Consider the following 55,962-nt stretch of genomic DNA (forward strand, 5'->3'; position numbering starts at 1 on the left):
GATAATATGATCTCGCGGGAGCCGGAGAAGTATCGGAAGTGGGCGAAAGGTATGGATGGCGGCACGGGCAATCCGCTCGGTGCGCGGGCGCTGTACCTTTTCAAGAATGGTAAGGATACGCTGTACCGGATTCACGGCACCAACGAGCCTTGGTCGATCGGCCAGGCCGTGTCGTCGGGCTGCATTCGGATGATGAACCAGGATGTGATCGACCTGTACGGTCGCGTGTCGACGGGAGCGAAGGTCGTGGTGCTACCCGTGAATGGCTCGGATAGCGCCGCGGCGGTCGCGCGATGAGCAGTCGTCCGACCTCGCTGCCGTGGATTGTCGCGCTCGGCCTCGTCGCCATATCGGTCCCGCGGGCCGACGCGCAGGACGCGGCGAGCATCGTACGCGACGGTAACGCAAATGGTGCGCCCGCCTGCAGGTCCTGCCACGGCGAATACGGCGAGGGAAATCCCGACGGCGGCTTCCCTCGCCTTGCGGGTCTGCCGCGCGATTACATCCTCCACCAGCTCCGCAGCTTCCAAGACGGCAGTCGCGCCAGCGACATCATGCAGCCCGTGGCCAGCTCGCTCAGCGACAGCGAGCGCGAGGCTCTCGCGACCTACTACGCCAGCCTTCCTACGGCGCGCACCGAGGGGGGCGAAGCGCCGGACGCAAGACTGGTCATGGAAGGTAAGCGCCTCGCCCAAAAAGGGGACTGGCACAAGGAGATGCCCGGCTGCGGACAGTGCCACGGCCCGTCCGGACAAGGGGTCGGCCCAAACTTCCCGCCGCTCGCAGGCCAACCTGCCCTCTACCTGTCGGCCCAGTTAAGCGCCTGGAAGAGCAAGACCCGAAAGAATGATCCGCTTGGGCTGATGGCAGGTGTAGCCGGCAAGCTGACCGATGGCGAAGTCGCCGCGGTTTCGGCCTACTATGCGAGCCTGCCGGCGCCGGGCTCCAACAAGGAGCTCGCGCGATGAGCGGACACGTACCAGATGCGAAGATCTGGTTCGCGGGCATCGTCTTCTTCGGCCTCGTTGGCGTCGTCGGCTACAGCCTGCCGCACCTCCAGGCTGCGGCGCCCGTCGAAGCAGCCGCCGAAACGATCGCCAAGCCCGCGCCGCAGGCCTTCAGGCCGCCGCTCGACGCAGAGCCCACCGACGACAAATTCGGTGAAATGGTGCGGCTTGGCGAGCGGATCTTCAACGACACGGCAGCGAACGCCGGCGAATTCGTTGGCAACGACCTGCGTTGTGCCAACTGTCACCTCGACGGTGGCCGTCTTCCGAACTCGGCGCCTCTGTGGGCCGCGTTCGTGAACTTCCCAACCTACAGACCGAAGAATGACCACGTGAATACCTTCGCGGAGCGGCTCCAGGGCTGCTTCAATTACAGCATGAACGGCAAGGCCCCCCGCTCGGCGACAAGGTGCTGGTGGCCCTGGAAAGCTACGCGGCCTACCTTGCGAAGGGCGCGCGCGTCGGCGACAACCTTCCTGGCCGCGGATACCTGAAGCTCGCCAAGCCTCCGGAGCTCGACGTCGCGCGTGGCGAGCAGGTTTACGCCGCCAAATGCGCAGTGTGCCACGGCGGCGGCGGCGAGGGCCAGGTGACCGCCGACGGAGATGTCGTCTTCCCGCCCCTATGGGGATCGCGTTCTTACAATTGGGGGGCAGGCATGAGCTCCGTCACGAACGCCGCGGGCTTCATCAAAGCCAACATGCCGTTGAGCCAGGGCGGCACTTTGAACGATGAAGATGTCTGGGCGGTGGCGGCCTACATCGACAGCCGCGAGCGTCCGCAGGATCCGCGCTTCAGCGGTTCCGTCGCCGAGACGCGCAAGGCTCATCACGACAGCGACTACGACTTCTACGGCAAGATGGTGGATGGCCGACTGCTCGGCGAGAATTCGCCGCCCTCCGGCACCGTGCCGCGATGAGCCGCCCGCGGCACAACGGCTTACCGAGCGGCACGAACTGAGAACCGGCGCGCTGGTATCGCCTTCTTAAAGACCGAGTTCAGCGTCGCCCCTCATTTTCACGGGAATCTGCAGGTAATGCACGCCATTGGCCTGCTTGGGCGGGAATTTCCCCGCCCGGATATTGACCTGGATCGAGGGCAGGAGAAGACGCGGCGCGGCGAGCGTGGCATCGCGCTTGGAGCGCATGCCCACGAACTCGTCCTCGGTCACGCCTTCCTTCACGTGTACGTTTTTGTTGCGCTGCTCCGCGACTGTGGTCTCCCAGGCGTATTCGTCACGACCTGGGGCCTTGTAGTCGTGGCACATGAACAGCCGGGTCTCGGGAGCCAGTGCGAGCAGCCGCCTGATCGAGCGGTACAATCGCTGAGCATCGCCCCCAGGAAAGTCGGCGCGCGCCGTGCCGTAGTCTGGCATGAAGATCGTGTCGCCGACAAACACCGCATCGCCGATCTTGTAGGAAATGTCTGCCGGTGTGTGACCGGGCGTGTGCAGAACTTCGACGTCGAGCTCACCTAACAGGAAATGCTCGCCGTCCTTGAAGAGGTGGTCGAAGTCGCTGCCGTCCGTCGCCAAATCGGTTGCGTTGAAGACCGGCCGAAAGATTCGCTGTACGTCCCTGATGTACTCGCCGATGCCGATCCGAGCGCCGGTCTTCGCCTTGATGTACGGCGCCCCGGACAGATGATCGGCGTGAGCATGTGTTTCCAACACCCAGATGACGCGATAGCCCGCCTCCTCGGCCGTGTGAAGAATGGCCCTGACGGAACGCGTATCGACCGCGCCCGAATTGTGGTCGTAATCGAGCACGGGATCGATGACGGCGGCTGCCTGGGTCGCCGGATCGGCAACCAGATAGCTGATCGTATTCGTCGGCTCGTCGAAAAAGGCCCTGATGATCGGCTTCGCCATCGCCTCACTCCTATCTCGTTTCGATGCCTCGGTTCTTGACAGACATATTAGCATTTCCTAATTTAGCAATATCTAAATAACATGTGAGGCAGATGTGCCGACGGTCGTCTTCAACTCGCAAAGCGTCGAAAACGCCGCCCAGGAAATCGCAACCCTGTTGCGAGCCGTGGCAAACGAGCGGCGGCTGCTTATCCTTTGTAGGCTCGTGGAACTAGGAGAGGCGAGCGTGAACTCCCTCGCCGATGCCATCGGCCTGTCCCAGTCGGCGCTGTCGCAGCACCTAGGGAAGATGCGTGACGAAGGCCTGGTGACCTACCGCCGCGAAAGCCAGACCTCTTGGTACCGGATCGCCGACGCGCGCATCGAGCGGCTCTTGGCAACCCTGCACGAACTGTACTGCAAACCGACCAAACGACGTTGAACAGGAGCAGACCATGTCACTTCCGAAAATCGATCCCGCGACCGCGCGCCACCTCGTCAATCAGGGCGCGATCCTCGTCGATATCCGCGAAGCAGAGGAATTCGCTCGCGAGAACATTGTCGGCGCTTACCATCTTCCGCTGTCCAGATTGCACGAAGCGGCTTTGGCTTTGAAAGCTGGAAAAGCCTTGATCTTCCACTGCAAGAGCGGCGCTAGGACTTCAATGAACGCCGCCCGTCTCGCAGCGAAAGTGAACGGCGCTTGCGAAGCCTACATTCTTGACGGTGGGCTGGACGCCTGGAAGCGATCGGCCGGCTGACAGGCTGATGACTCCGTAGAAGCCCGCACGCCCGTAGGGTCTGCAGCACGTACTCGAGGCCAGGCCGCCGTCCCGCAAGGACCGACCTTGGAGTTCCGCAATGCAATCACTGTTGACGCAAGCCGCCCTCTCGGCGGCTTCCGGCTCTGTCGTCGGCTTCTCGCTCGGTCTTGTGGGCGGAGGCGGGTCGATCCTGGCTGTTCCACTTCTGGTGTACGTCGTCGGTGTAAACGATCCGCACGTGGCCATCGGGACGAGCGCGATCGCCGTGGCGGTCAATGCCGGCGCCAACCTCGCAGCACATGCGCGCAGCGGCAATGTGAAATGGCGCTGCGCCACGACTTTTGCCGTCGCCGGCGTTGCCGGGGCCTACTTCGGGTCCACCCTCGGCAAGATCATGGACGGGCAACGACTGCTCGTCCTTTTCGCCGTGTTGATGATTGTCGTCGGCGGATTGATGCTGCGCAACCGCGCTCACGTCGGCAACTCGGCCGTCAGCTTGTCCAAGGAGAACCTCCCGAAACTGATCGCATCGGGTCTGGGCGTCGGTGTGCTGTCCGGATTCTTCGGGATTGGCGGGGGATTTCTCATCGTCCCTGCGCTCATGCTTGCGACCGGCATGCCTATGCTCAATGCCGTCGGCTCGTCGCTGGTCTCGGTGACGGCATTCGGACTGACCACTGCCGCGAATTACGCCCTTTCCGGGCTGATCGACTGGCAGATCGCCTTCCTCTTCATCGCAGGCGGAATCTTTGGCGGGTTGATCGGGGCGCGGTTGGCGAAGTCGCTCGACTCCCATCGGGGTGCTTTGACCTTCGTCTTCGCGGGGCTGATATTCGCGGTCGCCGTTTACATCCTGTTCCGCTACCTATCGCCGACTTAAGGCTGGTCGGTTTCTTCGCAGGCTGTTCATGCACTCTGGCCGGAGCGGGTTGGAGCCGGATCACGCGGACCTACTCGGCATAGTGCGTGCAACAGGCGCAAAACTCGATACGGTCACCGCATTAACCATATCGTCCCAACGGGACTGGAATGTCTCCGCGCATATCCGCATATTAGACTAGGACTGGGAACGGCAGCACACAGCGCAGAGCAAAGCCATCCTGATTGACACCGATCCGACCTGATTATGACTTGAAGAACGCCCTGAACCTTTTGGTCTGTGCCATTTGGCCGCCAAACTGGGTGAAAAGCTGTCAAGCGGCGTCAACTTCCATTGTTCCGGCCAGCTTGCTGTTCAGGGTCGCGCGAGACGGGCGCAATTCTCTCGGTCCGCCTCCTGGCCACGGCGTTTGGCATCGGCCGCCAACTATCAAGGATCGCTAACCGTAGAAGGCTTCAGTACGCTGTTAGCCAGAACGTTGCGCAAGCATGCTGGAGAAATCTGGCGCCCGGCCCCCCCATTTGCGTTCAATTAAGCTCGAATTGGAATGATGGTGCTCCAATCGAGGGGCTTGGCTTGCTGTCCAAAGAAGATTTCTTCGTATTCATTCAATTGCAAAACTTTCGGCGGCCTGGAAGGCCAGAGTAACTCGCATATCGATCGCGAGCGGCGGCGGTGTATTGCGATGAGTTGTTGTAAGGCAGTTTCGGTCATTCAGGTAGCCGCGATCCGGAAGACTGGAGCCAACCGCTGAGATGCGCGCCCGTCTCGGCAATTCTGACTCGCTTAAGCAGGGCCTCGCGCTCTGCTCCAGCGGGGAGCCCGCTGGCTTGGTCTCGCAGCCTTTTGGCCTGTTCGGCCATTCGATCTTCAAGGGAGCGGGTCTGTTGCACCCGGCGGCGCTTCTCGGTCATGGCGATAGGCTCCAAAGCCCCACCATCAACGTTCCAGCTCACTGACGGTTCGAACAGCACGTAACGTCTTAACTTAGGAACCGGTAGGACAACCACTGCATTGAATCGCGCTGGCCCGCCGACCGAGCTGGCGGAGCGGCCCAGGCCTCCAGCCCCCAAAAGCCCCAAGCCGGGGCCGTCTCTCCGCGTAGGATATCGGAAAATACGTATGCGTTTCTCTCCCTTGATCGCGCCGGCCGATCGCCCAGATCGTAACATCCTTGAAGACTTCGGCGCCCGAGTGACGCGGCCTCACTTCTTGTAGAGAAGGAGCCTCAATTGTCGAGCCTGACGGCGGACCGAACCGACGCGACGACCGAACAACAGTCGTGCTCTCGTGGGCTAAGTTAGAAGCCGCTAACCGTACGGTCACGCAGTTGGTCAGAAGTGGTAGTTCACGCCAATACGCGCGACGTGAAAATCCGCCCGACCAAAATTGGCGTTGTAGCTAGCGAATGCCGTGCCTGCCCTTTTGAGCGTATTGGCGACCGAGTTCACCGAAGCATTGCCGAGATCGACGTATAGATACTCGGCTTTGACCGTCCAGTTATGCGTCCACCGCCACTCGCCACCCGCGCCCGCGGTCCAGCCCGTCTTCACACTCGAAGTGGAGCCCGAAAAGCAGGTGACGTTGACCGCGCATAGAAACGAGCGTCCGGCCAAGTCGCCCAATAAACCGGCGGGCGGCGCTCCGTTGAACACGTAACTGTCGGACAACATGACCCGACCATAGGCAAACCCGGCAGTGCCGTAGAGCAGCAGGTCTGGAGTGGCGAGCACTCCTAAGCGCGCGCGCACGGTGCCCCACCAATCGATCTTCTCCTGGCCCGCGACGGTCTGAGTAAAGAAACCTGGCGCCGCCGTGGCCAGCACGCTTGTGCCGCTGCCGCTGCCCTTAATGTCAGAGCCGCTGAAGTCGGCCTCGACCCCGATGACCCAGCTGCGGTCGATCTGCAGATTGTAGCCCGCCTCGAGGCCGCCGGTAACACCACTGATATTTACGCGGTGGCTGGCAAACGGTTGCTCGCCAACAGCTCCGAGTCCGCCATTGACGAGGAGCGTGGCAATGGGATCGTTACCGACATAGGTGACCGTGCGGTCGCTCCAGCCGCCGCCGATCTGCCCGCCAACATAGAATCCCGTCCAGCTCGGCAGCGCAGTTATAGGCGGCGCCTTGAGCGGCATATCAGCAGCGTGGGCCGGAAGTCCAATTGCTAGCGCCAAACTGCTGAGGATGGCAGCAAAACCCAATGCGCGGTGCATCCGACGGTCCCCATGAATCTAATCGCGGAAAATATCAGGCCGCGGTCATGCCGTCTGTGGCTTCAAAACCACACCGCCTGGAAGATTCCAAGCCAGTTAACTCAATACTTCATCTGTCCCTGGCGCGCCGCTTGTGCGCGGATCGCTTGATCCAAGGTGCGGCTCTTCACGGCATCCACTCCAGCTGGCTCAAGAGCCAATCCGTCACCCTGCGCACTTCGCGCGCTGCTTCACCGTGCGGGTGATACTTCGTCACTCCGAGCCCCCGGAGGGCAGAGTCCTGATAATCGACGCGATACCCGAGGAAGGCGTCCACGATCTCGCCCAGCTCCTGGTGCCTCGCGAGCCACCCGCCAGCCGGGTGTTCATCGTCGCGGGCGTATGCGAGAAATCTCAAGCAAGAGCGCCTTGCCGTGAGTGGGCAGCTCAGCAACTTTTGCTGCTGCCACCCTGCTCTCGAATGCATCAAATATTTCTCGAAACTCGGGGGTGTCAGACAACGTCACTTGGTGCCCAAGGCAATACAACCCGCCAACTCGCCAGATTTTAGACAAGTCGAACTCGGGGATTTTATCGTCCTTTGCCAATGCGTCCAAACATTGCTCGCATTCAGTGACGACATCGCGCTTTGTTGCAGCAATAGCGCCGATTTCAGCAAATTGAAGCCGCAACTCAAAAATATGCAGCATTTCCTCGGACGAGCCGAACTCGCGTTTATTGAATATGTTCTCTAGCTCATCCACTACTGCTTTGTACTCGTCGTCTGTGAGGTCCCATCCGCGCCACGCGCGCAACCACACAGGTTCTGAGGCCGGGTCAGAATAATAGCGACCGCCGTCCAGCGCCTTAGCTGTCTCTTCTGGGTCGATCCAGCCCTCAAATAGAAGCGTCCGAACGTGTTCAAATGCCAATGGCGTTTCTTCGAGACGAAGGCCGCTGCATTTCTTCTCCACTCTCGTTGCAGCGCTGTCATCGTCTCCATTTGCCGACGCCCCAAGGACCTCTCAGGAGCACCGCATAGTCAAAGTCACTGCCTTGATCGCAATAGTAATTTAGATAATCGATGACGTGCTTATTTGGGGTCAGTGACCGACGCCATAGTAGCCATTAATTGGTGCAGCAGTGAGAAATTGAAAAGATTTTGGCCGATTCCATTTAACGCTGTCGAAATCCGGCAAGTTTACTATCGATGAAAGTTACCACCAAATCGGGCTTCTATTATGCTTATGGTCAAGCGCTTCATCGAAGACGAAAGTGGTGCAACCGCTATCGAGTACGGGCTGATTGCGGCTGGAATCGCACTGGCAATCATAACAGTCGTCAACAATCTGGGCACTACGTTGAATGACAAGTTCGGATCGATTAGCAGCTCGCTTAAATAAGGCCTCCAGTGCCCCTCACCGAAGACGATAATTCGGTGGCGGGTTCTAAGATGCTGCAGCACCACATCGATTATCAAGGCACGTTCCCGGCGGGCATATCTGCCGTCGCGAGCGGCGTGAATGGGCCACTACGAAGGGCGACTATCGCGACGAGTGCGAAAACCAAAACAATGATAGCGCGTATGACGAGGCCCCTCATAGGGATCAACTCTAGGCAAGTCCCATCGACGCCATTGTGAATTAGGCCACAAGTGCAACTGTTGTTACTGCAACTGGCAGTACGCTAACCGAAACAAGAGCCTCGCAAAAAGAAAGGCCGCCCGAAGGCGGCCTTGTTTGAAGCGGCTACCGAGTTTCCCACCTGTCGCCATGCCAATTAGACGAGGCTGAACGAAACCGACTGCTCTATCTCGCAGACCTTGGCACCGCGCTCTGTATGGCGGGATTGGCGGTCGCCATCCTCCAAAGCCTCGGAAGCATGTTCATCGGGTGACTTTTTGAAAGTTTGAAGCTTTCACCGTGCGGCGATTGAGGGTGCTCTAGTAGTGCGCGGGACACCGTCTTCTGCACAGTAGACGGGAAGCATCAAAAGGCGGACAGCTTGCGGTGCTGTCTTTGCAATCCAAAGAGGGCACGACGGAACGAAAGGCCTCAACCCCGCCAGCCCCGGGTTGGGGCCTTTCCATTCTCAGAAGCAAAAACGCCGCCCGCTTAAATGACCGCGGGCGGCGGCTTTCCAGCTCCGGAAGGTGATGCAAAATCCGGTAAGCCATTCTGGCACAAGTTGTGCCAAGATTTTGTGAAAGGACCGTTCGCAGGGCAAGTCTGCATACTGCGAACCGTGGCTGGGAAGAGGCCGCAAACCCGGTCACCCCAACTGTCTTGCGGGCCGCAAATCTGACGGTTGTACGGTGAGCCGATAGGCGACCTCGCTAGAGCCGTCGAAGATTTCCAGCACGCGGTCGCAAACCAGACATTTGTAATGCCCCGGCCGTCCTTTTCTGGACTCCAGTTCGATCCGCCGATAACCAGCAGAGCAATCAGGACAGGTCACGTCGCCCTTTTTCATGTGACAATAGTGCGATGGACAGCCGCAGGTATCCAGACAAACTAGCACACTGCGAAACCCAACCTGACGCCACCCGCTGGCGGAAACCGGAAATAACGCGGGTAGAATGCGATCATCCCGCGCTATAGCATTGCCGTGAAGCAGCGAAGTGTCCTGTGCACTTGGGAGGTGCATCACTCAGCCGAACCGTGGGTAAAGGCCACCCGAGGTGAGCGGTAACCTTCAATCCTCACCCGACGGTCTTGGCACAGGACGTGGTGAACACGTTGCCCCGGCATTGCCAGCCGTTGCCCAATTCTGTGCGGTCGATGCGGTGGGGAAAAAGGGCAACAGCCGTGAGAAGCAAAGTAGCTGCCGCCGAACCAAGCATCAAAACTCTGATCATGATGCGCTCCATCAATTCAAGCATCATGCACCCGGTCTGCTTCGGCCGAATGTCGCCTCACCCCATATCGTGTTTCAGCAACGTTTCGTCCGCAATTGCCGAACAAACCCATCTAGAAGCCGAAGGCAACTTGGGTCCAGCTGAAGTTCTATGCTGAAGTTGAGTACCGTGACATCACGTCGGAGGGGCTGTTGCGTGCCAGCTCGTTCAAGGGGCTGTCGCGAGGAACGCGGCGACCGTGAGCGCGTTCTCCAAGCAATCGTCAAACCGGCCGGCGATGGGTCGACTTCATGATGAGATTCGAATTGGGGCTCGAGCGTCCGGATCCGAAGCGTGCCGCGATCGGAGGCTCGTACGTGATCGGCGGTCTGATTCCGCTCGTGCCCTCATATTCGCCCACGACATCGGAACGGCGCTGTATATCTCGGTCGCGCCGACCGGCGTGGCCCTGCTCTGCTTCGGAGCCGTCAAAAGGGCACTTCACCATTGAAGCGGAAGAGCGAGTGAGATTGGTGCAGCGAATTTTGCCCGCGATTTTAGGTGTACGGAGGTCGAGAAATTCGAAGCGCTCGATTTGTCGCCGCAGCGGTCGCGCTTTCCGCATCCCGCAGCAAGGATAGCGCCTGGACGCTGACGCGTCACAAACCTCAATGACGCGCGGGAGGTGCTTGGCACTAACGTAGCGAGACAAACAAGGCCCGGCGGAATATGCCCCTTAGGGGCGATGCGACACTCGGCCGTGCGCCCGTCAGGACGCGGGATAGCTTTGGCACCGGTTGCATGGTCCACGAGTGTGGTCCAAGATGGCGTTGACGGTCCATCTTCTGCGGCAAAAAGCCTGTTCGGATCAAGCGCTTGATTAGGTTGCCGAGTCTGGCTGGGGAACCTGGATTCGAACCAAGACAAACAGAGTCAGAGTCTGTTGTGCTACCGTTACACCATTCCCCAACGGAATAGCCAAACAGATTCAATGACTTAACGATCTGTCCGGCTGCGGCCGGAAGCGCTTTTGGGCGCAAATCACGGCTCAGGCGTGGCAGCCTTCTACCCGCTCGTCCCGGGACTGGCAAGCGTTGCGGTGCACGGAGCTGTTGACCCGACTGTGGGTCCTGGGGACGCGCCTATTCCGGCGCGAGCGTCGCGAGCCCGGCTTCGATGATCGTGATCTCCTCGCTGACCTGCGCGATGGCCTGCCTGGGGTCGACGCCGGTCACCGATACCAGCTGCCGCAGCAGGTCCTGCCGATGCGTCAGGATATCGTGGAGTGCATCGAGATCATTCAGCCGCACATATCCTTCGACGATCAATTCAACGGAACGAGACATCGTGCTCTCAAAACATGGGTTACTGTCCAGGCGCCGAACCTATCGCGATCGGCGCCCCCATGTGAGCACGATGTCACGTCAACCTTGACCGGTAAGGCTAACGCGCGGACCCGGACCGCAGTGCGCTGGGATCGTGCCCTTCCCGGCCCCCTAATGCGGGCGCCCGATGTCAACGACGATTTCGCCCTTGCCGGTCGCGATCATCACCTGCCCGTACTCGTCCTGCGGCGGACTTTCCTCGTAGCGAAGCGGGATCGTGGTGATCTCCTCCGGCACTTCGCCGCCCGGCTGCTGTGTATTGACGTCGAGGATCAGGATCTTTGGATTGATGCCCTGCGGCGAGCGCTTGGTCAGGCGGGCCTGGCAGCCATGGGTCGGCACCCGCACGTCGCCGATCATGACCAGCTTGGGCGGGGCGCCCGGTGCGCGGTCGATCCAGGCCTTGAAGGTGTTTCTCAGCAGGACAGTCATGACGCGTCCCTCCTATGCCAAGTTGCGCGATCCTTCGGTCACGGACGCAACATAGGCCGGCGAAGCGAAGCGGAACGTGAATGCCCCGCGAATTGGACACGCGCGCGAGGCGAACAGGTCAAGCCGCACACGCGAACAAGCTCACCCACGAGCCGCAACCGGATCGCACGCGCCGCACAGGTCACCCAGGACTTCCCCATTCAGGACTTCCCCATTCGGGACTTCCCCATTCAAGACTTGTCCATTCACGCTCATTTCACGCTCGTCGGCTCGAAATGAGAAGCGCTTCCAATTCGTCCGCCAGGTCGCGTGTCGATCATTCAGCAACCCTTGACCATCTGACAGCCCAAGATGTACCATTCAGAAATTGCAAAAGATCTGGCGGGCTGCACTCCTGAGCTCACGTGTCATTGGTTTCGCGAACAGCGCAAGCCGATCATTTTCATCTCGCCAAGCCTAAGCTCCCGGGACCTGCCCTCCTGCACTGTCGTCGACGATGTCGACGGGGAATGGGACGAGATGTCGGGAGTCAACGATGACAAGGCAGTTGGCAAGGCCGAGACCGGCCGGCTGAGGCTCAACATCATCGGAGCATTTTCGGCGTCGGTGGATGGACACGAGATCGGCCTCAGCCGAAAGGCGCAAGCGCTTCTCGGTTACATGGTGCTCTCCTCCGCACGCCAATTGCCCAGGACAAAATTGGTCGGGCTGCTCTGGAGCGAGAAGGAAGACCCGCTCGCGAAAGGCTCGCTGCGTCAATCGCTCAGTCAGATCCAGCGCGAGTTCAAGGCGCGCGGCTGCACGCATTTCCATGCGGACCAGATGCATGTGGCGCTCGAGATCGAACGGGTGGCCTGTGATGTGATGGAAATCGTCGCGGATGCCGAACGCGGCATCGTTCATCCGACCCTGCTGGCGCGCGAACGCCTGGCCGACGACATTCTCGACGATCTGGAGGGTGTCGATCCGGCGTTTTCGGAGTGGCTTGCGGAGACGCGACCGCTGATCCACGAGCGGTTGATCGATGCGCTGACAAGGCTGTTGCCCGACGAGACCGCGACGATCGTTACGGCCACAGCGGAGGCTGCGGCGAAGGCCATCCTCCGGCTGGATTCAGAGAACGAACGAGCCGTTCGTGTCCTCATCAGGAGCCACATCACGGCTGGCAGTATCGGCGCGGCGCTCGCGATCTACGCGCGGCTCTGGCGCCAGTTGGAAGACACTTACGATATCGAGCCGCACAAGCTCACGCAGGACCTGATAACCGGCTTGCGACAGCAGCAGCCGGAAATTGTCGCACGGCCGGCGCCGCCCCCCGTTGCGGCACCCGCGGTCGGCATGGTTGGATTTGCTGCCAGCCGACCGTCGGTCGCCGTTCTCCCCTTTCGCGCACTGTCGCCAACGCTGGAGCCTCAATTCACGATCGGAATCGTCGACAGCGTCGTCCAGGCCTTGTCGAGCTTGAAGGAGCTGCTCGTCATCTCCCGGGGATCGACGATGATCCCGATATCGCAGACGCTGGATCTGCGCGCAATTGGCCGCGATCTCAATGCCCAATATCTGCTTCATGGGAGCATTCAGCGTGCCGGAAATCAGATCCGGATTTCGACCGAACTCGTTGCCGCCGAGACGGTTGAGGTCGTCCGCGTCGATCGTCTCAGCGGAACCGCAGCCGACGTCTTCGACCTGCAGGATCGCATCGCCGTCGAGGTCATACGCTCGCTGGCGCCCCAGGTCCGCGACCGGGAGCTTCATCGCGCAATGCAAAAGAGGCCCGACGATCTCGACGCCTACCAGCTGGCCCTGGTCGGCTACGATCAGATGTTCAGTCCGGATTACACCACGTTCGTGACGGCGCGAACCAATTTCGAGCGCGCGCATGTGCTCAGCCCGGGCTGGGCGCCGCCTCTCTCCGACAGCGCCATCTGGCACATGCAGCGCGTGGCGCGCGGATGGTCTGCGAACGCGCCGGCCGAGCTCGACACCGCGCGGTCGCTCGCCGAACGTGCGCTCGATCGCAATTCGTCCGATCCACTCGCCAATGCCGTCGGCGGCTACACGCTGTCGCAATGCAAGCATGATCACGCCGGAGCCCTCAAGCAGCTCGACCGTGCGATAGAGCTCACACCCAACCTGGCGCTCGCATTCGCATATCGGGCTGCGGTCCATGTTCGCTGCGAGAACCACCAGGAAGCACTGTTCGATACAGCCATCAATCTGCGCCTGTCGCCGCGGGACCGGCACGCCTGGTTTGCGGAGATGATTGCGGCTCAGGCACACTTTGCCATGAACGATCTCGACCTGGCGATAGAACACGCGACGCGCGTCGCGACGCTGCTGCCAAGCAATCAGGTGAACCTGCGCGTTCTCGTTGCCGCACTCGTGGAGAGCGGACGTCTCGACGATGCGCGGACCTTTGCTCGGCCGCTCGTGACCGCAGGCGAGCTCGACCTGAAGTGGATCGCAACCTCGCCCTGGCCGAAACCGACCCTGGCGCGCATCGGAGCTGCGCTCTCGCGGCTGGCATCGACACTCCGGCATGGAAACATCTAATCGCAACTGAGGAGGCACATATGGCAGGCGGATATGGCGGTTATGGCGGCTACGGGGGCTATGGCGGATACGGCGGCTACGGTGGGTATGGAGGATACGGCGGGACTGGCGGATCAGGCGGCGCCATATTCGCCGATCGTGTCAGTCTCCCGTTCGCGGGGGATCCCGGAATCGAGGGCGCGAGGTTCAATTCCAGCGGCTTTGGCACGAGGCTCTGGTCGACCCGGTGGTACGCGTGGGTGGTGATGTCCGATCTTGCCCGCCGGGCAGATTGGTTCGACCGCCTCGGCGGGTTTGCACTGTTCGGCACGGGGCCGACACCATGGGACGGAGACCTTGAAGCCGACATCGCCGCATTGAGAAAGATGACCGAGATACCCTTCTCCGAGCGCGCCGATGCAATCGACGAAATCGTAACGGAGGCCGACGAATTCATCAGCAAGTTCCTGCACCTCGTATCCGCGACGGCGACGACCCACCCGGCGACATCGCGCATGCTGATCGTCGCCGACGCGCTCACGGCCTTGATCACGATGCACTACAAGGCTCATTTCAATCGTCCACGCCCCACGCAGGTGGCCCCCGCATTGATGTCGCCGATCCAGCATGGCGGGCACGCGTCATTCCCCAGCGGCCACGCCGCCCAATCTCACGTCTTTGCGGCGCTTCTGACGGAAGTCATGCCGAAGTCGCTCAATGCCCCTGCATCGGAAGCTCCCGAGAGAACCACGATCGAGAAGTCGCTTGGCGTCCTTGCCGACAGAATTTCGCGGAATCGCGAAATCGCCGGCCTTCACTATCCCTCCGATACCAGAGCCGGAGTGACGCTCGCAGCAGCGATCATCGCGAAGATCCTCCTGGATCGGGCATACCTGCCGAAATTCGCGGAGCTCGTCGAGAATGCGCGGCGCGAGTGGAAGGACACCGGCGTCTTCTCGGGAGGAAAAGATGTCGGAGAATGACAGCTACGGCTTCTACGAAGTCGTGCCCGACGGGTTCAATCTCCTCGACGCGACACCTGACAAGCTCGATCTCTACGGCATTCCGCAAAGGCCGGATGCCGTCACCGAGCCGCGCCTGTTCGCGTTCTGGAAACGGCTCGTTTCATCGCCGTTCACAGCAAGGCAACCGACGTTCAGCAGCATCGATTCCCCGTCGCTTGGAGGTCCGCCACAATCGCTGTTGAACTGGTCAGGCGCGCTCATCTCCTCGCCCTCACCCGAGCGGATCGTCTTCGCGACCGCCGGGTGGACGGCACCGAACGTGAGTCTACCGTCTTCACCGGCACTCTTTACGCCCTTGAACGATCCAAGATCGTTGTTATGGATAGGCCTCGACGGCCACAATGGCGCGTTGCCGAACATTTCACTCCCTCAAATCGGCACCGCCCACTGGCCCAATCACAAGCCCCAGCACTTTGCCTGGTGGGAGTGGTGGCGCAACTCTGCGTCGGACGAGACGCCAAGGACATCACAGCAAGCAATTACGTTGATCGCCAACCTCCCGATCGATGCCGGCGACGAGGTTCTCGCAGGGCTTGCGGTTCAGGTCAGTGGAGACGTCCTGTTCTTCATCAAGAACCAGAGCACGGGTGAATTTCGTTCATTTCTTGCTCGGCCGCCCGGTGTGATCCTGCCGCTTGGATCATCGGTGGAATGGGTGGTGGAGCGGCCGACAGATCCGCCTAGCCGGAAATTGTACCCGCTTCCCGATTATGGTTCTGTCGATTTCAGATACTGCCTGGCCCGAGCGGCAGCCAATGGGCCACTCGCGCCAGGGCGTTTGATGACGCTGAACGAGAAGGCACTCATGATCCATATGCGCGAGGCTTTCGCAGATCCCTATCGCACGGCCACGGTCTCAAGCCCGGCGCTACGCCAGGACCCGGACGGCTCGGTTGGCTTGACATGCAGCTTCAAAGAACCGACATGAGCGGCCTCACCGCCCCCAATGCCACGCGAGCAGCAGCGCGTACAGGCCCATCGATCCCGCATAGAGCGTGGCGAGCAGCGCGTATCCCGCGATCTGACGGCCGAGCGCCGCCTTCGGTGTAATCCACCAGTCGAGCGCCCTGAAGGCAGCTGGCACCAGCCACCAGCCGAGCAGCTGGGTGCTGACGAGATTGCCGACGAACAGCGACAGCCAGACCGGCACGCCATGGCCGTCGATCAACGGCGCGCTGACAAAAAAGCCCCAGAGGAAGACCACGGGATAGAGCACCAGCAGGACGATCAGGTTGCTCTTCCAGATCAGGGCCGGTCCCTGCTCGGGAGCCTGCGTCTTGCCGGCCGGGAACCAGAAATTGAAGCCATAGCTCGCCCGCTTCACGCTCATGCCGGCGTTGAATCGCGCGCCGTCCGTCAGCAGGGTCTGCCGCAAGGAGGAATCGAGCCACGCATTGAGATTGGCATCGCTGTCGAACGACAGGATGATGATCCATTCGTCGTGCAGGCCCGGGATTGGCCGCTCGATCTTGTGGCGCAGGAATCCCTTGAACTCAGCCTCCGCGGCCTGGATCCGCTGTTGCCATTTCAGGAACGCGTCCTCGAGTCCGTCAGGCACCTTGAAGGAGATAACGGCCGAGACCGCGCTGTCGCGCTGAACGCCGGTGTCCGGCAAGATATGGACATCCTCCGAACCGACGAAAAAGCGCTGCACCTCCGCGATCAGCCGCGCCCGCACCTCGCTCTGAAGCCACGCCCGCGCGGCCGCCGGGCTGGCGAAACGCAGGATCGTCACCCAGTCGACATGCGCCGGCGGCTGCGGCGGCACGACTTCCTGGCTGAGAAAACCCGGCCATGTCTTGAGCGCCTCGCCTACCTCGCCGTTCCAGCGCGCGAACGCGGCAAAGCCGTCGTCCGCGATGCGGCGCTGGATGACGAGGGCGACCGGCTGGCCTGCTCGATCCGGTGATCCGTTCATCGCGGCCGTCCGTCTCAGCTTTTCTTGTAGAGGCGCTTGCCCATCACCCAGGTCTCGTCGACGCAGCGATCGTCGCCGACCATCATGACGGCGAACAGCATGCTCGCGGCTTCGTCCATCGTGCGCGGGCCGGCGCCGTCGGCGATCAGCGACTGGTGCCAGGGCTGCGCTGCCGGGCCGCCATTGGGATCGAGCGCGACGAAATCGGCCTCCTTGCCCGGCTCGAAATTGCCGAGCTTGTCGTCGATATAGAGACCTTCGGCACCGCCGAGCGTGATCGACCAGAAGCCACGATAGGGCGACAGCTTGTTGCGTTCGGCCTCGGCGAGGTCCTTGCGTACGGGATCGATGCTGCCATCAAGCAGCGTGTTGTTGCACATTCCGACCTTGTAGGCGTCGTCCAGAACGTTGATCATCGAGAAGCGGTTGCCGCCACCCATATCCGTGCCGAACGACATTTTCACGCGGTGCTCCGGATCGGTGGCGCGGCCGAGGCGGAACAGGCCGCTGCCGAGGAACAGGTTTGAGCAGGGGCAGAACACCACTGCCGCGCCCTGCTTCGACATGCGGCGGAACTCGTTGTTCGAAAGATACACACCGTGGCCGCCGGAGAATTTCGGGCCGACCAGGCCGAACTTCTCGTAGACGCCGAGGTAGTCCTGACAATCCGGATGCTCGACCAGCACGCCGCTGCATTCGGCGGGGTTCTCGGAAATGTGGGTGTTGACCCAGCAATCCGGGTGCTCGTGCTTGAGGCGCTGACACGCCTTGAGCAGCTCAGGCGAGGCGCCGAAGGCGAAGCGCGGCGTGATGGCGTAGAGGTTGCGGCCCTTGTTGTGATACTCCGATATGAGCCGCTTACTGTCGCGATAGAAATTCTCGGGCGTGTCGACATAGTCGGCCGGCGCGTTGCGATCGATACCGGTGAGGCCCGCGATCACCCGCATGTTGCGGCGGGCGGCTTCCTCGAACAATTCCTCGGTCGAGACCGGAGAAGAACTGGTGAACGCCTGACAGGTGGTGGTGCCGGAGGCCAGCAGCGCGTCGAGGAAGCGCTTCACGCCCTCGCGCGCGTAGTTGCGATCCCTGTACTTCAGCTCTTCCGGGTAGATCCACATCTGCAGCCACGGCAACAGCTGCTCGCCATAGGCACCTAACACCCGGGTCTGCGGCAGATGGATGTGGCCGTCGATGAAGCCCGGGACGATGATGCGGTCCTTGATGTGGGTGATCTGCACGCCCGGATGCGCGGCGGCGACCGTCTCGTAGGAACCGAACGCCTTGATGACGCCGTCGGTGACGACCATGAGGCCGTCCTTGTGAAAGCGCGCGGCGGCCTGCTCGTTGCCGACGTGCTTCCAGGGATCGTCGACGAAGTCGAAGAACGTGCCGCGAATACCGACAGTGGTCATGATGGATTCCTTCTTCAAGTCTGTGCCGCGCGGCGCGCCGCAGGCAGCGAGATGGCGAGCAGCGCGCCGGCGACGGCGCAGAGGCCGAGATAAAGCCAGCCGATCGGCGCCTGCGTCGCTTCAGGCAGCACGGCCGCAATCGCCATTGCGCCGCTCACCGCGAGATAGCAGAGCGCGCTGATGAGGCCGCCGATCAGGCCGTGGTCGCGCTCGAACAGGCCGAGCGCCATGCCGTACATCATCGGGCACAGCACGCCGCAGCCGCCGAGCACCAGTGCGCCGCCGAGCGTGATCGACGCAAAATCGAGACCGAGAGTCATGCCCGTTGCGGTCAGCGTCGCGGCGCCGGCGAGGAACAGCGCGAAGGCACCGAAGCCCATCACACGGGCCGGCATCCAACTCGCGAAATGCGCGCAGCCGAGCTCGCCGGCGAGATTGACGCCGCCAAGGCCGAGCGCGACGAGGCCATAGATGGCCGCCGAATAGCCGAGGCCGGTCTGGTAGAAGAACGGCGCGACGACGCAGAATGCGAGTTGCGCGCTGGCCGCGGCGGCGAACACCAGCACGAAGGCCAGGAAGCCCGGACGGATCAGCGCCTCGCGCAAGATGCCTGCCGTGCGGCGCGGATCGAACGGGGCGCGTCGCTCGGGCGGCAGCGTCTCGGGCAGCAGCAGCACGACGATCGCGGCAATGATAGCCGCGGCGATCGCAATGATGACGAAGACACCGCGCCAGGATGTCAGCTCGACGATGAAGCCGCCGGCGGCCGGCGCCAGCACGGGTGCAAGGCCCCAAGCCGCGCCAAGCAGGCCGGAGATCGCGGTAAGCTCACGGCCGCGAAAGCAGTCGGCCGCGACCGCATAGGCGACCACGAGGCAGGTGCAGCCGCCGATGCCTTGCAGGAACCGCAACGCCAGCAGCAGCGAGGCGCTGGTGGCCAACGCGCAGGCAATGCTCATCGCGACGAGCACCGTCAGGCCCGCGAGCAGAACGCTGCGGCGACCGAGCGTGTCGGAGGCGATTCCGACCGGCACCAGCGCCAGACTCATGCCGAGCATGTAGGCGGTGACGGTGTTCTGCATCGAGGTGGAATCGGTAGCGAGATCCACCACCATCTGCGGCAGGCCGGGCGTGTAGGCATCGAGCGGGATCTGGCTGAACGGCACGACGCACAGCAGGATCGGCACGATCCCGCGCTTCGCGCAACCGGCGTCCGAAGCAAGTGCAGTCATGAAGCAACGCCCCCTCAGCGTCCGCGGGCCCCGTCTTTTCGTGCGCGCGTTGAGACGCGACGATGCAGGTTGCGGATATTGACGCGCGGGAGCGTGCCAGAACTGTGTGTAAAATCTCTTAGGGGGTTCCGATCAATCCTGCCGGCTGATGCCCCGAGCCCTGTGGCGTGATGACGCTCTAACAGGAATGCGAAAACAACCCCATGCACAGTAGAGATCGTATCGAAATCATTGACCTTTCCCAAAATTCTGGCAAAACGAAATACTTACTTGCTCCGTCGGGCAAAACAGGCGCAGAATTGCATCATCGCCGATCGTGAGTTCTCCGCTGGCCGAGGGACTTCCCCCTTCGGAAGGCGTCGCGCACGAGGCGGGCCTCGACGTCAATCCGGTGTCGAAGGCGCGAGGCAGAGCACTATGCTCGCTTCGACTGCGCCTCAACCGCCTGCACTGCCACGCTCGCCACCTGACGCAGCGCCTCGCGATCAGAGCCGGATGACGCCATCACGCCCATGCCGACTGACACCGCCGACACATAGCGCGCGAGCGCGGCGGGATCGGAGGTCGGCTTGAGATCGCCTTCGGCCTTGGCGCGGACAAAACGGTCGCGGAGCTGGTCTTCGTTTTCGGCGCGGCGGGCGGCAAGCTCGAAGGGGACATTCTCTGAGCCGCTGCCGCAGGCAATGCCGCCCTGCACGAGCAGGCAGCCGGGCGGATTGGCGGGATCGGTCTGCCTGTCGGCGATGCCCATCAGCATTCGCTCGGCGACATCGCGGGCAGTCGGAGCCGCCACCACCTCGCTCATCCAGACATTGCGCAGCTTGGTGTAACGGTCGAGCGCAGCCTTGAGCAGGCCTTCCTTGTTGCCGAAACAGGCGTAGAGGCTGGGTGGATTGATACCCATGGCCTCGGTGAGCTGGGCGATGGTGGCGCCCTCATAGCCATGGCGCCAAAACACTTCCATCGCCTGGTCCAACGCCGTTTCGGCGTCGAATTCTCGGGGGCGTCCCATGCCCATGTGCCTGTTCTCCTCGGAATCGGCGTCGTCCCTCAATCTAACGCTTGATCCTATCTATTTGTTCTATCTTTCTTTTCTCTTCCGCCTTCCCATTCTTGCGGTAAGCGGCTACAATTTTCTTAGTGAATGGTACATAAGTATCTTGCACTGCGACATCCAGCTCCACATCTGTAGTGAACACTACATATCTGGAGCGCGCAAATGCATCCCTCGCAAAACTCCCCCCGCACCGGCCGTTTCCGCCGCCTTCTTGGCGGCGTCGCGGTCGTAGGCGCCCTCGCCGTGGCCGGCTCGATCGCGACCGGCCATTATTTTCGTGCCGCGCAGGCCACTGCAACGGCCGCCGCAACCGAGCAGGCCGTGCCTGTCACGGTCGCGCTGATCGAGCCAAAGCAGACCGTGCTGTGGGACGATTTCTCCGGCCGGCTCGAGGCCATCAACCGGGTCGAGCTTCGACCGCGCGTCGCGGGTGCGATCCTTGCGACCAACTTCACCGAAGGCGCGCTGGTGAAGGCCGGCGACGTGCTGTTCAAGATCGATCCGGCGCCTTACGCGGCAGAGGTCGACAAGGCCAACGCCCAGCTCGAAGCCGCCAAGGCCCGCGTGGTCTTCACGCAGAGCGAGTTCGAGCGTGGCGCGCAGCTGGTCGGCAACGCCGTGGTCACGCGGCGCGACTACGACCAGCGCGACAACGCCAATCGGGAAGCGATTGCCAACGTGAAGGCCGCCGAGGCAACGCTCCAGACCGCAAAGCTCAACCTCGACTACACCGAGGTGCGTGCGCCGGTGGACGGCCGCGTCGGCAAGTTCGAGATCACCGTCGGCAATCTCGTCGCCGCCGGGACCGGCTCACCCGTCCTGACCTCGCTGGTCTCGGTCAATCCGATCTACGCCTCGTTCGACGCTGATGAAGAGGTTGTGCTGCGCGCGCTGAACTCGATCGCGGATGCCTCCGGCCAGCGCGGCAAGCTCGACCAGATCCCGGTCGAGATGGCGACGTCAGGCGGTCTTTCGGCCAAGGGCCACATCCAGCTCATCGACAACCAGGTCAACGGCCAGAGCGGCACCATCCGCGTCCGCGCAGTGTTCAGGAATGAAGACGGGCGTCTCATCCCCGGCCAGTTCGCCCGCGTTCGCATGGGCCAGCCGAAGCAGCAGTCGCTGGTGATGATCGACGAGCGCGCGATCGGCACCGACCAGGACAAGAAGTTCGTGATGGGGGTCGGTGACGACAGCCGCGCAGTCTACCGGCCAATCACGCTCGGCGGTTCGGTCGATGGTCTTCGCATCGTCACCGCGGGCCTGAAGCCCGGCGACCGCATCGTGGTCAACGGCCTGCAGCGCGTGCGTCCAGGCGCCCTCCTCAAGACGGAGATCGCCGCGATGGGTGCGCGCGGGCCGCAGCAGGCCTCCAACCACAGCAACCAGGACGTGGTGCAGCGTTAGTTACCTCATTCCGGGCCGCGCCCGGAATGATCAGGTCTCGAAACTCCGAGCACATCATCTCTGGATTCCGGGTTCGCGCTCTGCGCGCCCCGGAATGACAGCGGAGCTGTGTGGAGACGACCAAGATATTGCCCAGGGGCGAAGCCATGAATCTCTCGAAATTCTTCATTGATCGTCCGATTTTCGCCGGGGTGCTGTCGGTCCTGATCTTCCTCGCGGGGCTGATCTCGCTGTTCGCGATGCCGATCTCGGAATATCCCGACGTGGTGCCGCCCTCGGTTCTGGTGCGCGCGACCTATCCCGGCGCCAATCCGAAGGTGATTGCCGAGACGGTGGCGACGCCGATCGAGGAGCAGATCAACGGCGTCGAAGGCATGCTGTACATGTCGAGCCAGGCAACCACCGACGGCGCGATGACGCTGACGGTGACGTTCCGCCTCGGCACCGATCCCGACAAGGCGACCCAGCTGGTGCAGAACCGCGTGCAGCAGGCCGAGCCACGCCTGCCGGCCGTGGTGCGCCAGCTCGGCATCATCACCAAGAAGTCCTCGCCCGACCTCACCATGGTCGTGCATCTGTTGTCGCCGAACGGCCGCTACGACATGACATATTTGCGCAACTACGCGGTGCTCAACGTCAAGGACCGGCTGGCGCGGATCGACGGCGTCGGCGATGTCCAGCTTTACGGCGCCGGCGACTATTCGATGCGGGTCTGGGTCGATCCGCAGAAGGCGGCCGAGCACGGCCTGACCGCGAGCGACATCGTCAAATCGATCCAGGCGCAGAACGTCGAAGCGGCCGCCGGCGTGGTCGGCTCCTCCCCGAACGTCAGGGGTATCGACCTGCAAATGTCCGTCAACGCGGAAGGGCGGCTTGCGAACGAGGACCAGTTCGGCGACATCGTCGTCAAGACCGGCACGCGTGGCGAAGTGGTGCGGCTGCGCGACGTCGCACGCATCGAGCTCGGGGCTTCCGAATACGGCCTCCGCTCGCTGCTCGACAACAAGCAGGCGGTGGCGATTCCGATCTTCCAGGCGCCGGGCTCCAATGCGCTGGAGATTTCCGACCACGTTCGCGCCACCATGGCCGAGATCAAGAAGAACATGCCGGAAGGCGTGTCCTACCAGATCGTCTACGATCCCACCCAGTTCGTGCGTTCCTCGATCGAGGCCGTCATCCATACGCTGCTGGAGGCCATCGCGCTGGTGGTGCTGGTCGTGATCCTGTTCCTGCAGACCTGGCGGGCGTCGATCATTCCACTGCTGGCCGTGCCGGTGTCGATCGTCGGCACCTTCGCCGTGATGCATCTGTTCGGCTTCTCCATCAACGCGCTCAGCCTGTTCGGCCTGGTGCTCGCGATCGGCATCGTCGTCGACGACGCCATCGTCGTGGTCGAGAACGTCGAGCGCAACATCGAGGGCGGACTGTCGCCGCGCGACGCCACCTATCAGGCGATGCGCGAGGTCTCGGGCCCGATCATCGCCATCGCGATGGTGCTGATCGCGGTGTTCGTGCCGCTCGCCTTCATCTCCGGCCTCACCGGCCAGTTCTACAAGCAGTTCGCGCTGACGATCGCAATCTCGACCGTGATCTCCGCCGTCAACTCGCTGACCTTGTCGCCGGCGCTGTCGGCGCTGCTGCTCAAAGGACACAATGAGCCGAAGGACAGGTTGACGATCATCATGGAAAAGGGCCTTGGCTGGTTCTTCCGTGGCTTCAACAAGGCGTTCACGCGCTCGTCGGAGAATTACAGCGGCACCGTCACAAAGGTGATCTCGGGCAAAGCGGCGGTAATGGGTCTCTATGTGGTGCTGGTCGGCCTCACCGCCCTTCTGTTCCAGCAGGTGCCGAGCGGTTTCGTGCCGGGCCAGGACAAGCAATATCTGGTCGGCTTCTCGCGCCTGCCCGATGGCGCCGCGCTCGACCGCACCGAAGAAGTGATCCGCAAGATGAGCGACATCGCGCTGACCCAGCCCGGCGTCGAGAGCTCCGTGGCCTTCCCGGGCCTGTCGATCGCCGGCTTCACCAACTCCTCCAACGCCGGCATCGTGTTCTCGACGCTGAAGCCGTTCGGCGAGCGCAAGGGTCCGGCCCTGAGCGGAAATGCCATCGCCGCCGACCTCAACAAGAAGTACGCCGGCATCCAGGAAGCCTTCATCGCCATGTTCCCGCCGCCGCCGGTCAACGGCCTCGGCACCATCGGTGGCTTCAAGCTTCAGATCGAGGACCGGGCCGGTCTCGGCTATGAGGCGCTTAACGAGGCGACCAAGGCATTTACGGCGGCGATGCAGAAGGCACCGGAGATCGCCGGCGTGTTCTCGAGCTTCCAGGTCAACGTACCCCAGCTGTTCGCCGACATCGACCGCACCAAGGCGCTGCAACTCGGCGTCCCCGTGACGGAGGTGTTCAACACGCTGCAGATCTATCTCGGCTCCTACTACGTCAACGACTTCAACAAGTTTGGCCGCACCTACTCAGTCTATGTCCAGGCCGACGCGCCGTTCCGCGCCCGCGCCGACGACATCAGGCAGTTGAAGGTGCGCTCGGCCTCGGGTGACATGGTGCCATTGTCGGCGTTGCTCACGATCCGGCAGAGCGCGGGTCCGGAGCGGGCGATCCGTTATAACGGCTTCCTGTCCTCCGACATCAACGCGGCGGCTGCCCCCGGCTTCTCGTCCGGCCAGGCGCAGGAGGTCGCGACGCGGATCGCGGCGGAGACGTTGCCGCCCGGCTTTGCCTTCGAATGGACCGACCTGACCTATCAGGAGTTCATCGCCGGCAATTCCGGACTCTGGGTATTTCCGCTGGCGATCCTGCTGGTGTTCCTGGTGCTGGCCGCGCTCTACGAGAGCCTGACCTTGCCGTTGTCGATCATCATGATCGTGCCGATGGGATTATTGGCAGCGATGTTCGGCGTCTGGATCTCGAAGGGCGACAACAACGTCTTCACCCAGATCGGCTTGATCGTGCTGGTGGGTCTCTCGGCCAAGAACGCGATCCTGATCGTCGAATTCGCACGCGAGCTCGAATTCGCCGGGCGCACGCCGATCCGGGCCGCGATCGAGGCGAGCCGGCTGCGGCTGCGCCCGATCCTGATGACGTCGATGGCGTTCATCATGGGCGTGCTGCCGCTGGTGCTCTCGACCGGCGCGGGCTCGGAGATGCGGCGGGCGATGGGTGTCGCCGTGTTCTCCGGCATGATCGGCGTCACCGTATTCGGCCTGTTCCTGACGCCGGTGTTCTACGTGCTGCTGCGGACCGTCACCGGCAACAAGCCTCTGGTGCATCATGGCAGCGACATCAGCGCGGCCCCGGTCCAGGGACTTCATCACGAGGGCGCGGGTCATTAGAACGGGCCGTTAGATAAGGGAAATCCCCGACAGCAACAACAGAACGAGCACGGTCTTGCGAAAGACCGTCTCGTTGACCCGGTGAAAGGCGATCACGCCGAGCGCTGAGCCCGCAAACAGCGCCGGCAGGCTGATCGCGAGATCGACGAAGACCTTCGACGACAAGTCCTCGTGTCCGACCAGCAGCGCGATCCCGAAGATCTGCATCGCGGCGATGAAAGGCTGCACCAGGCCGCGCTGCTCGCTCTTGGGCATGCCGCGCATGTCGCACCAGATCGTCGGGATCGCGCCCGGCATGGCGGTGAGGCCGCCGACCAGCCCTCCCCCAAATCCGATCAGCGCCACCCAGTGCCGGCCGACGGCCTCGCCGGCGGTGACCAGCGTCGGCCGCAGCAGCATGTAGGCGGCATAGAGCGCGACGATGACGCCGAAGCCGCGCCGCAGCAGATGCGTATCCGTGCTCTGCAGCAGCGATACCGCGATGGGAACACCGATCAATCCGCCGACGATCAGCAGCAGGCTGCCCTCCCAGCGGATGCTGCGCCGGAGCGCCAACAGATTCGTGGCCTGCACGCCGATGCTGCACGCCATCATCAGCGGCACCGCCTCCAGCGGCTGAAACACGCGGAGCAGAATGGCGCCAGCCACCGCCGAGAAGGCAAACCCCGAGAGCCCGGAGACGAAGGCTCCGGCAAAGACGGCGACGCTGAGCAGAAGGCTGGTCGTGATGTCAGGCACCATGTCTCTCCGCTCAATCGTAGGGCGTCTGTGTTGTGGAAATTTCGGCGCTCTCGGCGCAACTCGTCTGGGACGACTTCATCGGCGATGGCGGAACCGATTGCGCGTGCGAGCGCTCCAGCATTGCCAGTCCCACCAGTTGAAGCATCACCAGTGCCGCGGTCAGCGCGATGGCGACGATGTTGAAATTACGCGCGTTCGAACGTCGACTGCCCGGCCGCGCGCTCGCGCGGATCAACTCGGTTGGCATCTCTGGAAGAATCCTCTTCAATGGCATCGGGAATCATTTCACTTGAACGCGACGTTTCCGGCGGCTGCTCCAGCAGTTCGCGATAGCGTTGCAACGCGCGCCGCGCGTCGATTTCGCGCTGCGCGCGGAATGCCGCGCCGATACGCGTGAAGATGTCGCGGAACCTGCTTGTCAGGACTGATGACGCCGTCGGCATGACAATCTCCTCTCAATCTGCACGAGAGATTGCTGGGATTTACTTCCGCCTGCTGTGAGTTGCTTCACACGACAATCGAACGCGTCGAACAAGTGATCGTGTGACGCTCTCGTAAGTGAGAACGCAAAACGTCGCGTCATTCGATCGAACGACGCGCGATAACTTTCTAATGATGCTTCTGATTGAACCTATTGCGAGCTGGAGCGACTCGCCTCGCGCGCCCTGGCGCGCGCGTCAGTGCACGAGCGGATTGGAGAATCCCGCGGCGAGCTTGACGAGATCGGCCTGACGCGAAACGCCGGTCTTTGCGAACACGCGATGCAGATGCGTCTTCACCGTCGTCTCGGCAATACCGAGCGCGACCGCCGTCTCCGGCACGCCGCCGACGTCCACGATCGACTGCACGACCCTGAGTTCCGCAGGCGTCAGCTCGAACGTGCGGTCCAAGACACCGGCACAGGAGTGCCCGTCGAGTTCCGCCTTCCAGACGAACAAAGCGCCCACCGCCGAGGTGCGCTCGGCCGCGGCTTCACGCAGCAGCGACGGCAGCGCGATGACGTGCGCGATGTAGTGGGAACCGTTTTGCGACATCAGCGAGATCTTCCGCCCCGCCGCTGACGCCAGGGCAACCTCGTTTGCATCACGGAATATCTCGCGCAGGGCTGAATTCGCCGTGGTGGATCTCGCCGCCAGCCGGCCCGCGACGGACCGCAGGACATCATCGGCGCCGAGCAGCGTGTCCGCGGCCGGATTGCTGTGGACGATGCGGCAGGACGTGTCGAGCAGGATGACGCCGGCATTGAGCTGGTCAACGACATCTGCGAGCGCGATCGCCCGTCGCTGCTTGCGCTCGATCGCCCGGTTGATCAGCAGTGCCCGGCTGACATGCGGAACGAGGAACTGCATGCGCGCCCGCTGCTCGGCATCGAGCATGTCCCTGCCCGGAATCACGGTCATCAACATCGGGCTGGGTGACTTCGACTGCTCCAGCACCACGTTGGCGACATCGACGCTGCCCTGGGGGCGCAACCATTCCTGATAGAAGCGGCCACGGCGATACTCGTCGTAGTCCACGAGATCGGGGATGTTCCGCACCTCGCCGTATTTCGGAAGCCGGGCAAGCGGATCGTACCGGGCGTAAGTCTCGGCATAGAGCTTGATGTAGCGCGGATCGACACCGCAGTAATAATGCGTCGCGCCGGACTTGCTGACGGGGTCCTTTGAAATCAGGCCGCAGGCGCGGCTGCCGATGAACGCATTGAGCATGACGATAACGTCGCTCCACGACTCCGGGTGGAGGCCCGCATCATAGATGCTCTCGATCAACTCGGACTGTCTTGGAAGTCGGGGCATCGGAACAGCCAATCATCACACACGGAGATTGCGAAATCTCGTTCATGCCTTGCGGCTCCTGTGAGTTTGTCACGCCAGCAAAAGGTTCAATCGCGGAATTGATCGGCCGATCAGTTCACGAGCGGATTGGAGAATCCCGCGGCGAGCTTGACGAGATCGGCCTGACGCGACACGCCGGTCTTGGCAAAGACGCGATGCAGATGCGTCTTCGTGGTTGTTTCCGCGATGCCGAGCGCGGCCGCCGTCTCCGGGACGCCCCCGACCTCGACGATCGACAGGAACACGCGCAGTTCAGCCGGCGTCAGGTCGAAGGTCCGCGCGATCAGTTCGCCATAGGACTGGCCGCCGAGCGATACCCTGCGCAGCAGCAGAGCGCCGGCGGCATCGGCGACCCGCTCGCTGCCATTGCGAAGCACCGACGACAGCGGCAGGACATGCGCGACGTAGCGCTCGCCGCTCGGCGACAGCAGTGGAATCGCGTGGCCTCTCGCAGCGAGCAGGGCAATGTCGCTTCCGGCCGCAAACGCCTCGCGCAAGGTCTGATTAGCTTCAGTGCTGCTGGTCACGAGTTGCCCGGCGACGGATCGGACCACGTCGTCGGCCGCCAACAGGGCGTGCCCTGCGGAATTCGCATGCACCACCCGGCAGGCGGCATCGAGCAGGAAGATGCCGGAGGCCAGATTGTCCAGGACGTCCGCCAGCGCCGTCGCCAGGGTCAGCTGCGAGGTGATGGCACGGTTGATCAGCAGCGCGCGGCTGGCGTGGGGGACGATGAGCGAGAGTCGCTGCTTCATCGCGGGATCGACCATGCGCCGGCCCGACAGCACCGTCATCATCACGGGGCAGCTCGCATTCGACTTGTCGAGCACGACATTGGCCGCATCGCTGCAGCCCTGCGGCTGCATCCATTCCTGGTAAAAGCGCCCTCTGCGGTATTCGTCAAAATTGACGAGATCGGGGATGCTGACGATCTCGCCCTGCGGCGGCAGGACGCTCAGCGGATCGAACTTCGAATGGGTCTCGGAATAGAGCTGGATGTAATGCGGGTCCGCCCCGCAATAATAGTGTGTGACGCCGAATTTGCTGATCGAATCCTTGGAAAACAGCCCGCAGGCCTGCCCGCCGACGAAATCGCGGATGCCGGCGACGGCGTTGTTCCATAGCGTGGGATCCAGCCCGGCGTCATAGATGGACTCGACCAATTCCGGCAGCTTCCGAGGTCCGTGCATGGCTGTCACTGGCCTGAGTGATCAATATGACCCAACATAGCACAACCGCAGCATGCAACATCCTCCGATCGGATGAGGCGCCGGCCGGGCGGAGGGGCCCGGCCGGCCAGCGTCGTGCTCAAAGCCGCCGGGGCTGGGTGCCGGCTCAGAACGCGACGCGAACGCCACCCTTCGCCGTGCCTGTCCGGCTCTGGTCCGACATGATCATGCCCTCGACCGCGCCGAACACGGACACGTTGCCGCTGGTGCGATAGTCGAAGCCGAAGCCGGCGACGGCGCCGACGGTGCTGCTTCTGCCGGGCGTGACGAAGGACAGATTCTGGCCGATGAGCACCGCATTGATATTGCTGTCGCCGGCGCGCTGAAGCGCGATGACGCCGCCATGGACATTGGCCTTGAGCTCGCCGCCGGCGAGACTCGTCACCCGCGACAGATCGACCTCGCCGCGCTCCTCGAAATCCTGCAGCGTGCGGCCGCCGACCGACAGCCCCTGTGCCGAGCCGGTTTCGCTGTAGCCATCGAACCGGCCCGCGACGTAGCGCAGCCGCGCCGTCGGCGTCAGCAGGTAGCCATTGCCGAGAGCGAGCTTGTAGCCGTAGGCGACTTCCGGGCTGACATACCAGCCGCTGTAATTCGCGGTCGCTGTCTCCATGCCGCCGGCGGCGGCGCTGTTCAGCACCAGACGGCGCGACTTGTTGTCGGCATTGCCGCCCTGGAAAGTGAAGTCGAAGAATTGCGACGCCCATTCGAAGCGGCTGTAGACACCGGCGAATGCGTAGTTGGTATCGACCGACTGCGAGTTGAGATCGACCGAAAGGCTGCCCTGCCCGCCGCCGAGGAAGGCGCCGACCAGCCAGTTCGGCTGCACCTTGCGATCGATGCCGATCGCCCCGCCCCACGCCGTCGAGGTCGCGCGCAATGTCGCCGCCGTCTCGTCCTGGATACGCTGGCCGCCAAAGCTGTTGGCCCAGACCGTGATCGGCGCCGGATCGGTCCACAGGCTGCGCGGCGCCTTGGCGAAGGGACCGGCCTGCGCCGTCTCGGGTGCATAGGCCATCGCCATCATGTTGCTGCCGGCTGCACCCGCACCGCCGTTCAGCCGCCCCTGCACCAGCGAAGAGGCACCGCCGGTGAAGTCCATCAATGTGCGGTCGGCTTGTGCCAGCGCGGTGGGATCGAGCGTTGCGAGCGTCGTGCCGGCGGCGACCGACGGGCCGCTGAACCTGCCGCCCGATGTGATCGTGTTGATGGTGCCGGTGAAGTTGACGAAGGTCGGCAGGTCGACGGTCGTCAGCGACGACACCCGGCTGGTCGGAGCCAGACTGATGTTGACCACGTCATTGCCGAAGCCGAAATCAACCACGCCGTTGATCTTCGATCCCGGCAACAACGTCAGCGTGTCGGCCGCATTCGACAATTTGATCGCGATGCCGCCGGTCCCGGTGATGGTGCCGGCGTTCGCAATCGTCGCCGCGCCCCCGGAGGCAACGCCGGAATTGCCGGTGATCGTGCCGGCATTGAAGAGATTGAGACCGCCACTCGTACCCACGACGGCAGTGCCGTTAGCTGCAGTGGCCTGGATCAGACCAGTATTATTTACGTAGCCCTGATTCGTGTTGATGCCCTGGAACGAGCCGGTGATCGTTCCGGAATTGGAGATCGTTGCATCGACCGCGCTGATGGCCTGGAGTCCGGCCACCGTTCCTGAATTGTCGAGGCTCAGCGTGGTGGCGCCTACGGCAACGCCGTTGTTGGCCAGGATCTGTCCCGTATTGGTCACACTGACCGTCGAAGCGGAGATTCCAATATTGGTGCCCGAGACGATGCCGCTGTTGACCACATTGGCCGTCAGGTTCGCGACGATGCCACGATCATCTCCCGAGATCGTGCCGCTGTTACGGATGGTCGCATCCCTGACGTCCGCGACGATGCAGACACCGCCGCCGCCGGTACCGGTAATTCTGCCGGCATTGTCCACGACAGCGGACTTGTCGGCTAAGACGGCGACCTCGCCTGATATCTTGCCGTCGGCCAGGTTCGACAGGATCACGTTGTCGCCCGAGATGCCTGCAAGGCCGCCCTGGATGATCCCCGAATTGGTTACATTTGCCAGGTTGGAAGCTGAGATCGCGTTTGCCGTGAAGGCGCGGATCAGGCCGGCATTGTTCACCGTGATATTGCCCTTCCCGGTCGCCGGATTGCCATTCGCCACGATCGTGTCGGCGCCCGAGGAAATCACGCCAGACGCGGCGTTCGTCAGGTTCACGTCGCCGGTCTGTGCGACCACGGCGTTGCCAGTCGACTGAATCAGCCCCGCATTGGCGACCGTGACGGATTGATCCGCGATCACCGCATCGGTGGCTTTGACGCCGCCAGTTGCGGAATTCGTCAGGCTTATGTTTTGGGCCCTTATGCCGAACTCATGGCCGGAGATCGAACCGGAGTTGTTCACCGTCAACTGCCCACCGGCGGAAATCGCACCACCGATATTACTCGTCTGCGTAATGTTTCCCGTACCAAGGTTGGTGATGGTCCCGTCCGAGGCGATCGCAACCGCGCCCTTTCGCCAAAGATCAAGCCGGCATTGCTGAGATTGATTGACGACGGCGTGATGGCGAAGTAGCCGGAAATCGTGGCGCCGGACAGATTGGTGATAGTCGCCGCACCGGTTGAAATGCCCGCCGCACTCGTTCCGCTTATGGTGCCGGCGTTGATGAAAACGCTGTTCGTCCCGGTCGTGAAGCCGAAGGTGCCGCCATGAACCGTGACGCCCGCTGCGATGGTGTAGGTGTTGTTATTGTCGTGATCCGTGCCGTAGCCGGTGTTTCCACCTTGCTGGTTGTCCGTATCGCTCGCGCACACCACGTTCACGTTGCTGACGGGTGCCACCGGTGTGCAAGCCGCCTCGGCCCGCTCGATCGTGAGCAATGGCGCAATCAAGATCGTGGGCGCGAGAACGCATGTTGATCGCCACATCAAACGCCAACGCACTACCCTGCTCACAACTGTCGCATTCATTTCCAGTTCCTCGGTCGTCATCCCGGCCTCCTCCAGTTAGAGGAGGCCGGCCCACGCGAATTTGGATTCGCTGAACGCCAAGGTAGAAAGGGTTCTCGTGACCGACTTGGACATACGCGACCGGGCCTTGTCCTCGAACGCGCACGACGCTGCTTCGTGCCGCACTGATGCACAGCCGCGACAATTTCCTCCCCCAATTGCATTACGCCTGGTCCCAGCCGACCTTCTCCTCGCTCTCCGCCCAGACGGCCGCGCGATAGATCTCGCGTCCGCCGGAATCCCTGACGCGGATCCAGGCATCGCGATCGCGCAAATCGTCGCGCCAGACGAACAGATGCCGCGCCATCTCGTCGGCGACGACGACCGTCGCCTTGGCCTGCTCGAACACCATGCCGCCGGGATCGATCTTCACGACATTGTCGACCAACAGATCAAAGAAGAAACGGTGCATTCCAAACTCCACTCTCGACGCCGCCGGGAAAGCGGCGCCACAAACTATTCCGCACGCCAGAACACGTAGTCGGCCGAATACGGTACGCTGCGATAGGCGCCGGCTTGCTCGCAGGAGCCGCGCAGCAGGCCGCCTTGGGTGTCGATGCGCTGGACGTGAGTGACGCCGTAGAACAGGCCGTTGCCCGCCTGCGCGACGACCTTCAACTTCAGCCAGGGAAGATCATCCGCGGCGCGGCCCGCAACGCGCGCGACGATCCTCGCTTTCACCGAGCTGCCGTCCTTGTGCTCCCAGACCAGCGTGCTGGCATCGACCGCCTCCCAATGCAGCGCCACATAATGGCGACCGACCGAGTTGCCGCCCTCCATCAGGGTCGCTGCGGGCTCACGCGGCTGCCAGACCAGTTGCTTGGCCGCATCAGGCTGGCATTCGTAGATCTGCGCGCCCTCGGCATGCAGCGCGATACCCGGAATTTCGCCGGGCACCCGGATCTCGTCGGGCGTGCCCGCCAGCGCCGAGGCCCCGTAGAGAAGGCCTGCAAGACTGAGACTGCGGCAAAGGCACTGCGCCATGGCCATGAGTCTGCGATCAAGGATCATGTCAAATCATTCCCTGCTTGAACCGATATTTCGCTGAAATTCAGTTGGGCGCGGTCACAACGCCTCGCCGCTCCTGATGGCGCTCGGCGTCGCGCCATAGGCCCGCCGGAAACAGCGGTTGAAATAGGAGAGATCGCCGAAGCCGACGTCGTAGGCAATCGAGCTCACCGGCCGCCCGGCGAAATCGGGCTCGCGCAGCATGCGATGGGCGCGCTTGAGACGCTGCTCGGTCAGGAAGGACGAGAAGGTCTTGCCGTCGGCCTCGAACAGCCGCTGGAGATAGCGCGTGGTCACGCCGAATTCCTGCGCCACGGTCGCGACCGATAGGTCCTGCTGCCAGCAATTGTTGACGATGAAGGATTTCACCTTGCGCAGCCGCGCCGCCCTGACGCCCCGCCGCCCGGCCAGCTCGTGCACATCATCCGTCGCGCCGAGAACGCGCGCCATCAGATCGTGCAGATGTGTCACGCCAAGCTGGCGCAGTGCGGGCACCGAGAACGCGCGCTCTCGCACCAGAGCCGCCGCGTAATCGACCAGCAGCCGAAGCCCGGCGGCGCGCTCCGGAATGACGCGCATCACCGTGTCGTCGATGTCCACGATCATGGGTGCCAGCACCCGCCGCGGCACGCGCAGCGACAGGCAGTTTCCCAGCGAGAAGCGCTCGTAGGTCGTCACGTCCTCCGCGCTGGTCAAAACCGCATCACCCGGATGAAGCTGGAGATCTCGCCCCCGCGCGGATATCCCGACGACTCCGGAACGATTGACCATCAGGCCGAGGCTGTCGTCGCCGTCGATGACCAATTGCCTGGTGCGGATGACGCGCGCCCCGATCAGCCCACCGATCACGAGCTGCGCGTCCGGCACACCATGAGATACGAGGCTCGCTGCGAACAGCTTGCCTTCCGTAGCCTCGACCTCTGCCTTCAGCACGCCGCGGCAGTAGAACTCCCGCAGCAGCGGTACGCGCTCGTCCTCGGGAATATGGTCCGTTGAAACGTCGAGAATGGAAACTTCTTCCTTGCCGCTCACTGCAATTTCTCCAACCGACGAGCAAGCCTGGCCATGCGCTGTTGCATCCCCGCACCTGTTCAGTGCCGGTGCGCTCCGTTCCGTGGCACACGCTGCCCTTCTCATTTCAAGTGGCGCCATATACGAAAGTCTCACGCGGCATGCGTCCTACGTTCGGAGGACCCGATAGTCCTGCTCATCACAATGGATTGAGATTGCATCGTCTGACGGCGCGCGCTGTGAAATGAATCACACGGCGTCGTCGTTGCTGCTCGCTCGCGGCGCGAACGGAGCGGAGAATCCTGCCGCGATCTTCACGAGATCTGCCTGCCTTCCAGCACCAGTCTTCTCGAACAGCCGGCCAAGATGCGTCTTCACGGTCGTCTCGGCGATTCCGAGCTTCGCTGCGATGTCGGGAACGCCGCCAATCTCGACGATCGCCATCAACACGCGCAATTCGGACGGCGTCAGCCTGAAGGCACTGGCAATGGCGTCGGGCACGAGCGAAGGCGCCATCGTTGCCCTTTGAACGAGCAGCACCGCTGCGGCGCTGTCTCTCGGCTGGAGCCGTTCCCTCTTCAATGGCGAAGCGCAGAGGAGATAGTGTTGACCGGCCGCCGATGTCACGAGCTCGATCCGGCGCGGACCCGGCACATGAGTTCCATCATCTGCAGCAATTTCGAACAGGCTGCGGAATATCTTGTCTGTCTGGGTGTTGCGCGCGACGATCCTGTCGCCGACCATCGACAACAGACTGCCATCGACGAACAGCTCGCGGCACGCCGCGTTGGCATGGACGACCCGGCCGTCAGCGTCGAGCAGGCAGATCGCCGTGCTCAGGCCGTCGAGGACATCAGCGAGATCGTCCACGGTATGAGAACGCGCCCTGATCTGCCGGCCCATGATCCTTGAACGCTGGATGTGCGGCGCGAGCAGCCGCATGCGCTCGCGCATCGGCTCGTCGACCGTCCCGCGCGACCGGTGACGCAGCACCTGCAGGATCGTGGTGCGCACGTCCGACTTCTCGATCGCGACCGTGGCGAGGTCGATCGCGCCCTGCGGCTCGACCCATTCGCGATAGAAGCTCGTCGCCAGAAACTCCGCGTGGGGCATGATGTCGGTGACGCCGATCGTCTGCTCGGCGGCGAGATCGAGATGACGATCGAGCAAGGGATCCTGCTCGACATAGCGGTCACGATAGAGCTGTCGAAAGCGGGATTCGGTGCCAAAATGCTGGTGAATCTCGATCGACAACCTAGCGGCATCACGGGACAGGATGGTCGCGGCACACCCGCCGACGAAGTTCGAAACCTGCTCCAATACGCCGCTGCGCAGCGCGGGGTCGGCCGCCGCATCGTAGATCTCGCCGACGAGCGAGGAAAAACGGTTTGCCTGAAGGATTGTCATCGAAGCGGCGATGCGATCGGCGCCCTGGCCCGGAGACAACGGGGACGCGCACGCTGGGAATTTGCAGAGACGACAGGCCGGTCAATCGTCGCTTTGGACGATGAAAAATAGTTACAACGATATGCTGGAATATCGAACATCGTCCTTGCGTAACGTCAACCGCAGGGTGCGGCTTGGACGTTTTCGCCAAAGACTAGGATAAATGCGAACAGCAAGCGGGGCTGTGTGCGTTGCGTCACGCGGCTGCGCGTAGCCACCGAACTTCATTGCCACCAATTCCCGCCCGCCGGCGCTGGCAATTTACTTCCGGTTCTCCTCGCAGAACTTCAGCGCGGCAAGCGCTTCGCCGGCGCGCGGGATCTGCATCTCGATGCTGTCCTCATCATCATCCTCGAAATCGAGCGAGAGGCGCCTGGCCTTCGAGAGGCGGTCCATCATCGACTGGTCGTATTCGAAGATGCCGCGCACGGTGGTCTTGTCCATGACCTCCCACTTCGCCTTCTTCATGATGTCGGCGTCATCGGTGCCGACGTCGGCGCGCAGGATCTCGCCGACCTTGTCCCACTCCCAGCCGTCATAGATCATCACGATCACGATGGCTTTCTCGGAATAGGTGATGACGATGACGTAGTCGCGGTTCTCGTCGTCCTTGTCCTTGTAGCCGCGGCTCGCATTGCAATGCGTGTCCTGCGTACGCTTCTCGATGGTCCAGTCGCCGACCCTGGATTGTTGCGGGAGCGCTGGCCCGGCGGCCAAGGCACCTGCGGCCAACAAAGCGGCGAAAAAGACTCTTTTCATGTCGGCCTCCAGCGTGTTCCCCGCGTGGAGATGACCACCTCTGCCGGCGGCCTGCAAGGGTTTGAGGAGGCTGACCAGGGCCGATGGCGACGGACTTACGCTCGCCTGGGGATGATGGCGATCGGGGTGAAGGTGTAAACCTCCTCGTCGTTCTGGTTGAACATCGTCCATTTCACCAGCGCGACGCCCTGCGGCTTCGATTTCGACGGCGTCAGGCTCATGACCTCGCCGACCAGATGCAGGCGGTCATTCGGTCGCACCGGAATGGTCCAACGCAGGCCGTCGACGCCCGCGCCGATCAGCGGATGCGGGCCGAACGGGCGAGTCTGGATCGCGAGGTTCATGGCGATCGCAGCGGTATGCCACCCGGACGCGGCCAGCCCCTTGAACAGGGTCTCCTTGGCGGCTTCATGGTCGAGATGCATCGGCTGCGGATCGAACTCGGCCGCGAAGCGCTTGATGTCGGCCTCGGTGACCTCGACCTCGGGCGATTTGAACCGCATTCCGATGGTGAGATCGTCGAACCACTCGACCAGCGCCATGATTTTGCCTCGCAATGTGACGTGTGGCCCGCGGGGAGCGCGGCCGACGGGATGGATCGGAAGCGGGATGTAGCGGGTCCGCAGCGCACAAACCAGCCCCGGGTTCCCCGCGAAACCCGTTTCCACAATCGACGAAACACGCCTGAAACAGACGGCCGGTTAAGTAGCCGTCAAAATAAATACAGGGACGGCCACCATGCAATTCCTCCTCGACCTGATCTACGATTTTTCCTGCTGCCGGAACCTCGTCGCAGAGCCGCTACGGGAGGACGAGTCATGGTTGAGCTGATCTCCGCCCTCCTCGTCCTCTGCAGCATCGGTGTCTTTGCGGCACATGCGCTGGATGCCTATCGCACCACGCACTTCTGATCATCCCGGGCGCTAGAACGGGCGCCGGTAGAAGTGATCCGAATGTGTCGCCGGCGGAAACCGGTTGGCGAGCGCGAGTGCGCCCTTTTCATCCGTCTCGAGCGCGATCTTTTGCGCCAGCATCACATCGCCCGGCACCAGGAAGCCCGACGGGACGAAGCACCAGCCCATCGTCGCGTGCCCGTCGCGGTCAATCTCGTGGACGTTTGCGGCGGTGCCGTAGTGAATGCGATACGTCCTGCCGGTATCGCAGCCGATGACATCGAAATAGCGATGCTGCTCGAATTGCGCGCGTTGCGCCGGCGACAGCCATTCGGCCAAAAGGCGGCGGCCCCGCGCATCCGGCGTGTTCTCGCCGAAGAAGCGTCGGTAGAGTTCGCGCAGCGCATGCAGACGCGCACGCGCCGGCGTGCGGAACCAGTATGCCGCGAACATGAGCAGCTCTGATCAGCCGCCGACCAGACGGGGATAGAACAGTGTTTCCTGTGCGGTCGGATCGAACGATCTGATACGGGTCACTTCGCCGGGCCCGGTCCGGAAAGCGGCGGTGAAGCCGGCACCGGTCAGCTCCCGAAAGCGCTGTTCGGCCCGCGCCAGCGCTTCGGCATTGCCAGGATCAAACTCGTGGCGTGTGTCGCCGGTCTGATCCATCACGATCTGGGTTGCCATTGTGAGTCTCCTCATGCCCAGCCCCGAACCTGATCAAAGCAAACCTCATGCCGTGCGTTCCTGATGGCAACAACTTTCTTGTGCCGGCGCATCACGCCTTGCTGAACAAGCGCGCTAACGCGAGGCGGCCGCACCTCCTTCGTCGATCTGCCGTCCCATCAGCGCGATCGCCTTCTGATAGACGCCTGCGGCGTTCCAGGCCTCGATCGCGACGAAGTTCGGCTCGCCCGGCTGGTAACCGGCCCCCGCACGCCAGCCATGGGCCTTGAGGAAATTCGCGGTCGAGTTCAGCGCGTTGGCGGCGACCTCGAGATTGCCGGTGCCATAGGCCAGGATGTTCTTCGGCATGAACTGGGTCTGGCCGACCTCGCCATGCATGGAGCCGCGGGTTGATCCCGACAGCGTGCCGCGGTCGATCAGCTTGAGGGCGGCATAGAGCTGGTCGGTGAAGAATTCGGGACGGCGGCAGTCATAGGCAAGGGTTGCGATCGACGACAGCATGTTCTGGTTGCCGCGCTGGCTGCCGAAACCGGTCTCCATGCCCCAGATCGCGATCAGCGGCCCGGGCGGCACGCCATAGCGCTGCTGGATCGAGGCGAACAAGGCGGCCTGCGACTGCTTGAGCTGCCGGCCCTTGGCGACGATGGTGGTGGCGCCGCGCTTGGCGAGGAACTGGTCGAGCGTCAGCGAGAAGCTGCGCTGGCCGCGGTCGGCTGCGATCGTGGCACTGGCGTAATTGGCCTGCATCAGCGCCGACAGCGCGGTCTGGCCGACGCCCTTGCCCTGCGCCTCCGCGCTGAACTCCCGCTTCCAGGCCTCGAAACCCGCCGGCGAGCTGCCGCATGTGGCGGCTTGCGCGGCGGGCGCCAGGCAACCAAGCAGCGCCATCGCCCGAAAAACCGCCCCAGCTACGGTCCTGCCCTTGATCATGTCCGACGTCCTCTCTGTCTGCGGCGATCCGATGCCCGAGCTTACCCGGACGAAGGCGCCGACTCCATGGCGTGATCATACGACAGTTCGAGTCCTTCCAGATTGCCCGCCTTGCGCCACTTGTCGAGCAGCCGCAGGAACGCCACCGGCCCGCGCCAATATTGGCTGTTTCTGGCCGCGATCGGATCGAACACGCCCTCATTGTTGTAATAACCGGGCGTGCATTCGGCCAGATAGGTCTGGCGGCCGAGTGCGGCCTTGACGACCTCGTCGACCCAGGCGTTCTCGGCGGCGAGCGTCGGCTCGAGCGTTCGCGCCTTGCGCTTGCGCGCCTCCTTGATGACGTAGGCGATGTGCTGCGACTGCTCATCGATGATGTGCGGAAAATTGGCGCTCTGGCCGGCCTGAACGGTGACGATCAGAAAGCAGTTCGGGAAGCCGCGGCTGTAGAAACCGTGCATCGTCTTGACGCCATCGCGCCAGCGTTCGGACAGGCTCGTGCCGCCTCGGCCGTAAACCTCGAAGCCCATGCGGCGAGCATAGTCGGTCCCGACCTCGAAGCCGCTGGCATAGATCAGGCAATCGAGCTCATAGGCCCTGCCGTCAACCACGACGGCGTTCTCGGTGATGCGCTCGACGCCCTGCCCTTTGGTGTCGACGAGATGCACGTTGGGGCGGTTGAACGTGTCGAGATATTCGTCGTGGAAGCACGGCCGCTTGCAGAACGCCTTGTACCAGGGCTTGAGCGCCGCCGCGGCCGCCTCGTCCTTCACCACGGCATCGACGCGGGCGCGGATCTCCTCCATCTTGCGATAGTCGGCCTGCTCGATCACCTTCAGCGCCTCCTCCATCGAGGTCACCGGCTGCGGCTGACGGCGCGGCGCCAGCAGGATCTCGCCGAGCAGGCCGGTCCAGCCGTCCTGCACCAGATCCTGCTCGAACGGCTCGCCGGAGATGACGGCGGTGAAATTGTCCATGCGCTCGCGCTGCCAGCCGGGCTTGAGGCCCTGCGCCCAGCTCTGGTCCGTCGGCCGGTCGTCGCGGACGCCGATCGCCGACGGCGTACGCTGGAAGACGTAGAGCTCCTTCGCGGAGCGGCCGAGATGCGGCACGCATTGCACGGCGGTGGCGCCGGTGCCGATGATGCCGACGCGCTTGTCGGCAAGACCGGTGAGACCGCCTTCGGCGGTCCCACCGGTGTAGCCGTAATCCCAGCGGCTGGTGTGAAAGCTGTGGCCCTTGAACGTCTCGATGCCAGGAATGCCCGGCAGCTTCGGACGGCTCAGCGGGCCGCCGGCCAGGATGACGAAGCGCGCGCGGATGCGATCGCCGCGATCGGTCTCGACCAGCCAGCGCGCCTCCGGCTCCTGCCATTCCATGCGCGCGATGACGGTCTGAAACAGCGCGCGCTCATAGAGACCGAAGTGACGGCCGATACGGCGGGAATGTTCGTAGATCTCGGGAGCCCGCGCATATTTACGCACAGGCATGTAGCCGGTCTCTTCCAGCAGCGGCAGATAGATGTAGCTTTCGGTGTCGCAGGCCGCACCGGGATAGCGATTCCAGTACCAAGTGCCGCCGAAATCCGCGGCCTTTTCCACCATGCGAAAATCGTCGATGCCGGCTTCGCGCAGTCGCGCGCCGCAGAGGAGGCCACCGAAGCCCCCGCCGACGATGAGCACTTCAGTCTCTTCGCTGACAGCTTCGCGCGCAAATGCGGGATCGGCCCAGGGATCGTCGAGGTAGCGGCCGAAGTCGCCGGTCGCTTCGACATATTGCGCCTTGCCTTCGCTGCGCAGACGGCGATCGCGCTCGTCGCGATAGCGCGCGCGGAGTGCGTCAATGTCGACCCTAGATTCGCCGGCTGCACCGGTCTTGTGTCTTTCCGCTGACATCGATGTCCTCCACCGCGAACGCTGCTTCGCCGGCAGCTCGGATCAGTTAGCCCCGAAAAAGCGCCGCACGCAATCATGCCTCTCGCTTTTTGCGTGAACGCCGCGTGGCGTTCCGCTAACCTTCCGCGCAAATCACAAGCATACGCCACGCAACGACGTGGCGGCCTGGAGGAGACGATGCAGGGATTGATGATGGACATGCCGCTCTTGATCAGCGGCCTGATCCAGTATGCCGCCGACTATCACGGCGAAGCGGAGATCGTCGCGCGCGAGATCGAAGGCGACATCCACCGCTATACTTATGCGGACGCCCATCCGCGCATCAAGCGCATGGCGCTGGCGCTCAAGCGGCTCGGCATGAAGCAAGGCGACCGCGTCGGCACGCTGGCCTGGAATACCCATCGCCATTTCGAGATGTTCTATGCCGCGCCGGGCATGGGCTATGTGCTGCACACCGTCAATCCGCGACTGTTTCCCGAGCAGCTCGTCTACATCATCAATCACGCCGAGGACCGGCTGCTGTTCGTCGACCGCGCCACGCTGCCTCTGGTCGAGGCGATCGCACCGCAGCTCAAGACTGTCGAGGCCTACGTGATCATGTCGTCGCGCGAGCGGATGCCGGAGACCAAGCTTGCGAACGTGCATTGCTATGAGGAGTTGCTGGCCAAGGAAAGCGACGCCGGCTTCGCCTGGCCGGAGTTCGACGAAAAATCCGCCTCCACCATCTGCTACACCTCTGGGACGACGGGCAATCCCAAGGGCGTGATCTATTCGCACCGCGCCGCGATCCTGCAGACGATGACCTGCAGCAGCTTCGACTTCCTGCCGGGCCATCTGGAAGGAGTGCGCGAGGTGATGATGCCGATGGCACCGCTGTTCCACGGCAATGGCTGGAACATGCCGTTCACCGCGCCCTATACCGGCTCGAAGCTGGTGCTGCCCGGCCGGAACTACGAACCCGACAAGCTCTATGAATTGCTCGAAGGCGAGAAGGTGACGCTGTCGGCGGGCGTGCCGAGCTTCTGGCTGATCCTGCTCGACTGGCTGGGCCGCACCGGCAAAAGGTTCTCGACATTGCGCGCGACGCTGTCGTCGGGCTCCGCACCGCCGCGCGCGATGGTCGAGAAGCTCAAGCGCGACTATGGCATCGACTATATCCAGGCCTGGGGCATGACCGAGGCGCTGGGCTGCTCGATGCCGGGCTTGAGGCCCGGCTCGGAGCATCTCACCGACAAGGAGAAATTCGACCGGCGCCAGGTGTCGGGCCGCGCCTGTTTCGGCACTGCGCTACGCATCGTCGACGACGGCGGCGCTGAGCTGCCGCGCGACGGCAAGACCGTCGGTCATCTGCGTGCGCGTGGGCCGTGGGTCGCCTCCGGCTACATGAAGCTGGAGGAAGGCCTCGACCGCGACGGCTGGCTGATCACCGGCGACATGGCGGTGATCGACCCCCAAGGCCACGTGACGCTGACCGACCGTTCCAAGGACGTCATCAAATCCGGCGGCGAATGGATCTCCTCGATCCAGCTCGAGGACGTCGCCCTGTCTCATCCCGACGTGCTGCAGGCCGCGGTGGTCGCGATCAACCACGAGAAATGGCAGGAGCGTCCCCTGCTTCTCGTCGTCCGCAAGAAGGGCGCGACGGTCGACGGCAAGACGCTGCTCGACCACATGCGTCCGAAGATCGCGAGCTGGTGGATGCCGGATGCGGTCGAGTTCCTGGACGAATTCCCGATGACCGGCACCGGCAAGGTCCTCAAATCCGCACTGCGGGAGAAATTCAGGGAGTACCGCGCGGGTTGACGACGCGCGCACGACAGCAAGCCCGCTCTTCCCTTCGCTCGATATCTGCGCCACCCGGACGTCACGTCGATCGTCCGGGTGGCGCCTTCGCATTTGGGACCCGCTACCAGGAATACTGGAGGCCGACCCGTCCAAGTGCCCTGATGTCGCTCCACGACTGTGCTGGGATCGCCAGCCCGAACTCCGTCGCGGTCCGGTTGGAGTTGGACGTCAGGCTGCCGCGATCGAGGCCGAACGCGATGCCCATGGTCAGGGACAGGTTTCCCTGGATCCTGATCATGCCGACGGCTCCGGCGGCATGCTGCCCGTCGAACACGGCCCAATGGGTCGAGATCGCGTAGTTGGTCCCGTCAGGCAGGAACGGATTGACGAGCGAAGCGGCCATGGCCGTTCCAGTTGCTGCACGGGTGACCTGGCGTGCGATGTCGAACTGGCTCTGCACGGTCTGCGCCGCGTTCACGCAGGTGTCAGTCCCCGGGATGTAGAAAAAGCCGGCGCCGTAGAGTGAGCAGACCTTTTCGTACTCGACCGCGGCATGGCCCGGCGTCGGGATCGCCAGAGCCAGGGCAGCAGTCGCTAGCATCGCGCGCAAGCTTCGTCCAAGGACGCGCCGTGCCGCGTTGGTTTGCTTCCACATGGTTGTCTCCAATCAATGATGGGAACGCGGCTCAGTAACGAGCAACGATGGCATCGCCGTTGAAGCGGTAGTTCACGCCGAGCTTCACGAGATGCAGCTCATGGTCGACGTTCTGGGTGCTGATCCGTGTGTTCAGCGCGATCGCGGCCGGCCCGAAATACAGGTAGTCGTATTCGAGGCGGGCCGAGAGATTTCTCGTCAGCGCGTATTCGAGGCCGACGCCGCCGGTCAGGCCGGTTCGCTGATGGTTCACGTCGAGCGGAGCAACCGTGCCGACGAAGGACTGATAGGCGACATTGGCCCATGCCACGCCGCCCTTGGCGTAGACCAGCACGTTATCAAATGCGTAGCCGATGCGACCGGTGCCCGTCGCCAGCGCCTGGTACGACAATGAAATGCCGGAGAAGATGGGGTTCGCCGGATCGACCGGGCGATTGCCCTTGATCGACGCCCAGGAGAGATCGAGCTCGGCACCAACCACGATGTTGTCGAACTGCCAGTTGCCGCCGACCTGCGCACCTGCGAGCGCGCCCTTCGTGTCCATCGTGAAGCGGTCCTGCGCGAAGACGAAGCTCGGATCGACCAGACGGCTGCTGCCGGCGCCGTAGCCGCCGTGAGCACCGATGTAGAAGCCGTTCCAGAGCGGCACCGGAGCAACGACGGGGGCCTTCACGGTCATGTCGGCCGCATTCGCCGGCGTCGCGGTGAGCGGTGCGATCGCGATGAGCGTGGTGACTGCAGCGGCACAGGAGAGAAGGCGGCGCGCCGATCGGAGGATGGAGATTGTCATGAGATGATCTTTCAAAATGTCGGAATGAATGTTCGGTGCGAATGTCGGGTGCTTCACCAGGCGTACATGAAGCCCGCGCGGCCGAGGCCGCGGACGTCGCTCCACGATTGCGCCGGGATCGCCGTGCCGTATTCCGTCTGCGTCCGGTTGGTGAGGGAGGTGAGGCTTCCCTTGTCGAGGCCGAGCGAGAAGCCGCCCGAGAACACGAAGTTGCCGGAGACCCGCACCAGGCCCGAGAAGCCCGCAGCGTGCTGGCCGTCATAGGTCGCCCAGTGGGTCGAGACGGCGTAGTTGGTGCCGGTCGGAAGCCACGGCGCGACGAGCGACGCAGCCATCGCCGTGCCGGTCGAGGCGCGGGTCTGCGCACGCGCGATGTCGAACTGGTTCGTCTGGATCTGGTTGGCGTTGCTACAGGTGTCGGTACCTGGAATGTAGAAGAAGCCGGCGCCGTACAACGAGCAGACCCTGACGTACTCGACCGGAGCCGCGTGGCTCGGCGCGGCGATCACGGCAGCAAAGCCGATGGTGACGGCGGCAGCGACCGTATGGGCGGCGCGGCGGTTGCTGGAGCGGTGGTTGCTGGAAATGATGGACATGATGTTCTCCAAATTTCTGCTGAATGCTGTTTCGATTGAGCTCGGGGCGTTAGCGCAGCGGGCCATCGTCGCCGTTGAAGCGGATGTTGATGCCGGCCTTCACCACCTGGACGAAGTGCTTGATCTCGGACGTCGTGTCCGGGGTCGCCCAGCGGAGCGTCTCGGCCGGGAGAAAGATCGCGTTGTATTCGACCTTGGCCGAAACGTTGCGCAGGAAGGCCACTTCAAGGCCAACGCCGCCCACGGCTCCGAACAGGTCCCTGTTGTAATTGGTGACCTCGGGCGTGAACCTCGACGAAAGCTCCATGCGGGCATAGGCGCCGCCGCCCTTCGCGTAGGCGAGCCATTGGCCGGACGCGTAACCGACGCGTCCCGTCGCGGTCGCAAGCGCCGTGTAGCCGACCCCGTTGTTGGTGCTCGACGTGAGGAGGGGCGAGGTGCTGGTGTTGCCCTTCACAAAGGACCAGGAGCCGTCGATCTCGGCGCCGATGACGTAGTTGCCCTGCTGCCAGTTGTAGCCGAGCTGCCCGCCGGCGAGCGGCCCGTTGTAATAGGCGAAGAACGGATTGTTGGAGGGATTGTTGGCGGGATCGCGAAACTCGCTCTTCCCCCACCCCCAACCACCGTGAACACCGGCATAGGCGCCAGTCCAGGAGACGACGGGTGCGGGCAGCGGACCGCCGGCAAGAACGGGTGAAGCGATGATCGCGGTTGCCGCTGCAACGGCGGCCGCGAATCCACGGCTGTGAGTTACGAATCGTCCTGAATGTGTGGGCATGTCGAGGTCCATTTCCTTCTCTTGATTTAAGATTGTATATCTGAATGACGCTATTTTAGATTGTATTCGAGGTTACGACGTATGGGTCAAGCCCCTGCTGGTTTTTGAACGAACGAAGCCGGCGATCACGCACCAGCGGATCGACGGGAAGACTTATTGGGTGTTGGAAAAGCCCGAGCGCGGTTCAGGAAAATGCGCCCGTGGCTGGTCGATGGGTGAACTAAAGACGAGCGATCCGCACGGATGCGCGTCCAAAGCCCCCTTGTCTTGTCATGATTGCATGCCCCCGCTTCTAATTGAGGCTGATCTTAGGCACAGCGCGGTGAATAGCCAGTCCCGCAAAAGCAACAGTTGCTGTTTGTTGCTGCCGGTTGTCTTGCCCGCCTCTTAATCGCGGCACGACACAAGACAGACTGTGAATGACCATTAACATGGCAGCGTGCCGGGCCGGCTCTGACGCAAGTTGCGGCAGACCAGTTGGTGAAGATGTGGCGCCGATTCGAAGCCAGCCTGCCCCGAACGCAGGCAAAGATCTACCTGCAGGAGACCCAGATGCTCTACCCGATGTCGCCCAAAGTCGTCGAGCTCAAGCGCAAGCTCGAGAGTTTCATGGACCGGCACATCTACCCGAACGAGGAGCGCTTCTATCGTGAGGCCGAAGAGCTGGGACCGTGGAAAGTCTATCCCGTCGTCGAGGAGCTGAAGCCGCTGGCGCGTGCGGAAGGCCTCTGGAACCTGTTCCTGCCCGAGTCGCGCCACGGCGCGGGCCTCACCAATCTCGAATATGCCCCGCTCTGCGAAGTGATGGGCCGCTCGCATCTGGCGCCCGAAGTGTTCAACTGCTCGGCGCCCGACACCGGCAACATGGAGGTGCTGGAGCGCTACGGCACGGACAAGGACAAGGAGCGCTGGCTGAAGCCGCTGCTCGCGGGCGAAATCCGCTCCTGCTTCGCCATGACCGAGCCGGCGGTCGCATCATCCGACGCGACCAACATCGAAAGCTCGATCGAGCGCGACGGCGACCATTACGTCATCAACGGCCGCAAATGGTACACGACGAATGCGACCGACCCGCGCTGCAAGATCTGCATCTTCATGGGCAAGACCGATCCCGACAATCCGGACCGCCACAAGCAGCAATCCATGATCCTGGTCCCGATGGAGACACCAGGCGTCGAGGTGAAGCGTCCCCTGCCCGTGTTCGGCTTCTACGGCGTGCCCGACCGAGCTTCGGAAGTCGTCTTCACCAACGTGCGCGTGCCAAAGGAAAACATGCTGCTCGGCGAAGGCCGTGGTTTCGAGATCGCACAGGGTCGCCTCGGCCCGGGCCGCATCCACCACTGCATGCGGCTGATCGGACTAGCCGAACGCACGCTGGAGAAAATGTGCCGCCGCGTACGCAGCCGCGTCGCCTTCGGCAAGCCGGTGTCCGAGCAGACGGTGACGCAGGAGCGCATCGCGGAATCCCGCATCATGATCGAGCAGGCCCGGCTGCTGACGCTCAACGCCGCCTATGCCATGGACACGGTCGGCAACAAGGTGGCGAAAGCCGAGATCGCGATGATCAAGGTCGCCGTGCCCAACATGGCCTGCCAGATCATCGACTGGGCCATCCAGGCCCATGGCGGCGGCGGCACGTCGAACGATTTCGGGCTGACCCAGGCCTATGCGACCGCCCGTCTGCTGCGTCTCGCCGACGGGCCGGACGAGGTCCACAGGAACCAGATCGCGAGATTCGAGCTGAAGAAGTATTCGAATGCGTGAAGCCCAATGGCGACCTAATCCAGCACCTCCACCGTCGCCGAACGTCCGGCTACCAGCGACATCCCCGCCGGCACCGGATCCAGCGCGATGCGCACGGGCACGCGCTGGGCGAGGCGCACCCAGCTGAAGGTCGGGTTGACGTTGGCGAGCAGGCTGGTGCCGTCGGCGCGGTCGCGGTCCTCGATGCCGGCGGCGATGCTCTCGACATGGCCAGACAGCGTGACCTTGTCGCCCATCAGGCGGATCCGCACCTTGTCGCCCACCCGAATGCGCGCGAGTTTGGTCTCCTCGAAATAGCCTTCCACATGCAGCGTGTCGGTATCGACCAAGGCCATCACGCCCTTCCCGGCCGTGACGTAGGCACCCGGACGCAGATCCATGTTGGTGATCACGCCGTTCACGGAGGCATGGACCTCGCTGCGGTCGAGATTGAGCTGGGCGACCGCGCGGTCGACGACGGCCTGATCGACGGCCGCCTTGGCCTGGAGCTGGGTCGCCAGCACCTGCTCCTGCTTCTGCTGCGATACCGCGTCGGTCGTCAGCGCGCTGTAGCGCTTCAAATCGGCATTGGCCTGATCGAGCGTGGCCTGATGACCGGCCACTGCGGCATCGGCCTGCCGCAGCGCCAGCGCGAAACGTTCGCGGTCGATCCGGAACAGCACGTCGCCGCGATGGACCTTCTGGTTGTCCTTGACCAGCACTTGCGTGACGAAACCGGACACGTCGGGCGCGACCTGCACCACGTCGGCGCGGACGCGGCCGTCGCGGGTCCACGGCGATTCCATGTAATACACCCAGAGCTCGCGGCCGACGGCGAGCGCCGCGACGACGGCAAGCACTGTCAGCGCTAGGCGACCGAGCCAGCGAAAATTCCCCTTCATGAGAGATACTCCGAGAGATAGACGACGCCGCCGAGAAGGCAGACGAAAATTGCGAAATCGAACAACGCCCGGTGCCAGACCAGCCGGTAGAGATCGAAGCGATGCATGAGCCGGCGGAGAATCGCGCTCAGGATATAGGCGACGATGATCCACAGCAGCAGCGCCGGCACGAGCACGCCATAGATGTCGATCACATATCTCATGCCGCAACACTCTCGCCTGCGCGCGGCCGGTAGGCCGGCGCGTCCGGAAACAGGCCGCGGCGGATGCCGACGAGGCCGATCAGGGCGTCTTCCCGCGCCTTGTCGTTGGGATCCTTCACCGCCCCGGCCAGCGCCCGATCGATGCTCGTCAGCAGTTCGACCGGCATCCCATCGCCTGCAAATTTGCGGCAGGCGATGGCGAGCTGGTCGAGCATGTGGTCGATCACGGAAATGGTCGATGCCGCGAGCCCGTAGCGGGCCCGGCGAAGGTCGATGATGTTGAGGCCGATGCGGAGCTGGACGAGGCTGTCGGTATCGCGGCGGTCGCTCTCGGACAGAAAGGCGATCCGCTGCACCAGGAGCCCGAGCCGGTGCAGCATGAGGCCGGCAAATTCCGCGCGATCACGCTTGCCGCGGCGTTCGGCGGCGACCGCAAGCGTCGTCCAGCTCGACAGCACAAGGCGATTGGCAATCCACTCGGCGCCAACGCCGCGCGCGATCCGCGTCACGAGCTCGGCGATGACGACGCCGACGAAAAAGGCGACCGCGGAATTCGCATAGGACGCAAAGTCCGCGCTGTAGGTCGATTGCAGCGCCAGCAGCGTCGCCGTGTTGGCCGCCAGCGCCATGCCGGTGCCGGCTGTCGCCGGTCGCGCGATCAGGAAGCCGTAGAGCAGGAATGCCGGCGCCAGCGCCACGACCAGGACCTCGAGATGGGAGATCGCCGGCACCAATGCGAACAGATAGATCGCGACAACGACGATGGCGACCAGCGACCACAGGCCGAAACTGCGGATGAAGCGCGCGGGCTCGTCTTGCGCGGCAAAGAACGAGCACGCCACCGCCGCCATCATCGGCGCCGACGCGCCGTCGGGCCAGCCGGTGCCGATCCAGAACGCGCAGCAGATCAGGATGGCGCCGGCCGCACCGGCCGCGGACCACAGCGCAAGGCCGCGGTCCCGGTGGCGCACGGGCGCGGCGCCGGTCTCGGGATGAAAAGCAAGATCGAGCGTCGAGACGTCCTGGCCCTCGGCAATCGCCTCGGTCAGCGCGCGGCAGTCGCGCGAGAGGTCGACCAGCTCGCGCAGCCGCGACAACAGGCTGGTGGTGATGATCCGCTCCCAGGAGGCGTCGTCATCGAGCACGGCTTGCCGCTCCGCGATCATGGAGCGAATCCGCTCGGCCGGCTGCCGCGCACCGACGTCTCTCACGATCCATTGCGCAAGATCCTCCAGCAGCCGACTCAGCTCCGGCTGCCGGCGCAGAGCCTCCTCCCCCAGCGCAGCCAGACGGTCCTCGAGCGAGGCGACGACCGGCAGCAGCATCAGCATGCGCAGACGGATTTCGCCGAGGCTGCTCACGGCATTGCGATCCGCCAGCCGGTCATAGGCAAGATGGGTCGAAAGCGTATCGATCTCGACGATGTCAGTTGCGAGCTTGAGGCGCCTGGCGCGGTGCCCTTCGCTGGTACCATCGCGCAGCAACACCGCTCGGCTGAGATTGCGCGCATCGGACAGCCAGCTATCGACGCGGTGCGCGACGGCGGGCGCGACGCTGCGGGGAAAGACGATGGTGGAGACGAGGCTGGCGCAGATGATGCCGAGCGATATCTCCTCCAGCCGCGCCACCGCCGTGTCGAAGATGGCGGCTGGCTCAGACACGGACGGAAACCCGATCAGCGCCACGGTGTAACCGGCCAGCATGAAGACGTAGCTGCGTGGTGTGCCGTCGAGCAGCGACAGATAGAGGCAGAGCCCGACCCAGAGCGCGATCGCGAGGCAGAGCAGCTCGGGCGCATCGATCAGGTTCGGCACCAGCGCCACCGTCATGATCGCGCCGGCCAGCGTGCCCATGACGCGAAAGAACGCCTTCGAGCTCGTTGCGCCCGCCAGCGGCTGCGAGGTGATGTAGACCGTCGCCATCGCCCAGTAGGGCCGCGGCAAGTCCATCGCCAATGCGATGACGAGCGCGAGGATCGACGCGGCAAACGTCTTCAACGCGAAAATGAGGTCCGCGTGGCGGACCAGGAAAGGCTCGTCTGCGCGCATGAGTTACTTCGCCTCTGGACCGGTCTTGCTGTCCTGCAGGCGACTGGCCCGCCGTTCGATGCGCTGAAGCGTCTCGAAGGTTATCGCAAGTTCGTCCGCGCCGATATCCTTCAACAGGCTCGCCCGCACCCGGCGCAGCACGCGGTTGGTCTCCTCGACCTTGGCCTCGCCCGTCTTGGTCAAATGGAGCGTCTTGGCGCGGCGGTCGGTGGGGTCTTCCCTGCGCTCGACCAGCCCCTCGGCCTGGAGCAGGTCGATCAGGCGCACGAGCGACGGCCCCTCGATGCCGAGCTCGTCGGCAAGCACGCCCTGACGGACGTTTTCACCCTGCCTCGACAGTACCAGAAGCGGAATCGCGGTCGCATAGGACAGGCCGTGATCGGACAAGGCCTGATCGGACTCGCGGCGCCAGATTCGAGCAAGGCGCGCGATGAGCCGGCCGAGTTCGGCATGGATATGAGCCTGCGAGGGAGCCATGCAAATTAGATAGGACACGAACTATTAGTTCGCAACTATATTGCAGCCGATCACGCAAAAGCGAACGAGAACGACGCAGATGGGACCGGGTTCCGCGACACAGGCAAGGGAGGCGATGGCGGGCGCAGGCACGCTGACTCTGATCCCGACCTTCGTCGTCGTGGCCGTGGATGCCACCGGCATGGGAATCATCCTCCCGCTGCTGCCGTTCTACTCGGAGCGGCTCGGCGCCACGCCGGTCCTGCTGGGCGCCCTGATCTCGGTCTATGCCGTCTGCCAGCTCATCGCCGGTCCCGTGGTCGGCATGCTCTCGGACCGCCATGGCCGGCGCAAGGTGCTGGTCGTCAGCCAGATCGGGACCCTGATCGGATTTGTCCTGCTGGCGCTGGCCGGCAATCTGACGCTGGTGTTTCTGGCGCGCATCATCGACGGCCTGACATCGGGCAACATCTCGGTGGCGCACGCCTATGCCGCCGAGCACAGCGCGCCTGCGACGCGTAAGCAGGCGCTCGGCATGACCAGCGGCGCAATCGGGACCGGGCTGCTGCTCGGCCCTGCACTCTCGAGCTTCCTCGTGCATTACGGCCAGACCGTGCCGGTGTGGGCCGCGGCCGCGCTTTCCCTGGTGAGCATCGTCGCGACAATCGCCCTGCTCCCGCCGGATCACCCGGCGTCCGAGCCGCTCCACCAGCATCGCGTGCCCGAGCCGACGTTCACCCGCGGCCTGCTCGGGATGCGCTACGCCTGGCGCCTGCTCGGCCTGCTCATCGTATTCTTCTTCGTCAACTCGATGTTCCTGTCGCAGATCGCGCTGTTCCTGTCAGCACGGTTCTCCTGGGACGGTCACCCCTTCGGCGCGCGCGAGCTCGGCTGGATGTTCGCCTATGCGGGCTTCATCAACATGGTGGTCCAGGGCCTCTTGATCACACGCGCCAACCTGGTCGCCTCCGATCGCAACATCGTCATGGCCGCGTTCGCCTGCATGGGACTGGGATTTGCGGGGCTTGCGGCCGGCAACAATGTCAGCCTGCTCGCGATCGAGCTGACGCTCATCATCGCCGGCACCATGTTCGCACGCAGCACGCTGACCGCGGAGCTGTCGCGCTCGACCGCGATCAATCGTCAGGGCATGATCATGGGCCTCAACCAGTCGCTGATGTCCGGCGCGAACATCAGCGCCCCGCTGGTGAGCGGCGCGCTGATCGGTCATCGGCTGTTCGTCCCGTGGGCGCTGGTCATGGCCGCCATCGCGGTGATCGGTGCGGCGCTGGCCGGCCAGCTATTGGATATGCCGCGGACGCGCTAGCGCCCTCGCCTAGTTCACCACGTAAACGTCGGGATCGGCGCTCGAGCTCGGCTTCTTGAAGGCGTTGCGCAGCGCGGGCGAGATCGGGACGTTGTAGTTGAGACCGTTCGGCGGCGTCGGGGATTCCAGCCACTTCCTGTAGAGGATTTCGATCTCCGGGCTGGCGTAGAGCTCTGCCGTGGCGCGATCGGCCAGCGCCTTGAACGGCGCGTCCTCCCGCCGCAGCATGATTCCGAACGGCTCGGCCTTCGAGAACGTCTCCTCGCTGATCATGAACAGGGCCGGCTCCTTCGCGCGCGCGATCGCAACCGCGAGCTGGACGTCGTCGAGCGCGTAGGCCTGGGCGCGGTCGGTCTCCAGCAACAGGAAGGCCTCGGCCTGGTCCTTGGCCGGCATGATGTTGATGCCGAGATTGCGCTCGGTGTTGACCTTGGCGAGCTGGGTCAGGTTGACCGAACCCGCCACTGCCGTGACGGCCTTGCCCTTGAGATCGTCGATGGTGTTGATCTTCGCCGCCTTCTTGGCCGCAAACCGCGTTGCACTGAGGAAATGCGTGTTGGTGAACGCGACCTGCTTCTGGCGATCGGCATTGTTGGTGGTCGCCGAGCAGTGCAGATCGAGCGTGCCGTTGACCATCAGCGGAATGCGGTTGGACGAGGTCACCGCGAGATACTCGACGCCGATGTCGGGCATGCCGAGCTGCTTCTTCACGGCGTCCACGATTCTGAGGCAGATGTCCATGGCAAAGCCGACAGGCTTCTGGTTGCCGTCGAGGTAGCTGAACGGCACGGACGCTTCCTGGTAACCCAGCGTGATCTTCCTGGTCTCCTTGACCTTCTGGAGCGTGCCCGACAGGTCTTCGGCGGAAGCAGCGCCCGCAAGACATGTGACGGCGAGGAGAATGGCGGGAAGACGCATCGGGGGCTGCTCCTTGAGGGGATCATGGGCCGCGCCGGCGCGCAGCCGTGCACGGTGTAACTCAGGGGCGAACCAATCGCCAGACGAGGTTCCGTCTATCAGCTATCGCTGTTTTATATGTACCGATGCGGGAGGAGATATCGCCCGGCACCGTCAGGGTTGAGACCTCTGCGGCGCAAAGCCTTCTGGTCTGACAACCAGTCAGCACAAGTTTTCATCGGGGGCGCGCAATACCTTGCCTTCCGCGAGGCCGCCTCTCTCCTGCGATTTTATCCCGCTCCGATTGCGGCGCATTGCCCCGCCAAAAATGACTGGCTGCCGTCAGCGCGGCCGCGACAACGAGGGATGAACGGCCGAGTGGCAAGTTCCGGGGAAACGCGTCGCGGCGCGAGCGAGGTGCTGCGCGTCGAGGGGCTGACCGTGCAGTACGGCGCGCTCGTCGCCCTGCGCGACGTGAGCTGGTCGGTCCATAACGACGAGATCCTCGGAATCATCGGCCCGAACGGCGCCGGCAAGAGCAGCTGTTTTGCCGCTGTCACCAATGCAGTCACCCATCGCGGCAGCACCTTTCTCGACAGCAATGACGTCTCGGCGCTTCGGACATTCGATCTTGCCGACCGCGGCCTGCGCCGCACGTTCCAGCAGAATTCGTTCTTCGGCGAGCTCACGGTCCTGCAGAACGCGGTCTCGGCCGTCTTCCGCGATTTCTCGACCAGTCTGGCGACATCGCTGTTCGCGCCGTGGCGCGAGGCCACCACGCGCCGCGCCGCCGAGATCGCCGCCGCGCAGCTGCTCGACTTCTTCGGCATCGCCCGTCAGTACCACGACCAGCTTCCCGGCGACATTCCCTACGGCGTGCAGCGCCTGCTCTCCGTTGCCCTCGCCTACGGCACCGGCGCAAAAGTGCTGCTGCTCGATGAACCCGCCGCGGGCCTGAGCGGCGGCGACATGAAAAAGCTCGCCGACGTCCTGATCGGCCTGCGCAAGCGCAACCTCGCCCTCGTCGTCATCGAGCATCACATGGACCTGATCATGTCGATCGCCGACCGCATCGTCATGATCGACCAGGGGGCCATGCTGGCGACGGGAACGCCGGCCGACATCCAGCGCGATCCCCAAGTCCGCGAAGCCTATCTGGGGCGCGACGAATGAGCGGCGTGCTCCAGAGCGACAATCTTTCGGTCCGCTACGCCGGCAACGTGGCGGTATCAGGCGTCAATATTGGCGTGCCGGCAGGGTGTATGGTCGGCCTCGTCGGCGCCAACGGCGCGGGCAAGACCACGCTCGTCAACGCGCTCGCGGGCTGGTCTCGTGGCCGCGCCATCGTCACCGGCAGCGTCCAGCTCGAAGGACGCAGCATCGAGAAGCTTGCCGCTCACGAACGGGTGGCACGCGGCCTCACGTTGGTGCCGGAAGGCAAGAACATCTTTGCCGAACTCACCGTCGATGAGAACCTGACGCTGGTGCGGCCGCCCGCGGACATCACCGGCCGGCATCTCTTCACCATTCCCGAGGTGTTCGAATTCTTCCCCCGGCTCGCGGAACGCCGCTCGCACAAGGGCGCAGCGCTCTCCGGCGGCGAACGCCAGATGCTCGCGGTCGGACGCGCCTTGCTGGCCGGCCCGCGCGTGCTGATGCTCGATGAGCCCTCCGCAGGTCTTGCGCCCCGGCTGATCACCGATCTGCTGTCCCGCATCCGCCTGCTGGTCGATCGCGGCCTGCCGGTGCTGCTGGTCGAGCAGAACGTGAAGGCGGCGCTGAAGGTCGTCGACCATCTCTATCTGCTCGAACGCGGCAAGATCGTCGGGGAAGGCCCAGCCGACGTGATGGCCGCCGATCACCGCATCATCGAGGCCTATCTCGGCACCATCGCGGATGGAACGCCGGCATGAATGTCGCGCAGCAGATCATCAACGGCATCGTCCTCGGCTCCGGCTATGCCTGCATCGCGCTCGGCTGGACCATTCTGCTCGGCGTGGCGCGGCTCGTGAATTTTGCCCACGGCCAACTCTATATGCTCGGCGCGTTCGTCACCTGGTACGCCACCACCAGATTGGGCCTGCCCTATCCGCTCGCCATCCTCGTGGCCATCGTCGTGCTTGGTGCCATCGGCCTGTTGATGCAGGGCGCGATGATGCGCCTGGTCATGACGCAGAACCTGACCAGCCTGATGATCGTGACGCTCGGCCTCGGCTACGTCCTGCAGGGCGGCAGCGCACTCATCTTCGGCGGCAATCCGCAGACCCTGCCGGGAACACTGGCGCGCGCCAAGGTGGATCTCGGCCCGCTCTGGTTCACCTGGCAGGATGTGCTGGTTCTCGTCGTCACGCTGTTGCTCTATGGCGCGGTCTGGCTATTCACCCAGCGCACCCGGTTCGGCTCGGTCATCCGCGCCGTCGCCGAGGACCCCAAGCTCTCGGAACTGTTCGGCATCAACGCAAAATTCGTCTACCTCGGCGTCTTCGTGTTCGAATGCGCGGCGGTCGCGCTCGGCGCCGCGCTGGTAGCGCCCCGCTCGCCGATCCTCACCAGCATGGGCTTCAACGAGGTCATCATGACTTTCGTCGTGGTCGTGCTCGGCGGCATCGGCTCGATCGGCGGCGCGCTCGCGGCCGGACTCGGGCTTGGCCTGTTCACGGCCTTCTTCGGCGCGTTCGTGGCGCCGGCCTATACGACGGCGGCGGCCTTTGCGTTGTTGCTCGCGCTGCTCGTGATCCGACCCGCGGGGCTTGCGACCAAATGACCGCGATCGAGTCCCCTCGCCCCGCCTCGATCCCGTTCCTGCGCTGCGCCGCGGTCGCGGCCCTGGTGGTGATCGGCTTCTTCCTGCCGCGCCTGCTCGGCGGCACCTCGGTCGCCTATTCGACCCTGACCACGATCGCGATCTTCGCCGTGATGTGTTACGGCGCGGACATCGTGCTGTCCTATCTCGGCGAGGTCAGCCTCGGGCATACGGTGTTCTGGGCCATCGGCGGCTATGCGGCGGCGAACCTCTCGGTCAAATACGGACTGAACGGCTGGGTCACGG

General features: G+C 63.3%; 55 protein-coding genes, 1 tRNA gene and 1 pseudogene (2 of these 57 only partly in view). 21 read left to right on the plus strand and 36 right to left on the minus strand.

The annotated features are described in order from the left end of the window. The 4 genes in view from F8237_RS02660 to F8237_RS36800 are tightly spaced (each overlapping or abutting the next) and all read left to right on the plus strand, a layout consistent with a single transcriptional unit that may run on beyond the window. Window positions 1–297, plus strand: the end of a protein-coding gene (locus F8237_RS02660; RefSeq protein WP_151642270.1) for a L,D-transpeptidase. It extends 402 nt beyond the left edge of the window; 297 of the gene's 699 nt are visible here — the last part of the coding sequence; its start codon lies off the left edge, out of view; its stop codon occupies window positions 295–297. Then, window positions 294–968 carry a c-type cytochrome gene (locus tag F8237_RS02665; RefSeq protein WP_151642271.1) on the plus strand — a complete coding sequence of 225 codons (675 nt, stop codon included), beginning with the start codon at window positions 294–296 and terminating at the stop codon, window positions 966–968. Before F8237_RS02660 ends, F8237_RS02665 begins: the two co-directional genes overlap by 4 nt. Then, window positions 965–1,501, plus strand: a complete 537-nt coding sequence (locus tag F8237_RS36795; protein ID WP_244626067.1) for a c-type cytochrome — start codon at window positions 965–967, stop codon at window positions 1,499–1,501. The genes F8237_RS02665 and F8237_RS36795 overlap by 4 nt, the downstream gene beginning before the upstream one ends. Beyond that, window positions 1,417–1,926 carry a c-type cytochrome gene (locus F8237_RS36800; protein WP_244626068.1) on the plus strand — a complete coding sequence of 170 codons (510 nt, stop codon included), beginning with the start codon at window positions 1,417–1,419 and terminating at the stop codon, window positions 1,924–1,926. The genes F8237_RS36795 and F8237_RS36800 overlap by 85 nt, the downstream gene beginning before the upstream one ends. Window positions 1,927–1,992: 66 nt before the next feature. Here F8237_RS36800 and F8237_RS02675 read toward each other — a convergent pair whose 3' ends face one another. Continuing rightward, window positions 1,993–2,877: an MBL fold metallo-hydrolase gene (locus tag F8237_RS02675; RefSeq protein WP_151642272.1), complete on the minus strand. Its 885-nt coding sequence runs from the start codon at window positions 2,875–2,877 to the stop codon at window positions 1,993–1,995. Window positions 2,878–2,971: 94 nt separating this feature from the next. Here F8237_RS02675 and F8237_RS02680 point away from each other — a divergent pair, with 94 nt between their 5' ends. From F8237_RS02680 to F8237_RS02690, 3 genes are all read left to right on the plus strand, one after another. Beyond that, the gene (locus F8237_RS02680; protein ID WP_151642273.1) at window positions 2,972–3,298 is read left to right on the plus strand and encodes an ArsR/SmtB family transcription factor; all 327 of its coding nucleotides are present in this window, start codon (window positions 2,972–2,974) and stop codon (window positions 3,296–3,298) included. Between the two features lie 13 nt (window positions 3,299–3,311). Then, window positions 3,312–3,617, plus strand: a complete 306-nt coding sequence (locus tag F8237_RS02685; RefSeq protein WP_151642274.1) for a rhodanese-like domain-containing protein — start codon at window positions 3,312–3,314, stop codon at window positions 3,615–3,617. A 100-nt stretch (window positions 3,618–3,717) separates the two neighbouring features. Further along, window positions 3,718–4,500: a sulfite exporter TauE/SafE family protein gene (locus tag F8237_RS02690; RefSeq protein ID WP_151642275.1), complete on the plus strand. Its 783-nt coding sequence runs from the start codon at window positions 3,718–3,720 to the stop codon at window positions 4,498–4,500. 1,334 nt (window positions 4,501–5,834) lie between these two features. Here F8237_RS02690 and F8237_RS02700 read toward each other — a convergent pair. Beyond that, window positions 5,835–6,716, minus strand: a complete 882-nt coding sequence (locus F8237_RS02700; RefSeq protein ID WP_151642277.1) for an outer membrane protein — start codon at window positions 6,714–6,716, stop codon at window positions 5,835–5,837. A 365-nt stretch (window positions 6,717–7,081) separates the two neighbouring features. Further along, window positions 7,082–7,627 (minus strand): hypothetical protein, encoded by a 546-nt coding sequence (locus F8237_RS02705; RefSeq protein WP_151642278.1) that lies wholly within the window; start codon window positions 7,625–7,627, stop codon window positions 7,082–7,084. Between the two features lie 315 nt (window positions 7,628–7,942). Here F8237_RS02705 and F8237_RS02710 point away from each other — a divergent pair, with 315 nt between their 5' ends. Beyond that, window positions 7,943–8,098 (plus strand): Flp family type IVb pilin, encoded by a 156-nt coding sequence (locus F8237_RS02710; protein WP_374761585.1) that lies wholly within the window; start codon window positions 7,943–7,945, stop codon window positions 8,096–8,098. 1,298 nt (window positions 8,099–9,396) lie between these two features. On the opposite strand, the gene F8237_RS02720 is transcribed toward F8237_RS02710, so the two are convergent. Further along, entirely contained in the window at window positions 9,397–9,579 is a 183-nt protein-coding gene (locus F8237_RS02720; RefSeq protein ID WP_151642281.1) for a hypothetical protein, read from the minus strand. A gap of 245 nt (window positions 9,580–9,824) precedes the next feature. On the opposite strand from F8237_RS02720, the pseudogene F8237_RS37345 reads away from it, so the two are divergent. Further along, a pseudogene (locus F8237_RS37345) lies at window positions 9,825–10,037 on the plus strand (VIT1/CCC1 transporter family protein); the annotation flags it as partial. A gap of 389 nt (window positions 10,038–10,426) precedes the next feature. Here the strand turns inward: F8237_RS37345 and F8237_RS02735 are convergent. From F8237_RS02735 to F8237_RS02745, 3 genes are all read right to left on the minus strand, one after another. Continuing rightward, a tRNA-Gln gene (locus F8237_RS02735) sits at window positions 10,427–10,500 on the minus strand. Window positions 10,501–10,673: 173 nt separating this feature from the next. Then, window positions 10,674–10,877, minus strand: a complete 204-nt coding sequence (locus F8237_RS02740; RefSeq protein ID WP_151642282.1) for a hypothetical protein — start codon at window positions 10,875–10,877, stop codon at window positions 10,674–10,676. 150 nt (window positions 10,878–11,027) lie between these two features. Next, window positions 11,028–11,348: a hypothetical protein gene (locus F8237_RS02745; RefSeq protein ID WP_151642283.1), complete on the minus strand. Its 321-nt coding sequence runs from the start codon at window positions 11,346–11,348 to the stop codon at window positions 11,028–11,030. A gap of 519 nt (window positions 11,349–11,867) precedes the next feature. Here F8237_RS02745 and F8237_RS02750 point away from each other — a divergent pair. The 3 genes from F8237_RS02750 to F8237_RS02760 are packed head-to-tail and all read left to right on the plus strand — an operon-like array spanning window position 11,868 to window position 15,833. Next, window positions 11,868–13,901 carry a BTAD domain-containing putative transcriptional regulator gene (locus F8237_RS02750; protein ID WP_162005844.1) on the plus strand — a complete coding sequence of 678 codons (2,034 nt, stop codon included), beginning with the start codon at window positions 11,868–11,870 and terminating at the stop codon, window positions 13,899–13,901. A gap of 20 nt (window positions 13,902–13,921) precedes the next feature. Next, window positions 13,922–14,863 carry a phosphatase PAP2 family protein gene (locus F8237_RS36620; protein ID WP_201280181.1) on the plus strand — a complete coding sequence of 314 codons (942 nt, stop codon included), beginning with the start codon at window positions 13,922–13,924 and terminating at the stop codon, window positions 14,861–14,863. Further along, complete coding sequence (locus tag F8237_RS02760) at window positions 14,850–15,833, plus strand: G1 family glutamic endopeptidase (protein WP_162005845.1); 984 nt, start codon at window positions 14,850–14,852, stop codon at window positions 15,831–15,833. The genes F8237_RS36620 and F8237_RS02760 overlap by 14 nt, the downstream gene beginning before the upstream one ends. A 6-nt stretch (window positions 15,834–15,839) precedes the next feature. On the opposite strand, the gene F8237_RS02765 is transcribed toward F8237_RS02760, so the two are convergent. The 4 genes from F8237_RS02765 to F8237_RS02780 form a co-directional block, all read right to left on the minus strand. Further along, window positions 15,840–16,823 carry an antibiotic biosynthesis monooxygenase gene (locus F8237_RS02765; RefSeq protein ID WP_151642286.1) on the minus strand — a complete coding sequence of 328 codons (984 nt, stop codon included), beginning with the start codon at window positions 16,821–16,823 and terminating at the stop codon, window positions 15,840–15,842. A 14-nt stretch (window positions 16,824–16,837) separates the two neighbouring features. Continuing rightward, window positions 16,838–18,235 carry a guanine deaminase gene (guaD, locus tag F8237_RS02770; protein WP_151642287.1) on the minus strand — a complete coding sequence of 466 codons (1,398 nt, stop codon included), beginning with the start codon at window positions 18,233–18,235 and terminating at the stop codon, window positions 16,838–16,840. A gap of 14 nt (window positions 18,236–18,249) precedes the next feature. Beyond that, the gene (locus F8237_RS02775; protein ID WP_151642288.1) at window positions 18,250–19,467 is read right to left on the minus strand and encodes a multidrug effflux MFS transporter; all 1,218 of its coding nucleotides are present in this window, start codon (window positions 19,465–19,467) and stop codon (window positions 18,250–18,252) included. A gap of 415 nt (window positions 19,468–19,882) precedes the next feature. Beyond that, window positions 19,883–20,485, minus strand: a complete 603-nt coding sequence (locus F8237_RS02780; protein WP_151642289.1) for a TetR/AcrR family transcriptional regulator — start codon at window positions 20,483–20,485, stop codon at window positions 19,883–19,885. Window positions 20,486–20,686: 201 nt separating this feature from the next. Between F8237_RS02780 and F8237_RS02785 the strand changes: the two genes are divergently transcribed. Continuing rightward, window positions 20,687–21,931: an efflux RND transporter periplasmic adaptor subunit gene (locus tag F8237_RS02785; RefSeq protein WP_151642290.1), complete on the plus strand. Its 1,245-nt coding sequence runs from the start codon at window positions 20,687–20,689 to the stop codon at window positions 21,929–21,931. A gap of 146 nt (window positions 21,932–22,077) precedes the next feature. Continuing rightward, window positions 22,078–25,281 carry an efflux RND transporter permease subunit gene (locus F8237_RS02790; RefSeq protein ID WP_151642291.1) on the plus strand — a complete coding sequence of 1,068 codons (3,204 nt, stop codon included), beginning with the start codon at window positions 22,078–22,080 and terminating at the stop codon, window positions 25,279–25,281. A 9-nt stretch (window positions 25,282–25,290) separates the two neighbouring features. Here the strand turns inward: F8237_RS02790 and F8237_RS02795 are convergent, their stop codons facing one another. The 16 genes from F8237_RS02795 to F8237_RS02875 form a co-directional block, all read right to left on the minus strand. After that, window positions 25,291–26,019 carry a sulfite exporter TauE/SafE family protein gene (locus F8237_RS02795; protein ID WP_151650442.1) on the minus strand — a complete coding sequence of 243 codons (729 nt, stop codon included), beginning with the start codon at window positions 26,017–26,019 and terminating at the stop codon, window positions 25,291–25,293. 188 nt (window positions 26,020–26,207) lie between these two features. Further along, window positions 26,208–26,465, minus strand: a complete 258-nt coding sequence (locus F8237_RS02805) for a hypothetical protein (protein WP_151642293.1) — start codon at window positions 26,463–26,465, stop codon at window positions 26,208–26,210. A gap of 234 nt (window positions 26,466–26,699) precedes the next feature. After that, window positions 26,700–27,818 carry a helix-turn-helix transcriptional regulator gene (locus F8237_RS02810; protein ID WP_151642294.1) on the minus strand — a complete coding sequence of 373 codons (1,119 nt, stop codon included), beginning with the start codon at window positions 27,816–27,818 and terminating at the stop codon, window positions 26,700–26,702. A gap of 110 nt (window positions 27,819–27,928) precedes the next feature. Next, on the minus strand, window positions 27,929–29,047 hold the full coding sequence (locus tag F8237_RS02815) for a helix-turn-helix transcriptional regulator (RefSeq protein ID WP_151642295.1): 1,119 nt from the start codon (window positions 29,045–29,047) through the stop codon (window positions 27,929–27,931). A gap of 145 nt (window positions 29,048–29,192) precedes the next feature. After that, window positions 29,193–31,499 carry an autotransporter family protein gene (locus F8237_RS02820; protein WP_151642296.1) on the minus strand — a complete coding sequence of 769 codons (2,307 nt, stop codon included), beginning with the start codon at window positions 31,497–31,499 and terminating at the stop codon, window positions 29,193–29,195. 2 nt (window positions 31,500–31,501) lie between these two features. Further along, window positions 31,502–32,086: a hypothetical protein gene (locus F8237_RS02825; protein ID WP_151642297.1), complete on the minus strand. Its 585-nt coding sequence runs from the start codon at window positions 32,084–32,086 to the stop codon at window positions 31,502–31,504. A gap of 181 nt (window positions 32,087–32,267) precedes the next feature. Continuing rightward, window positions 32,268–32,516, minus strand: a complete 249-nt coding sequence (locus tag F8237_RS02830) for a DUF6894 family protein (protein WP_151642298.1) — start codon at window positions 32,514–32,516, stop codon at window positions 32,268–32,270. Between the two features lie 44 nt (window positions 32,517–32,560). Next, window positions 32,561–33,115, minus strand: coding sequence for a DUF3455 domain-containing protein (locus tag F8237_RS02835; RefSeq protein WP_151642299.1), 555 nt, complete (start codon window positions 33,113–33,115; stop codon window positions 32,561–32,563). Window positions 33,116–33,169: 54 nt separating this feature from the next. Then, the gene (locus F8237_RS02840; RefSeq protein WP_151642300.1) at window positions 33,170–34,144 is read right to left on the minus strand and encodes an AraC family transcriptional regulator; all 975 of its coding nucleotides are present in this window, start codon (window positions 34,142–34,144) and stop codon (window positions 33,170–33,172) included. Window positions 34,145–34,372: 228 nt separating this feature from the next. Next, window positions 34,373–35,530 (minus strand): helix-turn-helix transcriptional regulator, encoded by a 1,158-nt coding sequence (locus F8237_RS02845; RefSeq protein WP_151642301.1) that lies wholly within the window; start codon window positions 35,528–35,530, stop codon window positions 34,373–34,375. A 300-nt stretch (window positions 35,531–35,830) separates the two neighbouring features. After that, a complete protein-coding gene (locus F8237_RS02850; protein ID WP_151642302.1) occupies window positions 35,831–36,328 on the minus strand; it encodes a hypothetical protein in 498 nt (165 codons plus the stop codon). A 95-nt stretch (window positions 36,329–36,423) separates the two neighbouring features. Beyond that, window positions 36,424–36,870 carry a MaoC family dehydratase gene (locus F8237_RS02855; RefSeq protein WP_151642303.1) on the minus strand — a complete coding sequence of 149 codons (447 nt, stop codon included), beginning with the start codon at window positions 36,868–36,870 and terminating at the stop codon, window positions 36,424–36,426. A 381-nt stretch (window positions 36,871–37,251) separates the two neighbouring features. Then, entirely contained in the window at window positions 37,252–37,674 is a 423-nt protein-coding gene (locus tag F8237_RS02860) for a hypothetical protein (RefSeq protein ID WP_151642304.1), read from the minus strand. Window positions 37,675–37,686: 12 nt separating this feature from the next. Continuing rightward, window positions 37,687–37,908, minus strand: coding sequence for a hypothetical protein (locus F8237_RS02865; protein WP_151642305.1), 222 nt, complete (start codon window positions 37,906–37,908; stop codon window positions 37,687–37,689). Between the two features lie 114 nt (window positions 37,909–38,022). Then, a complete protein-coding gene (locus F8237_RS02870; RefSeq protein ID WP_151642306.1) occupies window positions 38,023–38,838 on the minus strand; it encodes a lytic murein transglycosylase in 816 nt (271 codons plus the stop codon). A gap of 41 nt (window positions 38,839–38,879) precedes the next feature. After that, window positions 38,880–40,733, minus strand: a complete 1,854-nt coding sequence (locus tag F8237_RS02875) for a flavin-containing monooxygenase (protein ID WP_151642307.1) — start codon at window positions 40,731–40,733, stop codon at window positions 38,880–38,882. Between the two features lie 177 nt (window positions 40,734–40,910). Here F8237_RS02875 and F8237_RS02880 point away from each other — a divergent pair, with 177 nt between their 5' ends. After that, window positions 40,911–42,536 carry a long-chain fatty acid--CoA ligase gene (locus F8237_RS02880; RefSeq protein WP_151642308.1) on the plus strand — a complete coding sequence of 542 codons (1,626 nt, stop codon included), beginning with the start codon at window positions 40,911–40,913 and terminating at the stop codon, window positions 42,534–42,536. 103 nt (window positions 42,537–42,639) lie between these two features. On the opposite strand, the gene F8237_RS37350 is transcribed toward F8237_RS02880, so the two are convergent. The 4 genes from F8237_RS37350 to F8237_RS02900 are packed head-to-tail and all read right to left on the minus strand — an operon-like array spanning window position 42,640 to window position 45,337. Further along, a complete protein-coding gene (locus tag F8237_RS37350; RefSeq protein ID WP_374761580.1) occupies window positions 42,640–43,173 on the minus strand; it encodes a porin in 534 nt (177 codons plus the stop codon). Between the two features lie 31 nt (window positions 43,174–43,204). Next, window positions 43,205–43,963 (minus strand): outer membrane protein, encoded by a 759-nt coding sequence (locus tag F8237_RS02890; protein ID WP_151642309.1) that lies wholly within the window; start codon window positions 43,961–43,963, stop codon window positions 43,205–43,207. Window positions 43,964–44,016: 53 nt separating this feature from the next. Beyond that, window positions 44,017–44,559, minus strand: a complete 543-nt coding sequence (locus F8237_RS02895; RefSeq protein ID WP_151642310.1) for a porin — start codon at window positions 44,557–44,559, stop codon at window positions 44,017–44,019. A 49-nt stretch (window positions 44,560–44,608) separates the two neighbouring features. Continuing rightward, window positions 44,609–45,337, minus strand: coding sequence for an outer membrane protein (locus tag F8237_RS02900; protein ID WP_162005846.1), 729 nt, complete (start codon window positions 45,335–45,337; stop codon window positions 44,609–44,611). A gap of 552 nt (window positions 45,338–45,889) precedes the next feature. Here F8237_RS02900 and F8237_RS02905 point away from each other — a divergent pair. Beyond that, a complete protein-coding gene (locus F8237_RS02905; protein WP_151642312.1) occupies window positions 45,890–47,101 on the plus strand; it encodes an acyl-CoA dehydrogenase family protein in 1,212 nt (403 codons plus the stop codon). 14 nt (window positions 47,102–47,115) lie between these two features. Here the strand turns inward: F8237_RS02905 and F8237_RS02910 are convergent, their stop codons facing one another. Genes F8237_RS02910 through F8237_RS02925 form a run of 4 tightly spaced genes read right to left on the minus strand, consistent with a single transcriptional unit; the run spans window position 47,116 to window position 50,710 of the window. Then, window positions 47,116–47,982 carry an efflux RND transporter periplasmic adaptor subunit gene (locus F8237_RS02910; protein ID WP_151642313.1) on the minus strand — a complete coding sequence of 289 codons (867 nt, stop codon included), beginning with the start codon at window positions 47,980–47,982 and terminating at the stop codon, window positions 47,116–47,118. After that, complete coding sequence (locus F8237_RS02915; RefSeq protein ID WP_015686860.1) at window positions 47,979–48,185, minus strand: DUF1656 domain-containing protein; 207 nt, start codon at window positions 48,183–48,185, stop codon at window positions 47,979–47,981. Before F8237_RS02915 ends, F8237_RS02910 begins: the two co-directional genes overlap by 4 nt. After that, window positions 48,182–50,233, minus strand: a complete 2,052-nt coding sequence (locus tag F8237_RS02920) for an FUSC family protein (protein WP_151642314.1) — start codon at window positions 50,231–50,233, stop codon at window positions 48,182–48,184. The genes F8237_RS02915 and F8237_RS02920 overlap by 4 nt, the downstream gene beginning before the upstream one ends. Window positions 50,234–50,236: 3 nt before the next feature. Further along, a complete protein-coding gene (locus F8237_RS02925) occupies window positions 50,237–50,710 on the minus strand; it encodes a MarR family winged helix-turn-helix transcriptional regulator (protein WP_162006342.1) in 474 nt (157 codons plus the stop codon). A gap of 79 nt (window positions 50,711–50,789) precedes the next feature. Between F8237_RS02925 and F8237_RS02930 the strand changes: the two genes are divergently transcribed. Further along, window positions 50,790–52,016 (plus strand): MFS transporter, encoded by a 1,227-nt coding sequence (locus tag F8237_RS02930; RefSeq protein ID WP_151642316.1) that lies wholly within the window; start codon window positions 50,790–50,792, stop codon window positions 52,014–52,016. Window positions 52,017–52,025: 9 nt separating this feature from the next. On the opposite strand, the gene F8237_RS02935 is transcribed toward F8237_RS02930, so the two are convergent. Continuing rightward, the gene (locus tag F8237_RS02935; RefSeq protein ID WP_151642317.1) at window positions 52,026–52,934 is read right to left on the minus strand and encodes an amino acid ABC transporter substrate-binding protein; all 909 of its coding nucleotides are present in this window, start codon (window positions 52,932–52,934) and stop codon (window positions 52,026–52,028) included. A gap of 357 nt (window positions 52,935–53,291) precedes the next feature. Between F8237_RS02935 and F8237_RS02940 the strand changes: the two genes are divergently transcribed. The 4 genes in view from F8237_RS02940 to F8237_RS02955 are tightly spaced (each overlapping or abutting the next) and all read left to right on the plus strand, a layout consistent with a single transcriptional unit that may run on beyond the window. Next, window positions 53,292–54,086, plus strand: coding sequence for an ABC transporter ATP-binding protein (locus F8237_RS02940; RefSeq protein WP_244626069.1), 795 nt, complete (start codon window positions 53,292–53,294; stop codon window positions 54,084–54,086). Beyond that, a complete protein-coding gene (locus F8237_RS02945; protein WP_151642319.1) occupies window positions 54,083–54,826 on the plus strand; it encodes an ABC transporter ATP-binding protein in 744 nt (247 codons plus the stop codon). The genes F8237_RS02940 and F8237_RS02945 overlap by 4 nt, the downstream gene beginning before the upstream one ends. Further along, a complete protein-coding gene (locus F8237_RS02950; RefSeq protein ID WP_151642320.1) occupies window positions 54,823–55,677 on the plus strand; it encodes a branched-chain amino acid ABC transporter permease in 855 nt (284 codons plus the stop codon). Before F8237_RS02945 ends, F8237_RS02950 begins: the two co-directional genes overlap by 4 nt. Beyond that, window positions 55,674–55,962, plus strand: partial view of a branched-chain amino acid ABC transporter permease gene (locus tag F8237_RS02955; protein ID WP_151642321.1) — the start only. Its footprint extends 689 nt past the window's final position; the window shows 289 of its 978 coding nt (coding positions 1–289); it begins with the start codon at window positions 55,674–55,676; its stop codon lies off the right edge, out of view. The genes F8237_RS02950 and F8237_RS02955 overlap by 4 nt, the downstream gene beginning before the upstream one ends.

It is taken from the genome of Bradyrhizobium betae, from assembly GCF_008932115.1.
Lineage (GTDB): Bacteria > Pseudomonadota > Alphaproteobacteria > Rhizobiales > Xanthobacteraceae > Bradyrhizobium > Bradyrhizobium betae.

What these genes read in the sequence shown, in the direction of transcription:
- F8237_RS02665 (WP_151642271.1), top strand. Translation starts at nt 294, where the DNA reads ATGAGCAGTCGTCCGACCTCGCTGCCGTGGATTGTCGCGCTCGGCCTC.
- F8237_RS36795 (WP_244626067.1), top strand. Translation starts at nt 965, where the DNA reads ATGAGCGGACACGTACCAGATGCGAAGATCTGGTTCGCGGGCATCGTC.
- F8237_RS02675 (WP_151642272.1), bottom strand. Translation starts at nt 2,877, where the DNA reads ATGGCGAAGCCGATCATCAGGGCCTTTTTCGACGAGCCGACGAATACG.
- F8237_RS02685 (WP_151642274.1), top strand. Translation starts at nt 3,312, where the DNA reads ATGTCACTTCCGAAAATCGATCCCGCGACCGCGCGCCACCTCGTCAAT.
- F8237_RS02690 (WP_151642275.1), top strand. Translation starts at nt 3,718, where the DNA reads ATGCAATCACTGTTGACGCAAGCCGCCCTCTCGGCGGCTTCCGGCTCT.
- F8237_RS02700 (WP_151642277.1), bottom strand. Translation starts at nt 6,716, where the DNA reads ATGCACCGCGCATTGGGTTTTGCTGCCATCCTCAGCAGTTTGGCGCTA.
- F8237_RS02710 (WP_374761585.1), top strand. Translation starts at nt 7,943, where the DNA reads ATGGTCAAGCGCTTCATCGAAGACGAAAGTGGTGCAACCGCTATCGAG.
- F8237_RS02720 (WP_151642281.1), bottom strand. Translation starts at nt 9,579, where the DNA reads ATGATGCTTGAATTGATGGAGCGCATCATGATCAGAGTTTTGATGCTT.
- F8237_RS02740 (WP_151642282.1), bottom strand. Translation starts at nt 10,877, where the DNA reads ATGTCTCGTTCCGTTGAATTGATCGTCGAAGGATATGTGCGGCTGAAT.
- F8237_RS02745 (WP_151642283.1), bottom strand. Translation starts at nt 11,348, where the DNA reads ATGACTGTCCTGCTGAGAAACACCTTCAAGGCCTGGATCGACCGCGCA.
- F8237_RS02750 (WP_162005844.1), top strand. Translation starts at nt 11,868, where the DNA reads ATGTCGGGAGTCAACGATGACAAGGCAGTTGGCAAGGCCGAGACCGGC.
- F8237_RS36620 (WP_201280181.1), top strand. Translation starts at nt 13,922, where the DNA reads ATGGCAGGCGGATATGGCGGTTATGGCGGCTACGGGGGCTATGGCGGA.
- F8237_RS02760 (WP_162005845.1), top strand. Translation starts at nt 14,850, where the DNA reads ATGTCGGAGAATGACAGCTACGGCTTCTACGAAGTCGTGCCCGACGGG.
- F8237_RS02765 (WP_151642286.1), bottom strand. Translation starts at nt 16,823, where the DNA reads ATGAACGGATCACCGGATCGAGCAGGCCAGCCGGTCGCCCTCGTCATC.
- guaD (WP_151642287.1), bottom strand. Translation starts at nt 18,235, where the DNA reads ATGACCACTGTCGGTATTCGCGGCACGTTCTTCGACTTCGTCGACGAT.
- F8237_RS02775 (WP_151642288.1), bottom strand. Translation starts at nt 19,467, where the DNA reads ATGACTGCACTTGCTTCGGACGCCGGTTGCGCGAAGCGCGGGATCGTG.
- F8237_RS02780 (WP_151642289.1), bottom strand. Translation starts at nt 20,485, where the DNA reads ATGGGCATGGGACGCCCCCGAGAATTCGACGCCGAAACGGCGTTGGAC.
- F8237_RS02785 (WP_151642290.1), top strand. Translation starts at nt 20,687, where the DNA reads ATGCATCCCTCGCAAAACTCCCCCCGCACCGGCCGTTTCCGCCGCCTT.
- F8237_RS02790 (WP_151642291.1), top strand. Translation starts at nt 22,078, where the DNA reads ATGAATCTCTCGAAATTCTTCATTGATCGTCCGATTTTCGCCGGGGTG.
- F8237_RS02805 (WP_151642293.1), bottom strand. Translation starts at nt 26,465, where the DNA reads ATGCCGACGGCGTCATCAGTCCTGACAAGCAGGTTCCGCGACATCTTC.
- F8237_RS02810 (WP_151642294.1), bottom strand. Translation starts at nt 27,818, where the DNA reads ATGCCCCGACTTCCAAGACAGTCCGAGTTGATCGAGAGCATCTATGAT.
- F8237_RS02815 (WP_151642295.1), bottom strand. Translation starts at nt 29,047, where the DNA reads ATGCACGGACCTCGGAAGCTGCCGGAATTGGTCGAGTCCATCTATGAC.
- F8237_RS02825 (WP_151642297.1), bottom strand. Translation starts at nt 32,086, where the DNA reads ATGACGACCGAGGAACTGGAAATGAATGCGACAGTTGTGAGCAGGGTA.
- F8237_RS02830 (WP_151642298.1), bottom strand. Translation starts at nt 32,516, where the DNA reads ATGCACCGTTTCTTCTTTGATCTGTTGGTCGACAATGTCGTGAAGATC.
- F8237_RS02835 (WP_151642299.1), bottom strand. Translation starts at nt 33,115, where the DNA reads ATGATCCTTGATCGCAGACTCATGGCCATGGCGCAGTGCCTTTGCCGC.
- F8237_RS02845 (WP_151642301.1), bottom strand. Translation starts at nt 35,530, where the DNA reads ATGACAATCCTTCAGGCAAACCGTTTTTCCTCGCTCGTCGGCGAGATC.
- F8237_RS02850 (WP_151642302.1), bottom strand. Translation starts at nt 36,328, where the DNA reads ATGAAAAGAGTCTTTTTCGCCGCTTTGTTGGCCGCAGGTGCCTTGGCC.
- F8237_RS02855 (WP_151642303.1), bottom strand. Translation starts at nt 36,870, where the DNA reads ATGGCGCTGGTCGAGTGGTTCGACGATCTCACCATCGGAATGCGGTTC.
- F8237_RS02860 (WP_151642304.1), bottom strand. Translation starts at nt 37,674, where the DNA reads ATGTTCGCGGCATACTGGTTCCGCACGCCGGCGCGTGCGCGTCTGCAT.
- F8237_RS02865 (WP_151642305.1), bottom strand. Translation starts at nt 37,908, where the DNA reads ATGGCAACCCAGATCGTGATGGATCAGACCGGCGACACACGCCACGAG.
- F8237_RS02870 (WP_151642306.1), bottom strand. Translation starts at nt 38,838, where the DNA reads ATGATCAAGGGCAGGACCGTAGCTGGGGCGGTTTTTCGGGCGATGGCG.
- F8237_RS02875 (WP_151642307.1), bottom strand. Translation starts at nt 40,733, where the DNA reads ATGTCAGCGGAAAGACACAAGACCGGTGCAGCCGGCGAATCTAGGGTC.
- F8237_RS02880 (WP_151642308.1), top strand. Translation starts at nt 40,911, where the DNA reads ATGCAGGGATTGATGATGGACATGCCGCTCTTGATCAGCGGCCTGATC.
- F8237_RS37350 (WP_374761580.1), bottom strand. Translation starts at nt 43,173, where the DNA reads ATGTGGAAGCAAACCAACGCGGCACGGCGCGTCCTTGGACGAAGCTTG.
- F8237_RS02890 (WP_151642309.1), bottom strand. Translation starts at nt 43,963, where the DNA reads ATGACAATCTCCATCCTCCGATCGGCGCGCCGCCTTCTCTCCTGTGCC.
- F8237_RS02895 (WP_151642310.1), bottom strand. Translation starts at nt 44,559, where the DNA reads ATGTCCATCATTTCCAGCAACCACCGCTCCAGCAACCGCCGCGCCGCC.
- F8237_RS02900 (WP_162005846.1), bottom strand. Translation starts at nt 45,337, where the DNA reads ATGCCCACACATTCAGGACGATTCGTAACTCACAGCCGTGGATTCGCG.
- F8237_RS02905 (WP_151642312.1), top strand. Translation starts at nt 45,890, where the DNA reads ATGCTCTACCCGATGTCGCCCAAAGTCGTCGAGCTCAAGCGCAAGCTC.
- F8237_RS02910 (WP_151642313.1), bottom strand. Translation starts at nt 47,982, where the DNA reads ATGAAGGGGAATTTTCGCTGGCTCGGTCGCCTAGCGCTGACAGTGCTT.
- F8237_RS02915 (WP_015686860.1), bottom strand. Translation starts at nt 48,185, where the DNA reads ATGAGATATGTGATCGACATCTATGGCGTGCTCGTGCCGGCGCTGCTG.
- F8237_RS02920 (WP_151642314.1), bottom strand. Translation starts at nt 50,233, where the DNA reads ATGCGCGCAGACGAGCCTTTCCTGGTCCGCCACGCGGACCTCATTTTC.
- F8237_RS02925 (WP_162006342.1), bottom strand. Translation starts at nt 50,710, where the DNA reads ATGGCTCCCTCGCAGGCTCATATCCATGCCGAACTCGGCCGGCTCATC.
- F8237_RS02930 (WP_151642316.1), top strand. Translation starts at nt 50,790, where the DNA reads ATGGGACCGGGTTCCGCGACACAGGCAAGGGAGGCGATGGCGGGCGCA.
- F8237_RS02935 (WP_151642317.1), bottom strand. Translation starts at nt 52,934, where the DNA reads ATGCGTCTTCCCGCCATTCTCCTCGCCGTCACATGTCTTGCGGGCGCT.
- F8237_RS02945 (WP_151642319.1), top strand. Translation starts at nt 54,083, where the DNA reads ATGAGCGGCGTGCTCCAGAGCGACAATCTTTCGGTCCGCTACGCCGGC.
- F8237_RS02950 (WP_151642320.1), top strand. Translation starts at nt 54,823, where the DNA reads ATGAATGTCGCGCAGCAGATCATCAACGGCATCGTCCTCGGCTCCGGC.